The organism is Pseudoalteromonas sp. P1-13-1a, assembly GCF_001401875.1.
GTDB lineage: Bacteria > Pseudomonadota > Gammaproteobacteria > Enterobacterales > Alteromonadaceae > Pseudoalteromonas.
The window spans coordinates 1-57671 of record NZ_LKDV01000017.1; the positions used below are offsets into that span (position 1 = coordinate 1).

The following is a 57671-nucleotide window of genomic DNA, read 5'->3' on the forward strand; positions in this document are numbered from 1 at the left end:
GCAGTTAGTGTAGTTTTACCGTGGTCAACGTGGCCGATTGTACCAACGTTTACGTGCGGTTTTACGCGTTCAAACTTTTCTTTTGCCATCTTAAAAAATTCCTAATTAAGAAATTAAAGCCTGACTCACTATTGAGCCAGACGAGCTAAAATCATATAACAGCGCGAGCTGAAATTATTGTATCTGCAACCTGTTTAGAGGCTTCAGCATACTTCAAAAACTCCATAGAGTAAGAAGCACGACCCTGTGTTGCAGATCGTAAAGCAGTTGCATAACCAAACATTTCAGAAAGAGGAACTTGGGCATTAACTTGCTTAAGTCCACCTATTGCATCTTCCATGCCTTCGATTATGCCGCGACGACGGTTAAGGTCGCCAACTACATCACCCATGTTTGAGTCAGGAGTGATTACTTCAACCTTCATCATTGGCTCTAAAAGTACAGGGTCAGCTTTAAGCGCCCCCGCTTTCATTGCCATTGAACCTGCAATCTTAAATGCCATTTCATTCGAGTCTACATCATGGAATGAACCATCATATAGAGTCGCTTTAACGCCAAGTAATGGGTAGCCAGCCAGTACACCCTGAGACATTTGCTCTTGGATACCTTTGTCTACCGCAGGGATAAATTCTTTAGGAACCGAACCACCTACTGTTTCGTTAACGAACTCATACGTCGGCGCTTCATCTTCCGAGATATCCATCGGTTCAAGTTTAACCCAGACGTGACCATACTGACCACGACCACCTGATTGACGTACAAACTTCCCTTCAACTTCAACAGTTGAACGGATAGCTTCTCGGTATGCAACCTGCGGCTTACCAACGTTACATTCAACACTGAATTCACGTTTCATACGGTCGACAATGATATCAAGGTGAAGTTCACCCATGCCAGAGATTATAGTCTGGCCTGATTCTTCGTCAGTTTGTACACGAAAAGACGGATCTTCTGCGGCTAGTTTACCTAGTGCTATACCCATCTTATCTTGGTCAGCGATTGTGCGAGGCTCAACCGCAACAGAGATAACTGGCTCTGGGAACTCCATACGCTCTAGCGTAATAATAGAGTTCGGATCACACAGTGTCTCACCTGTTGTTACGTCTTTGAGACCAATAGCTGCCGCAATATCGCCTGCGTGAACTTCTTTGATCTCTTCACGTGAGTTTGAATGCATCTGTACGATACGACCAAATCGCTCACGCTTACCTTTAACTGGGTTATAAACCGCGTCACCCTGTTTAACAGTACCAGAGTAAACACGGAAAAAGGTTAAAGTGCCAACAAACGGGTCTGTTGCAATTTTAAATGCAAGTGCAGCAAACGGCGCTTTATCATCAGCTGGACGTTCTTCCTCAGTTCCATTTTCTAGGATACCTTGGATTTGTTTCACTTGTGTTGGTGCAGGCATGTATTCAACAACGCCATCAAGCACAGCTTGAACGCCTTTGTTTTTAAATGCACTACCACACGTAATGGGAACAATTTCGTTCGCTAATGTGCGTTGACGTAAGGCAGATTTAATTTCTGCTTCACTTAACTCTTCACCTTCTAAGTACTTATCCATTAGTTCTTCAGAGGCTTCAGCTGCACTTTCAACTAAATGAGAGTGCCACTCTTGAGCGAGCTCTTGAAGTTCTGCCGGTATTGCCTCATAAGAGAAAGTCATACCCTGGTCCGCTTCGTTCCAGTTAATGGCTTTCATTTTTATAAGGTCAATAACACCTTTAAAGTCGTCTTCAGCGCCAATAGGCAACTGGATTGGAACAGGCGTTGCTCCAAGACGAGATTTCACCTGGTCAACAACCGTTAAGAAGTCAGCGCCAGTGCGATCCATTTTATTTACGAAGATCATTCTCGGAACTTCGTATTTGTTCGCTTGGCGCCAAACTGTCTCAGTTTGCGGCTGTACACCTGATGAAGCACAAAGAACAACTACCGCACCATCAAGTACACGTAAAGAACGCTCTACTTCGATAGTGAAATCTACGTGTCCTGGCGTATCAATAATATTGATTCGATGGTCGTCAAATTGCGCGTCCATCCCTTTCCAGAAACACGTTGTTGCAGCAGAAGTGATTGTGATACCACGCTCTTGTTCCTGCTCCATCCAATCCATAGTTGCGGCGCCATCATGTACTTCACCGATCTTATGAGAAAGACCCGTGTAGAACAGAACACGTTCTGTTGTGGTGGTTTTGCCTGCATCTACGTGAGCTACTATGCCGATATTACGGTAGCGCTCAAGTGGAGTTGTACGTGCCATATGATCCTCTTAAAGGTTAAGGACAGATTACCAACGGTAATGTGCGAATGCTTTATTCGCTTCAGCCATACGGTGAACGTCTTCACGTTTCTTAACCGCAGTGCCTTTGTTGTCAGCAGCGTCAACGATTTCTTGAGCTAAACGTAAGCCCATAGATTTTTCGCCACGCTTACGTGCAGCGTCTACTAACCAACGCATACCTAATGCGTTGCGACGTACTGGACGTACTTCAACTGGAACTTGATAAGTTGAACCACCAACACGGCGAGATTTAACCTCAACCTGTGGACGGATGTTATCAAGTGCAGATTCAAAGATTTCTAGGTGCGACTTGCCTGATTTCTCAGCAGCCACGTCTAGCGCACCATAAACAATTTTTTCAGCAGTAGATTTCTTGCCGTCTAACATTACGATGTTAACGAATTTAGCAAGAAGTTCCGATCCGAACTTAGGATCTGGAAGAATTTTACGTTGACCTATTACGCGTCTTCTAGGCATTTTGTATCTCCGGTTTATTCAGGTTTGTCCTTTTGGAACAATCACCCAAAACAATAATTAATAATATTTAGTGCTTGGCCTTACTAACGGAAAACAATTAGCCTTTAGGGCGTTTTGCACCGTATTTAGAACGAGCTTGACGACGGTCGCTAACGCCTGCACAGTCAAGTGCACCACGTACAGTGTGAAAACGCACACCTGGTAAATCTTTAACACGACCACCACGGATTAGGATTACACTGTGCTCTTGAAGGTTATGACCTTCACCACCGATGTATGATGTTACTTCGAAACCGTTAGTTAAACGTACACGAGCTACTTTACGTAACGCTGAGTTTGGTTTCTTAGGTGTAGTTGTATATACGCGAGTACATACACCACGCTTTTGCGGACACGCTTTAAGCGCAGCTGAGTTACTTTTAGTAACCTTGCTACGACGTGGCTTACGCACTAGCTGGTTAATAGTTGCCATTTAAATAGCTCCTGAAATTAAAATTACTACTGAAAAAAATAAAAAAATCCGCCCTTTTTACAAGCTTGTAACATACATGCAAGTAAATGGGTGGCGGAATTTTAATGAGCAAAGTTTAACCTGTCAACCTAAACTCATCGTAAGACAGTAGATAACTGCCTTACGATTTATTAATCTGTTGATTAATAAGAGTTTATTGATTTCCAGATAAATCTGCGTTCAGAGCATCTGTTAGTGCTTGAGTTGCCTCTTCTGCACTTACTGTTTGCTCTTCAACAACTTCACCCTGCTTGCGGCGAGCCATACGGTCTTGGTGATACGCAAAGCCAGTACCGGCTGGGATCAGACGACCCACAATTACGTTTTCTTTCAGACCACGAAGCTCATCGCTCTTACCATTCACGGCGGCATCTGTAAGAACACGTGTTGTTTCTTGGAAAGACGCTGCTGAGATGAAAGATTCTGTTGCAAGTGATGCTTTCGTAATACCCATTAGTTGTATTTCAAACTTCGCTGGGATCTTACCTTGTTTTTCAAGGTCACGATTAGCGATATTAACGCGAGCTACTTCAATTTGCTCACCCGCTAAGAACTCAGTATCACCGCCGTCAAGGATGGTACATTTACGTAGCATCTGACGAATAATTGTTTCAATGTGCTTATCATTGATCTTAACGCCCTGCAAACGGTAAACCTCTTGCACTTCGTTAACAATGTAGTTAGCAACATGAGTCACACCACGTAGGCGTAAGATGTCATGTGGTGATTCAGGACCATCGGCGATAACTTCACCTTTAGACACTTGCTCACCTTCAAACACGTTAAGTTGACGCCACTTAGGAATCATTTCTTCGTAATGATCGCCTTCAGCAGGTGTAATAACTAAACGTTTCTTACCTTTAGTCTCTTTACCGAAGCTAATTGTACCTGTGATTTCAGCTAAGATAGCTGGATCTTTTGGCTTACGTGCTTCAAATAAGTCGGCTACGCGTGGTAGACCACCCGTGATATCACGAGTTTTCGAACCTTCTTGCGGAATACGTGCAAGTACGTCACCTGGGTTTGCTGTAACGCCATCTGTCACTTCAATCGTAGTGAATGAAGGTAGACGTGTTTCCTGCAAGCCGCGCTCTTCACTTTCGATGATAAGCTTAGGCTCTTTCGCATTTACTTTAGCAAGGTCTTTAACAACTACACGGGTTAAGCCGGTTAGTTCATCAGTTTGTGCTTCCGTATTTGAGTCATCAACATCGCTGAACGAGATTTTTGACTTATGCTCAAGAACGATTGGGTGACTATGCGGGTCCCAAGTAGCAACGATGTCGTTACCTTGAACTTCTGCATTGTCTTGTACTGTTAGTACCGCACCGTAAGGTACTTTATAACGCTCTTTTTCACGACCGAAGCTATCAATGATAGTGATTTCAGTTGAACGTGAAGTAATTACAATCTTACCGTCGGTATTAAGTACATACTTAGCGTTATGTAGTTTTAACGTACCGTCAGTTTTAACTTGTACATTGTTTTCAGCTGATGCTCTTGATGCCGCACCACCGATGTGGAATGTACGCATCGTAAGCTGTGTACCCGGCTCACCGATTGATTGTGCCGCGATAACACCTACTGATTCACCTGCGTTGATGATATGACCACGTGCAAGGTCACGACCATAACACTTAGCACATACACCAAAGTCGTTATCACATGTGATAACAGAACGTACGCGAACTTCATCTACTGAGTGCTCTTCTAAAAGGTCACACAGTTTTTCATCAAGCATTACATTACGCTCTACTAATACAGTGTCTGTATTAGGAATAAGCACAGGCTCAGCAACAACACGACCTAGTACACGTTCACGAAGCGCTTCTACAACGTCACCACCTTCAATAAGCGGTTTCATTGTTAAGCCATCTTCTGTGCCACAGTCATCTTCGTTGATTACCAAATCTTGTGCAACGTCTACTAGACGACGCGTTAGGTAACCTGAGTTAGCTGTTTTAAGTGCTGTATCGGCAAGACCTTTACGCGCACCGTGCGTTGAGATGAAGTACTGTAGTACGTTTAGACCTTCACGGAAGTTAGCCGTGATTGGCGTCTCGATGATTGAACCATCTGGACGTGCCATTAGACCACGCATACCTGCTAGCTGACGGATCTGAGCGGCACTACCACGAGCACCTGAGTCGGCCATCATAAACACTGAGTTAAATGACGGTTGCTCTTCTTCTTCACCTTTAGCATTGATAACCGTGTCTTTTGACAAGTTGGCCATCATTTCACGTGATAAGTTTTCATTTACACGTGACCAGATATCGATAACTTTGTTGTACTTTTCACCAGCCGTTACAAGACCTGATTGGAATTGTTGGTTGATTTCAGTTACTTCAGCTTCAGCTGATTCAATGATTGATGCTTTAACTGGTGGGATAACTAAGTCATCGATACCAATTGAAACACCTGACTTCATTGCGTAGTGGAAACCGGTGTACATAACTTGGTCAGCAAACACAACAGTGTCTTTAAGACCTAGACGACGGTAACACTCGTTTAATAAGCCAGAAATCTGCTTTTTACCTAATGCTTGGTTGATTGACTCAAACGGCATACCTTTAGGTAAAATTAGAGACAGAATTGCACGACCAACAGTAGTGTCGATAAGCGTTACAGTGTCTTCAACAACACCTGCTTCGTTAGTGATTGACTGACTAATACGCACTTTAACGCGTGCGTGAAGTTCTGCGTTACCACTACGGTATGCTTTTTCTGCTTCTTTAGGATCTTTAAATACAATGCCTTCGCCTTTCGCATTAATGCGATCGCGCGTCATGTAGTAAAGACCTAATACAACATCCTGTGAAGGAACGATGATTGGCTCACCATTCGCTGGAGATAGAATGTTGTTAGTAGACATCATTAGTGCACGAGCTTCTAACTGAGCTTCAAGCGTTAACGGTACGTGTACCGCCATTTGGTCACCATCGAAGTCGGCGTTGTAAGCCGCACAAACTAATGGGTGTAAATGGATTGCTTTACCTTCAATTAGTACAGGTTCGAACGCTTGGATACCTAAACGGTGAAGTGTAGGTGCACGGTTAAGTAGTACTGGATGTTCACGAATTACTTCGTCTAGTACATCCCATACTTCCGCTACTTCGCGCTCTACCATTTTCTTAGCAGCTTTGATTGTCGTAGCCATGCCGCGACGCTCTAATTTGCCATAGATGAATGGTTTGAATAGCTCAAGTGCCATCTTCTTAGGAAGACCACATTGGTGAAGCTTAAGTGTAGGACCAACCGTGATTACAGAACGGCCAGAGTAATCTACACGCTTACCAAGTAAGTTCTGACGGAAACGACCTTGCTTACCCTTGATCATATCAGCAAGAGATTTAAGCGGACGCTTGTTAGAACCTGTAATTGCACGACCACGACGACCGTTATCAAGTAGCGCATCTACCGCTTCTTGTAACATACGTTTTTCGTTGCGTACGATAATATCTGGTGCAGCTAAATCTAATAGACGCTTAAGACGGTTATTACGGTTAATAACACGACGGTAAAGGTCATTTAGATCAGATGTCGCAAAACGACCACCGTCTAGTGGTACTAATGGACGTAAGTCAGGTGGCAATACTGGAAGTACTGTCATGATCATCCACTCAGGGTTATTACCTGATTGGTGGAACGATTCCATTAACTTAAGACGCTTAGTGATCTTTTTACGCTTAGTTTCAGAGTTAATTGTTGGTAACTCTTCACGCATTTCTGCAATTAGTTGGCCAAGATCAAGTTCACGAAGCAAGTCTAATACTGCTTCTGCACCCATCTTCGCTTCAAACTCATCACCGTGCTCTTCAAGCGCATCTAAGTATTCTTCTTCACCTAATAGTTGACCACGCTCAAGCGTTGTCATACCAGGCTCAGTTACTACGAATGATTCGAAGTAAAGAACACGTTCAATATCACGAAGTGTCATATCAAGCATTAAGCCAATACGAGACGGTAATGATTTTAAAAACCATATATGTGCTACTGGGCTCGCAAGGTCGATATGACCCATACGATCACGACGCACTTTTGTAAGTGTAACTTCAACGCCACACTTCTCACAGATCACACCACGGTGTTTAAGGCGTTTATATTTACCACATAAACACTCATAATCTTTCACTGGGCCGAAAATACGGGCACAGAATAAGCCATCGCGCTCAGGCTTGAAAGTACGGTAGTTAATAGTCTCAGGTTTCTTTACTTCACCGTATGACCATGAACGAACCATGTCTGGTGAAGCAAGACCAATGCGAATTGCATCGAATTCTTCGGTCTTATTTTGTTGCTTCAGAAACTTAAGTAAGTCTTTCACCTTAGCTCTCCTGTCGGAGTTAATCTTGAGGGCGGATAACCTCGCCCCTACATTCTATTCAGCCGTAACAGATGCTGCAGGGTTAACTGCAGCATCTAATTGGCTTAATTTTCTTCCAACTCGATGTTGATACCCAGTGAGCGGATTTCTTTCAACAATACGTTGAACGATTCTGGCATACCTGGTTCCATCTTATGGTTACCATCAACGATGTTTTTATACATCTTAGTACGACCGTTCACGTCATCCGATTTCACTGTTAGCATTTCTTGTAGCGTGTAAGCAGCACCGTAAGCTTCAAGTGCCCATACTTCCATCTCACCAAAACGCTGGCCACCGAACTGTGCTTTACCACCCAGCGGCTGCTGAGTAACAAGGCTGTAAGAACCAGTTGAACGTGCGTGCATCTTATCGTCAACCAAGTGGTTAAGTTTAAGCATGTACATGTAACCTACAGTTACTTGACGTTCAAACTGATCGCCAGTACGGCCATCATAGAGTGTAACCTGACCACTTCTTGGGTATCCACCAAGCTCTAGCATGTCTTTGATTTCGTCTTCTTTAGCGCCATCAAATGCAGGAGTAGCGATTGGTAAACCACCTTTTAAGTTATCAGCTAAACGACGAATTTCATCATCAGAGAAGCTAGCAATATCTACTTCTTGACGAGATTCACCGATTTCGTAAGCTTGCTTGATGAATTCACGTAGCTCATGTAGCTCACGTTGTTCCTTCATCATTTCCTCTAAGCGCTCACCAATACCACGTGCAGCTAGACCCATATGTGTTTCAAGGATCTGACCGATGTTCATTCGTGATGGTACACCTAGTGGATTTAGTACGATATCTACCGTACGACCTTTATCATCATATGGCATATCTTCTACTGGTACGATAGTCGAGATAACACCTTTGTTACCGTGACGACCCGCCATTTTATCACCCGGTTGGATACGACGTTTAACAGCTAGGTATACTTTAACAATCTTAAGTACGCCTGGTGCTAAGTCATCACCTTGAGTAATTTTACGACGTTTGTTTTCAAACTTCTTATCGTATTCAGCTTTAAGCTCATCGTACTGTGCAGCTAGTTGCTCAAGTTCAGCTTGCTTGTCTTCTTGTGCAAGACTTTGAGTAAGTAGCTTTTCAGCATTTAGTGACGCTAAGTTGTCTTCATCGAAGCCTGCTGAAGCTAGTAGCTTGCGAGCACGGTCTAAAACACCGGCTTCTAGAATACGGAACTCTTCGTTGAAGTCTTTCTTCGCTTCACGAAGCTGCATGTCTTCAACTTCTAACGCACGCTTATCTTTTTCAACACCATCACGGGTGAAAACTTGTACGTCAATTACAGTACCAGTTACAGAGTTTGGTACACGTAAAGAGCTGTCTTTAACGTCAGACGCTTTTTCGCCGAAGATAGCACGTAGTAGCTTTTCTTCAGGTGTTAATTGCGTCTCGCCTTTCGGAGTCACTTTACCTACTAGGATATCGCCGCCTTTAACTTCAGCACCAATATAAACAACGCCTGATTCATCAAGCTTGCCTAGCGCAGACTCACCCACATTCGGGATATCTGCAGTGATCTCTTCAGGACCTAATTTAGTATCACGGGCAACACACTGTAGTTCTTGAATATGGATAGTCGTTAGACGATCTTCTTCAACTACGCGCTCTGATAGTAAGATTGAATCCTCGAAGTTATAACCGTTCCATGGCATGAATGCCACGCGAAGGTTTTGACCAAGGGCTAAGTCACCTAAGTCAGTCGAAGGACCATCTGCTAACACGTCACCACGAGTAACCGGTTCACCAACCATGCACGTTGGTTTTTGGTTAATACATGTATTTTGGTTAGAACGTGTGTATTTAGTAAGGTTATAAATGTCGATGCCCGCTTCACCAGGAATACGCTCATCATCATTTACATTTACAACGATGCGGCTAGCATCGGCGTACATTACCTCACCACCACGTTTAGCAACAATCGTTACACCAGAGTCTTTCGCTAGTGTTAACTCAATACCAGTACCTACTAACGGCTTATCCGCTTTCAATGTTGGTACTGCTTGACGTTGCATGTTTGAACCCATCAATGCACGGTTAGCATCATCGTGTTCTAGGAACGGGATAAGTGCTGCCGCTACAGAGATCACCTGTTGTGGTGATACATCCATATATTGCTGATCCATGCGGCCCATAAAGGTTGATTCACCTTTGTGACGACACGGGATAAGTTCATCAACAAACTCATTGGTTTCGGTTAAGTTTGAGTTCGCCTGTGCGATAACAAACTGACCTTCTTCAATGGCTGATAAATAATCAACTTCATCAGTTACTACACCATCTACCACTTTACGGTAAGGTGTTTCTAAGAAACCGTAATCATTTGTACGTGCGTACGTAGATAACGAGTTAATTAGACCGATGTTTGGACCCTCAGGAGTCTCGATTGGACATACGCGACCGTAGTGAGTTACGTGAACGTCACGTACTTCAAAGCCAGCGCGCTCACGTGTTAGACCGCCCGGACCTAATGCAGAAATACGACGCTTGTGCGTTACTTCTGATAGCGGGTTATTTTGGTCCATAAACTGTGATAACTGAGACGAACCGAAGAACTCTTTAACCGCTGCCGAAATAGGCTTAGCGTTAATAAGGTCTTGTGGCATGATCGCGTCAAGGTCACCTAAGCTTAAACGCTCACGTACAGCACGTTCTACACGTACTAGACCAACACGGAATTGGTTCTCAGCCATTTCGCCAACACTACGGATACGACGGTTGCCTAAGTGGTCAATATCATCAACATCGCCTTGACCGTTACGAATAGCAATTAATACTTTCATAACAGCTACGATGTCTTCTTTGCTTAATGTGCCTGGACCTGTGTCTGTATCATAACCAACACGGCTATTGAACTTCATACGACCTACAGTAGATAAGTCATAACGTTCTTCTGAGAAGAATAGGTTCTCAAATAAGGCTTCAGCCGCGTCTTTCGTCGGTGGCTCGCCTGGGCGCATCATGCGGTAAATTTCTACTAATGCTTCTAAACGGTTGCTTGATGAGTCAATATTTAATGTATTTGACATGTAAGCGCCGCTGTCCACTTCATTGATGTATAACGTATCAATTTTAGTGTGACCTGCTTTAACCAATTCAGCCATCAACTCTAGTGATAGCTCGTCATTAGCGTTTGCAATAACTTCACCTGTTGATTCATCAACATAGTTTTTAGCTACAATACGGCCAATGATGTACTCATGTGGTACTTCTAATTGATTAATGCCTTTTTTCTCGATGCTCTTGATGTGGCGTGCCGTAATACGACGACCGCTTTCAACAAGTACTTCACCGTCTTCGCCTTTGATATCAAAAGCGGCAGTTTCACCACGTAAACGTGAAGGCACAAGTTCCATAAGAACTTTACCGTCAGTTACTTCAAACGCAGTGGTGTCGAAGAACATATCTAGGATTTCTTCGCTAGAGTACTCAAGTGCACGTAAAATAATAGACGCCGGTAATTTACGACGACGGTCTATACGTACATATAAGTTATCTTTTGCATCAAATTCGAAGTCTAACCATGAACCACGGTAAGGAATAACGCGTGCGTTATATAATACTTTACCCGATGAATGGGTTTTACCGCGGTCGTTATCAAAGAATACACCAGGGCTACGGTGTAGCTGAGAAACGATAACACGCTCTGTACCATTGATTACAAAAGTACCGGTATCAGTCATGAGCGGAATTTCGCCCATGTAAACTTCTTGCTCTTTAATGTCTTTAACTGTGCCTGGAGCTTCTTTGTCCATAACTACAAGACGCAGTTTCACGCGAAGTGGAGCAGAATAAGTCACACCGCGAATTTGACATTCTTTTACATCGAATACTGGCTCACCAATACGATAACTTACGTATTGAAGCTCAGAATTTCCCGAGTAGCTTTTAATAGGGAACACAGAACGGAAGGCTGCTTCCAAACCATGATCGCCATCAGCGTCTGGGACTAAGAATTTTTTAAACGATTCTAACTGTGTCGACAGTAAGAAAGGTATATCCAAAACTTGTGGACGTTTACCAAAATCCTTACGGATACGTTTCTTTTCAGAATAAGAGTAAGCCATGGGGTTCCTCAGCTTGCTGATCTTTGACCCGACCTGTTCTTGTAAGAACAGACTTAACTGGCATCTATGCCAAGATTTACAACATTTAATTGTTGTTCTAATTAACTCCGCCCCTGCAACACTAGCAAACTATAAAGCGTTGAAAGTAAAGAGAAAATCAGATTTTATTTGAGCTACAGGAATACATAACTCTATAGCGCAAAAAGGCCGGTGATTAAATAATCACCAGCCCTTGCCTGATTACTCAGGCAGCGAACCTAGCGTGAGCTAGATTACTTAACCTCAACTTCAGCACCAGCTTCAGTAAGGTCTTTTTGAAGTGCTTCAGCTTCTTCTTTAGATACACCTTCTTTGATAGGTGCAGGAGCAGCTTCAACAAGCGCTTTCGCTTCTTTAAGGCCTAGGCCAGTTGCGCTACGTACAGCTTTGATTGCCGCAACCTTGTTAGCGCCAGCGCCAGTAAGGATTACGTCAAATTCAGTTTTCTCTTCAGCAGCTTCAGCAGCAGGACCTGCTACCATAGCAGCTGCAGCAGTTACGCCGAATTTTTCTTCCATTGCTTCAACAAGAGCAACAACGTCCATTACTGACATTTCAGCAATCGCGTCAAGGATTTGGTCTTTAGTTACAGACATTACAAATTTCCTAATAATTAACGGACTCTAGGTCCAAATAAATTTTACACCGAAAGGGAGGTTAAACAGCTTAAAATTAAGCAGCTTGCTCTTCTTTCTGTACACGTACTGCTTCAATTGTTTTACACAATTTGCCAGCAGACGCTTCTTTCATAGCGCTCATTAAGCGTGCAACAGCTTCATCGTATGTAGGTAATGTAGCAAGCATTGCTGCATCTACAACATTTCCTTCAAAAGCGGCCGTTTTAACTTCGAATTTCTCATTCTTTTTCGCGAAATCTGAGAAGATACGCGCAGCAGCACCTGGATGCTCTGATGAGAAAGCGATTAAGCTTGGACCAACTAACGAATCAGATAGACATTCAAACTCAGTACCTTCAACAGCACGTTTTGCTAGAGTGTTACGAACAACTTTCATCCATACACCAGCTTCACGCGCTTCTTTACGAAGGGCTGTAATTGCGCCTACTGTTACACCACGAGAATCTGCAACAACTGCAGAAAGAGCACCATTGGCTGCTTCGTTGACTTCAGCAACAATTGCTTTTTTGCCTTGAAGATTTAAAGCCATGGGTGTTACTCCTGGTTTAATGGGTCGCCGACACTCGGCTTCCCTGTTTTACTCTTCCCTACCAAAAAACTGATAGAGATGCTTTTTACGGCGAGAGCCAGAAGAGATTAGGAAAATCTATCTGGGGATTCACACCGTCTACGTAGGTAATATTAAGGCCGAAGCCGCCTACGGTCTTGGACGGAAGCCCAATTTATCGCATCACTCAAGAGCTTAGCGAAATTATGGACTTCAACCCGAATTCTTTACTTGTTAAACAATAAATTATTCAACAAAATGGCGCAAAATTATAGTACAAATTTCACGCCATGTAAACACCTATTAAGCTACAGAAGTGCTTAACGTGTTTTGGTCAACAGCAACACCTGCGCCCATTGTTGTAGAGATGGTTACTTTCTTAACGTAAACACCTTTAGCTTGAGAAGGTTTAGCCTTCTTAAGCGCAACGATTAGAGCTTCAAGGTTTTGTTGGATTTGCTCAGCAGTGAAATCAACCTTACCGATAGTAGTATGGATGATACCATTTTTGTCATTACGGTAACGTACTTGACCTGCTTTCGCGTTTTTAACTGCTTCTGCAACGTTAGGCGTTACAGTACCAGTTTTAGGGTTAGGCATAAGACCACGTGGACCTAAGATTTGACCTAGTTGACCAACAACACGCATCGCGTCTGGTGATGCAACAACAACGTCAAAATCCATCTCGCCTTTCTTAACTAGCTCAGCAAGATCTTCCATGCCTACTAATTCAGCACCGGCTTCTTTTGCAGCTTCTGCATTAGCGCCTTGAGTGAATACAGCAACACGAACATCACGGCCAGTACCGTGAGGTAGTACAGTTGCACCACGAACGTTCTGGTCAGATTTACGAGCGTCAATACCAAGGTTAACAGCAACGTCAACACTTTCTACGAATTTAGCTGTTGCTAATTCTTTTAAAAGAGCAACTGCTTCATTGATTTCGTAATCTTTAGTTACTTCCACTTTTTCGCGGATAGTACGCATACGTTTAGTTAATTTAGCCATTTCTTAGTCCTCTACGTTCAAGCCCATCGCACGCGCAGAACCTGCGATAGTGCGAACCGCAGCGTCCATATCAGCCGCTGTAAGGTCAGCTCGTTTTGTCTCAACGATCTCTTCAAGTTGAGCACGAGTTACTGTGCCTACTTTTTCAGTGTTAGGACGGCCTGAGCCTGATTTGATACCAGCAGCTTTCTTAAGTAAGTAAGCAGCAGGTGGCGTTTTCATATCGAACGTAAATGAACGGTCACCGTAAACAGAGATCACTACAGGAACTGGAGCGCCTTTTTCGATAGACTCTGTACGCGCGTTAAACGCTTTACAGAATTCCATGATGTTTACACCGTGTTGACCTAGTGCAGGACCTACTGGAGGACTAGGATTAGCCATACCAGCGGCAACTTGTAGCTTGATTAAAGCTTCAACTTTTTTAGCCATTATAAATACCTCATTTGGTGGGTCTTAGCCTTGTGCGCGCGAGGACGCGTACTCTAACGGCTTCCCAGTTTAAAAATTGGTTTCGTACTTTTTGCGAGCAAAAATAAATTTTTGCCGTAATACAAAAAGGCCGCTGATTATAAGTTAATCAGCGGCCTTTTTCAAGCTTCGTGCCAAAATTTAAGTAAATAATGGCGAAGCTTTTTTAATCAATTACTTATCTTGTTCAACTTGACCAAATTCAAGTTCAACCGGTGTAGAACGACCAAAAATAAGTACCGACACTTTTACGCGGCTCTTTTCGTAGTCAACTTCTTCAACCACACCGCTAAAGTCAGCAAATGGACCATCAGTTACACGAACAACTTCACCTGGCTCAAATAATGTAGCTGGTTTAGGTGCTTCAGCGTTCTCTTGTAAGCGGTTAAGAATGCGTTCTGCTTCTTTAGAACTAATAGGCGCTGGACGGTCAGACGTACCACCAATAAAGCCCATTACACGTTCAGTGCTGTTCACTAAGTGCCAGCTTGCATCGTTCATATCCATTTGTACTAGTACGTAACCTGGGAAGAATTTACGCTCAGATTTACGCTTTTGACCGGCGCGCATCTCAACAACTTCTTCTGTTGGTACTAATATTTCACCAAAGCTCTCTTCAAGACCTTCAATTTTAATGTGCTCTGATAACGTTTGCGCTACACGCTTTTCGTAACCAGAGAATGCTTGTACAACGTACCAGCGTAATTTAATTTCTTTGTTCTCATCCGACATGGGATCAGATCTCCAATCCAGTTAAAAAGCCTACAGCGCGGAATAAAATGCCATCTAATCCCCAAAGGATAAGCGCCATAATCACTGTTGCAACCATTACGATTAATGTCGTGTGGGTAGTTTCTTGACGCGTTGGCCAAACAACTTTGCGTACTTCAATGCGTGCTTCTTTAGCAAATGCTAAAAAGTCACGGCCTTTAGCGGTTTGCGAGGCAATACCTAAACCTGCTGCTATAGCAACCACAACGCCAATTGCACGTAGTAATACAGACTGATCTGCAAACATGTGATTACCAACAACTGCGCCTGCAAGTAGCGCGATTGCTACTAACCACTTTACCGACTCCATCGCACTTGATGGTGTTTCTACATTCGTGCTCATAATATTATTACCTTAACTACAGACACAACAACCCTACACAACGGCAGGGTTAATCCATTAAAATCTAAACTTAAAAACAGACTTATTTAAACCGATTTTTAACCCCAGACTTACTCAACTTATGAGTAAAAATGGCAGGGGCGGAGAGATTCGAACTCCCAACCGTCGGTTTTGGAGACCGCTGTTCTACCAATTGGAACTACGCCCCTGCAAAGTGGATGCCTATTATACTTACGCAAATCATTAACACAAGCCTAAAAGATACCCACTTAGCAAAATCTCTTTAATGCACTAATAAATCCATCTTAACATTGATTAAAAAGCCGTTTATGATTGTACTAATTTTAGGGAAATACACCACGATAGGATATCCGTGAACACACTTCTAACAGTTATTAAATATCAAATTATTTGCACTCTTTTACTCTGCCATTGTGGTGTTTTTGCAAAACCTATCTATCTCGATACTTACACAAGCGAACAAGGGTTATCGCAAAACTCCATCACCTGCAGCACAACAGATAACGCGGGGTTTTATTGGTTTGCCACCCAAGGGGGATTAAACAAATTTGATGGCTACGAATTTAAGCATTATAAATTTGACCCATCCCAAAATAGTATTTCAGGCAACTGGATTACTGATTGTTTTAACTTTTCAAACAAGTACATATGGTTTTCTACAGCTGCAAATGGGTTAAATTTATTGGATACTGAAACAGGTAAATTCAAAGTATATAATCAGTTTTCTGCACCTCTCCTAAGCAACTCAGCTATTTTTTCAATCACCTCACAAGACAAAACAACACTTTGGATTGGTCATGATAAAGGCCAGCTTAGTCAATTAAACACAAAAACAAATAAAATAAAGCTATTTACCTATCCAAACTTACAGCAGGCAAATATCGAATTTAAAGACATAATGTTTGGTCAACAAAATACTCTTTGGTTGGCAAGTAATATAGGGCTTATTAAGTTCGATACTATAACTGAGAAGTTTACACTCATAGCCAACAGTCCTAAACAACTTTGGCGTTTGAAAAACGCCCCTGATAACCAAATATTATTAGGAAGTAAAATGGGCCTTGCCTCGTTTAACCCCACGACCGCTGAATTTCATCATATTGAACAATTAAAAGATCATTGGGTAACAGATATACTATTGGATGATGAATACACCTTATTAGTTAGCACTTATGGACAGGGCCTATTCAGCCAATCATTTACCTCTTTATCAAACAACAAATTTGAACAAGTATCCTACTCGCCATCAGAAAAACATGGTTTAGCCAATGACCATCTTTTATCACTTTATCAAGACCCAACAGGAATCATTTGGATAGGCACAGATGGTTATGGACTGCATCGGTATGACAAAAAACAATCCCAGTTTGGCCACCAAAAACATTTGCCCAATGACCCAACGTCTATATCACATGATTTCGTAAGGGCCATACTCAAAGACAGCCGCAATACTCTGTGGATAGGTACACGCGATGGGCTAAATAAACAGACACCAAAAGGCTTTAACCGTTATAAAGTTGATAACGCACAGGACAAAGGTTTTACTAATAGTAATATTTTCAGCCTTTATGAAGATAACAAGCAGCGTGTTTGGATAGGTACATATGGCGGGGGGTTGTTGCTGTATAATCCAATTGATGACAGTTTCTCTTCATTTACTGTGCAAAGCCATAAACTTAGCAGCAATCGCATATATGCCATTACTGAAGACGACAGTGGCAATTTATGGCTTGGCGGCAATAATGGTTTAACTCGATTTAACCCTGATACGCTTGAAGTAACGCATTTTAAGTACGATAAACAAACTAATAGCATTTCAAATAACACTATTTTTAGTATTACATATGACACTCACAATAATGTTGTATGGGTAGGAACGCGAGAAGGTTTAAATAAGCTCTCTATAAATGACGAAACATTTACACACTATAAAAGCCATTTAAATGAGCCTAATAGTATTACCCATAATATGGTTACTTCTTTATATTTAGAGGACAAAAACACTCTATGGGTAGGCACATTTAACGGGTTAAACAAATTAGACATAGCGACGAATAAGATAATAAAAATAACTCAATTTGACGGTTTAATTAATGAAAATATTTTTGCAATAAAACAAGATAATAGTGGCAACTTATGGCTAAGTAGCAATCAAGGCTTAACTCGCTACTCTGATGGGACGAAACAGATGCTGCATTTTTTACCCGCTAATGGGGTGCAGCATAATTCCTTTATTTTAGGAGCCGCTTTCAAAGCAGCCAATGGCGAACTTTTCTTTGGTGGCATTAATGGTTTTAATCAGTTTGATCCGTTATCACTTTCTCTCTCATCATCACCACCACAGCCTGTTATTACCGATTTACTTATTTATAACCAGCCAACATCATCCGCGCAATACAGTAAAAGTAAAGAGTTAACTCCTAAACTGATAAACTATACCAGTGAGCTTTTTCTAAAAGAAAAAGAAGATGTGGTTGGTTTTAAGTTTTCTGCACTGAAAAGTGCCGCAGCCCCCTCACAGTATCAGTATGCCTATAAATTAAAAGGGCTTAACAAACAATTCATATATGCAGACCAAAGCCAAAGGCAAGTGAATTACTCCTTACTTCCTGCAGGAAATTACAAATTAATTTTAAAAGCGAAAAGTCAATACGGTCACTGGAGCAACGATAAAACCGTGCTTAACATTACGGTGGTTCCGCCATGGTGGAAAAGCAAAGTAGCTTATGCAAGTTACATTTTAATTGTACTTGCATTAACTTGGTTAATTATCGCTTTAAAATATAGAGCAAAGGTAGCAGAACAAGAACGAAAAAAAGAGCAAGAGCTTAGCCATTTAAAAACACAATTATTAGATAACGTAAGTCACGAACTAAAAACCCCTTTAAGCTTAATAATGGCGCCTCTAGCAACTCTTAAAAAGCGTCATACTGATGACGATACCCAACAAAAACTGGCAATGATTCACCGCAACACTCAAAAGTTATTAAATCAAATAAATCAGCTTTTACAATTAAGTCAGCGCCCAAGCACAATGATCCAGCATGTTTCACCTTACCCATTAAAGCCACTTATTGTTCAAATAATTGAAGACTTTTCGCCTTTATTTGAGCAAAAGGCAATTGAATTTAAATATAAAGATTTAACCTCGCAAGAGTGCTATATAACCATGGAACATGAGCATGTAATTTCAATTATTACTAATCTTTTAAGTAATGCACAAAAGTACACGTTAAATAATGGGCACGTATCGTTAACACTTTCGCAAGAGAATAAGGAAGTTGTTATCTCTGTATCTGATACTGGCGTAGGTATAAAGCCACAAGATAAGGCGCGTATTTTTGAACGATTTACCCGTGTCAGTCCTATAAAACAACATGGCAATGGTATTGGCTTAGCGCTCGTAAAACAATTAACGCAGCAATATGGGGGTACAGTCGCTGTAACAAGCGAAATTGACCAAGGCAGTTGTTTTACGATTTCATTACCTACTGCGTGCCCTTCTGTAACGCGCTATATTCCTATGAAAGAGTCCATAAAGCCTTTAAATAAGCATAAGATCCTAATTATTGAAGATAATGAGGAAATGCGAAGTTTGCTTACCTCTATTTTCTTTGAGCGCTATAAGTGTATGAGCGCACATAATGGTGAAGACGGCCTAGTCTTATGCAAAAAAGAAATGCCTGATTTAATAATTAGTGATGTCATGATGCCTGTTATGGACGGCTATCAATTTATTTCAGCACTGCGCAACGATATAGCTATAAGCCATATTCCTACTCTATTACTTTCAGCAAAAGCCGATACAAACAGCAAGTTAAAAGGTTTAGATTTACTCGCAGATGACTATCTAAGCAAACCTTTTGAACCTGAACTTTTACTTAGTCGCGTTCAAGGGCTTTTAACAATCAGAGAAGTTCTTAACCAACACTTACAAAAGCAGCTACCGGCCTTATCAGCATCAGTTAAACTCGACCCACAAATGGTACAAAGTAAAGATTATGAGTTTACCGAACGAGTTAAAACAGTCGTAAAAGAAAATTACTATAACGAAGAGTTTAGTGTTGAAGACTTTGCCGATTCGCTATGTTTAAGCCCAAGGGCTTTACAATTAAAAATGAAAGCACTCTACAATTTAACCCCGAGTGATTACATTCGAAATACACGCCTAGAGCTCGCTCAATCACTATTGAGCGAAAGCGACCTTGCCATTGGATTGGTAGCACAAAAAGTGGGGTTTAGTTCACAAAGTTATTTTGCTAGGTGCTTTAAGGCAAAGTACCAAGTCTCACCTAAACAATTTCGCGATAAACATACAAAAGTTCGTGTGTGTGACTAAGATTTTCGTTTCAGTACTATTTTTAACTTATTGATTTAAATACATTAACATTAATATATAAACATTAAGGGAGTAACACATTCTCCCTTAAGCATATTAATTAAGGACAGTCATATGTTAAAAATGCCTAAAAAATTACTGCTAACTACGCTATTAACAGGCGCACTTTGCGCTTGTCAAAGTACATCAACAAATGTCACTTCAGGTCAAAATTCTCCCAACATAAACACAGTAGCTAAAGAGCAATATAATGGGCCCAAAGCACGAATAGCTGTTGCACGCTTTACCGATAAATCGAACGACTCAAGGTGGTGGAGAAAAGAAATTGGCGAAGGAATGGCTGATCAGCTTACAACGGCGCTTGTTACAACTAACCGTTTTATAGTATTGGAGCGCCAAGCTTTAGATGCCGTATTGTCTGAACAAGATCTAGCAACCTCAGGTAGAGTAAGCGCTACAACGGGTGCAGCATATGGTGAAATTGAAGGGGCTGAAATTGTTGTTGTTGCGGCCGTAACAGAGTTTGATGATGGTAGTTCCGGTGGCAGTGTTGGTTCAGGCGGCTTTATTGGTGATGTATTTAGCTCTGTATCAGCAGGGTTTTCAGGCACACATATGGCAATAGATTTACGCCTGATAGATACTCGCACATCACGTATTTTAGCAGCCACAAGTGTAGAGGGCGGCAGTACCGATTTCGATTTTACAGGCGCCGCAACAAACTTTGGTGGTTCATTGGTAGGTGGCAATATAAGCGGCTGGTCTGACACACCTAAAGAAAAAGCACTTCGTGAAGTTATCATCAAAGCAGTAGAGTTTCTGGAAACAAAAATTCCTGATACTTACTACCGTTACAACAGCAATAACACATTAGCATCGGGTTACACAGCCCCACCGCCACTAAAAGTAAGTAAAGTAAAAGCAGCAAGCAAACCTGTTGATGATATAAAGGTACCAAATCATAGAATGCCTCATTATGAAAAAATGGACTTAGCCATGTCACGCTTAAACTTAGTGTGTTTAGGCTATCTAAGAAACCAGCCCAACTACGAAGAATTTGAAACGCAAGACGTAGAATACGACCGTAAAACAGTCATTGCACTTCGAGAATATCAACAAGAGAATAAACTCGACGTAACAGGGCTTGCTGATGCCGCTACTAAAAAGTCTTTAGACGATTCTGAATGTATAGCTAAAAGCAATAAATCTGGTCTTGATAGCTTAGGTAGTATGTTTAAAGCCTTTTAGTAACAGCAACTTGGGTAGCTATAATTTAGCTACCCAAGTCCCTAGGCTTAATTAGCGCCTTTTACTAGCGGCACGCCATTGTTACCCACTGGAATATAAACGGTTGTATGGTTTGGCGACTCAGCCATTTTTACCTGAGCGTTTATAGCTTCATGTTGTAAATAATTTGCTGTGAGCGTTGCGTTAATAATTTTTTGGGCTTGGGCAATACCTTTTGCTTCTTCCACTCTTATTTCAGCATCTTTGCGGGCTATTTCTTTTTGTGTTTCTTTTTCTGCTAGTAGTTGCTGCGCAGCAAGTTTTTTCTCTACAGCGTTAGCCACAATAGCAGGGTAATTAATATCTCCCACTACTACATTTGCTAATTTAAAGGGCGTTGATGATAAATAAGTTTGTAAACGCAGGCTAACTTCTTGCGCTATTTTTTCGCGGTTGGTTTTCAGCTCACCACTGTCGTACTTTTGCACGATGTCACGCACATAGGTTCTAAATGTTTCACGCACAAAGCGTTTATACCAATTCTCTGCGCCGTACTCTTCTACAACCGTTTTAACTGAGCCACTTTGAATACCTATTACTGCATGAAAATCAAACTGAATATTTAAGTCATCATTGGCCAGTATTTGAAATGCCTCAGTATACGTATTTGGTCGCATATCAATATTTACAACCTCATTGCGAAGCAACGACACCCCATAATTTGCAGGGCCTTTCATGGTGCCTTGATAGCCCCCCTCACCGAATATACGCGGTTTTTCGTACACATACCCTTCTTCACCCGCTGGCGTGCTTGGGTTAGTACATGCCGTTAAGCCAAACCCAACAACCCCGGCCAAAATGGCACCTTTAGCAAGGTTATTAACCAGCGTTTGCATCCTTGAATTTCTTGGTTTCATTCTATGTCCTTAGTTATTTTTCTAATACTTTATATACATTGCTTAATAAGCTTGAGGCACCAAACCTAAATGTAGCGGCTTGTAAATAATCCTCGCCCATTATTGAGCGTGTAAGTGCTAGGTATTCACTTGCATCACTTACAGTTTTAACACCGCCAGCGGCTTTAAAGCCCACTACTTTACCCGATTTTTTAATAGTATTAAGCATCACGTTTGTGGCTTCAAGCGTTGCATTTACAGCTACTTTACCTGTGCTGGTTTTTACAAAATCAGCCCCACCTTGAATCGCTAAGTTAGTTGCTTTAGCTATTAGCTCTTCAGTTTTTAGCTCGCCACTTTCTATAATTACTTTTAATTGCGCTTTTGTACCACAGACTTTTTTACTTTGAGTTACATACTCGAGCACTTTGCTGTGCTCACCCGCAATAAGCGCTTTGTAGGGGATCACTAAATCTATTTCATCTGCACCACGCTCAATAGCAATTAGCGTTTCGTTTATCACATCGCTCAGTGGCGCATCACCACTCGGAAAATTTGTAACCGTTGCTACTTTTACATGGTTAAGCTTGCGCGCAGCTAATGCTATTTTTGCATCATCTACAAAATCGCTGTAAATACATACCGCAGCCGGTGTGCCCAATTGTGGGTTTATACTATTTACAAGCTGCTGAATATCGTTTGAAGTATCAGCTGTATTAAGGCTGGTCAGGTCCATTAACGAAACCGCTAAGTGTGCGTCGTTGAGTTGTTCAGTCATCAGTAACCCCTTTAGGTAGGCGATAAATTAGGTTTAGTATCATAGTAACAAATTAACGTAATCTCGCTATAGCTCATAACCAAACACTATAAGCACAGTATTGTGCGTGTAACTCGCCTTAATCCCCTATAGATTAAGCCTTAAACCTAAAACGACCACCCATTATAACTTTTGGTTATATAAACTTGGTTTTAATTATTTTTTACTTACTAATGCGCGCTATATTCTGCCATCTGCTCAATAGCGTTTTATTTTAGATTTAACTTAGAGGTGTTAACCACGTGCAGTATTTACCTATCTTTACCAAACTCGACAACAAACCCGTGCTGGTTGTTGGCGGTGGAGAGGTTGCATTACGCAAATGTCGCGCGTTTTTAAAAGCCCGCGCAAATGTAACCTTAGTGGCACCTTGGTTTTGTGATGAACTAAAAGAGCATGCACACAACAATGAAGTAACGCTTATTGATGCCTATTTTGATGAGTCGCACCTTGATGGCAAAATGCTGGTTATAGCAGCCACAGACTTAGACGAAGTAAACAATAATGTATTTGAGCTTGCAAATGCGCGCAACGTGTTTGTAAACGTGGTTGATGACCAGCCTAAATGTACGTTTATATTCCCATCAATAGTAGATCGCGACCCAATCACCATTGCTATATCAAGTGCAGGCACCGCACCAGTACTTGCACGGCGTTTACGTGAAAAGCTCGAAACGTTAATCCCACAACACATTGGCCCACTGGCTACTTTAGTTGGCAGCTTTAGAGATAAAGTAAAACAGCGCTTTAAACACTTTGCCGACCGCCGCCAGTTTTGGGAAGGCGTGTTTGATTCATCAGTCGTGAGCAAAGTACAAACCGGTAATACCGGTGCAGCACAAGCGCAGCTAGAGCAAATGCTTGATGCCAAAGCAGAGCCAGAGGGCGAAGTGTATGTAGTAGGTGCAGGCCCTGGCGACCCTGAGCTTTTAACCCTTAAAGCACTGCAATTAATGCAACAAGCTGACGTTGTTGTATACGACTACTTAGTGTCAGATGAAATTATGGAATTAGTACGCCGTGATGCCGATTTAGTCTGCGTAGGCAAACGTTTAGGCGATCACAGTGTAGCCCAAGAAGATACCAACCAAATGTTGGTTGATTTTGCCAAGCAAGGCAAAAAAGTGTGCCGCATTAAAGGCGGTGACCCCTTTATTTACGGCCGTGGCGGTGAAGAAGTACAAGTACTGGCTGCCAATAACGTGAATTATCAAATAGTGCCAGGTATTACAGCAGCTGCAGGTTGTAGTGCATATGCAGGTATTCCGCTTACGCATCGCGACCACGCACAAGCTATACAGTTTGTAACGGGGCACTGTAAAAAAGATGGCCAAGAGCTTGATTGGCAATCGCTTGCTAAAGCGCATCAAACTTTAGCAATTTATATGGGCGTTATTAAATCGCCACATATACAAGCTCAGCTGTTAAAACATGGCCGCAGTGCAACTACACCCGTTGCCATAATAGAAAACGGCACGCGTAAAAACCAACGTGTTATTACAGGGCAATTGGGTGAGCTGGCAGATTTAATAGAGCGCAACAGTGTTGTATCGCCAGCCTTACTTATTATTGGCGAAGTAGCCGCTCTTCACTCGCAGCTTGCGTGGTTTAGCCAAAACGAGCAAACCAGTAGCTTTGCTCAGCCGCTAACTGGTGTATCAAATACATAATTATATTTACCTTAATCACTTTTAATCATTTTAGTAGGACGACTAACAATGGCTTTAACTCACCTTCAGCAACTTGAAGCTGAAAGTATCAAAATCATGCGCGAAGTCGCCGCTGAGTTTGAGAACCCAGTAATGCTTTACTCAATCGGTAAAGACTCGTCGGTACTTTTGCACTTAGCGCGTAAAGCATTTTACCCTGCAAAAATTCCGTTTCCGTTATTACACGTAGACACCAACTGGAAGTTTCGTGAAATGATTGAATTTCGCGATCGCCTTGCAAAAGAATACGGTTTTGACCTGCTGGTACACAAAAACCCAGAAGGCATGGCTATGAATATTAGCCCGTTTGAGCATGGCTCAGGTAAACATACCGACATAATGAAAACCCAAGGCTTAAAGCAAGCGTTAGATAAATACGGCTTTGATGCTGCATTTGGTGGCGCACGCCGCGATGAAGAAAAATCTCGCGCTAAAGAGCGTGTTTACTCGTTCCGCGATAAACACCACCGTTGGGACCCTAAAAACCAGCGTCCTGAACTTTGGAATACCTACAACAGCCAAGTTAACCCAGGTGAGAGCATTCGTGTGTTCCCACTATCTAACTGGACTGAGCTTGATATTTGGCAATACATTTACCAAGAAAACATTGAAATGGTTCCGCTTTATTTAGCGAAAGAGCGCCCAGTAGTAGAGCGCGATGGCACCCTAATAATGGTTGACGATGAGCGCATGCCACTTAATGAGGGTGAAGTACCACAAATGAAGTCAGTACGTTTTCGTACTTTAGGCTGTTATCCACTTACCGGTGCAGTTGAATCTACAGCCAGCAACCTAACAGAAATTATTGAAGAAATGCTGCTATCTACGTCATCTGAACGTGAAGGCCGTGTAATCGATCACGACTCAGCAGGCTCAATGGAGAAGAAAAAACGTGAGGGGTATTTCTAATGTCTACCAATACTAACGACACCATTAACGAAGTAAAAGAAATTGGCATAGACGCCTACCTAGCACGCCAACAAGATAAAAGCTTATTACGCATGCTTACCTGTGGTAGCGTAGATGACGGTAAATCAACACTGATTGGCCGCCTTTTGCACGACAGCCACCAAATTTATGAAGATCAGCTAGCTGCCCTTCACAAAGATAACGAAAAAGTGGGTAACGCAGGCGAAGAGCTCGACTTAGCGCTACTTGTAGATGGCCTACAAGCTGAGCGTGAGCAAGGCATTACTATTGACGTAGCATATCGTTATTTTTCAACCGCTAAGCGTAAGTTTATTATTGCCGACACCCCAGGGCACGAGCAATACACACGCAACATGGTAACAGGCGCATCAACCAGCGATGTAGCTATTATTTTGGTTGATGCTCGCTACGGTGTGCAAGTACAAACTAAGCGTCATAGTTTTATTTGTGACTCGCTCGGTATTAAACAGTTTGTGGTAGCAATTAATAAAATGGATATCGTTGATTTTGACGAAACCGTTTATGAAAAAATTAAAGCCGACTACCTTAAATTTGCTGAGCAGCTTAACGTATCAAACATTAAGTTTGTACCTATGTCGGCGCTTAAAGGCGACAACGTAGTAACACGCTCTGCACATACGCCTTATTACACAGATAAGCCATTGCTTGAGCTTTTAGAAGACTCACCAGCGGCCGAAACCGATACCGGCTTTGAAGCACGCTTACCAGTGCAATATGTAGTGCGCCCTAACTTAAACTTCCGTGGTTTTCAGGGCACATTGGCATCAGGTAAGTTACAAGTTGGCGATGCAATAAAAGTATTACCGTCGGGTAAAACATCAAGCATAAAAGAAATTGTGACCTTTAATGGCAACCTAGATCACGCAGAAGCCGGCCAAGCAATTACCGTTACCCTAAATAGCGAAATTGATATTAGCCGCGGCGATGTTATTGTGCCGCAAAGTTCAAGTGCAACGGTTACTAACCTTATACAAGCTAAACTTGTGTGGATGCACGAAGAGCCGCTGGTACTAGGTAAAAGCTACAACATTAAACTAGGTAGCAAAAATACATCAGCCGTGGTTAAAAAGATTGACCACACTATTGATGTAAATACCTTAGAGCACGGCACAGCCGATTCACTTCAGCTAAACGAAATTGCCATTGTCACGCTTGAACTAAGCGAAACAATATTAGCTGACGAGTATCACAACAACCACGAAACTGGCTCATTTATCCTTATCGACCGTTTATCTAACTTAACGGTTGCCGCAGGTATGATTGAGCAAGTACTAAAAAGCGAAAAACAAAACAGCGATTTCAGCGACTTTGAAATTGAGTTTAATAGCTTAGTACGCAAGCACTTCCCACATTGGCAAGCGCTTGATATTTCAAAACTGTAAGTATAAAAATGTCTGTTAGGAATATAAAAGCATGGTAGAGCAGCTCGTTTTAACAGGCATTATGCTTACCTTAGTTGGGTGCCTTTTTGGCACCCGCATTAATCCAGCATGGTTATTTGTAAGTGCTATTGGTACGGGTTATTTAACAGGCCTGATTGACCTTGAAAGCATGTTAGTAAACTACGCAAACCCATCACTCATTACCTTAGTGTTATTAGTACTTGTTTCAATTGCGATTGAAAAAACCACTTTAATTCAAAAACTATCGCAATCACTATCTAAAGGAAGCTTAGTAAAATCGGTTACCAAACTTGGCTTATCTACCGCCTTTTTGTCATCGTTTACTAATAACACCGCGGTGGTTGCATCGCTTATTACCGCCATAAAAGACAACCCAAATCATTCACCCTCAAAGCTACTCTTACCGCTGTCGTACACTGCTATATTAGGCGGCACCATTACACTTATTGGTACATCAACCAATTTAATAGTGAACGGCTTTGCTGTGGATGCCGGCATGGCACCACTTGGCTTTTTTGATTTTACCTTAATAGGCATTGGCGCATTAAGTGTGGGCCTTGTTACTATTTTAGTGATGCTCAAATACCTGCCCGACAACGGCAAAAACGCGCAAGAGGTTATTCCCTTTTATTTAGAGGGTAAAGTGCAGGCAGGCTCTAAGCTTATTGGCCGTACCGTAGAAGAAAACGGCCTACGCGAATTAAAAGATTTATTCCTCGCCGAAATTATTCGTGGCGATGAGCGTATATACGCAGTAACACCTCAGCAAATTATTAGACAAAACGACGTACTACTGTTTGTTGGCGACATTAAATCTGTTCCCTTATTAAGGCGCTTTGACGGATTAAAAGTAGTGCACGACAACCACGAAAAAGACATAGAACACCTAGTGGAAGTAGTGGTAAGTCAATCCTCTAAATTTATTGGCAAAACCGTAAAAGAAGCCCGTTTTAGAGAGCAGTTTCATGCCGCGGTTATTGCCATTCGCCGCGGGCACGACCGCTTACAAGGCGGCCTTGGGCAAGTGCAATTGCAAGCTGGCGACTCTTTAATACTCGCCCCAGGTAAAAACTTTTATTCTTTACCTAATTTAAACCGCGAATTTGTGTATATATCGGGGTTTGATTTACAAACACACTTAAAACCTAAGCAGTCTAATATTGTATTGGCAGGCTTTGCCGCGGTATTAGGGTTAAGCATTGTAGGTATAGTCCCCTTAGTAAAAGGCCTACTGGTGTTACTTATTGGCTTACTGCTTAGCGGCACAGTTAAACTTAGCGAAGTAAAACGTCGCTTTCCCATTGAACTACTTGCCGTCGTAGGCAGTGCTATAGGGCTTGCTAAATTAATGATAGAAACCGGACTTGCCGGGCAAATATCAAGCGCTCTATTTATGGTATTAGGCGATTTTGGCCCGTATGGCGCGTTTATCGCCATATTTTTAATGACCGTATTATTCACCGAGCTTATTACTAATAATGCCGCAGCTGCGCTTTCATTCCCTGTAGCTTACTCGCTAGCCGTGGGTTTTAATGTAGACCCTCTGCCCTTTATTATGGCGGTAGCGTTTGGCGCATCGGCCAGTTTTATATCACCATTTGGGTATCAAACAAACCTTATGGTTTATAGTGCGGGCAACTACCGCTTAAAAGATTACATAACAATGGGCTTGCCCCTTTCTATTATTTATTCAATCACGGTATTAACCCTGATCCCGCTCGTATTTCCTTTTTAATACGGGCGCTTAAAGTACAAGAGACTCACCACTATGGATGAAAATATTGTTTGGCATAACTACGCAATCACCAAGTCACAGCGTAGTGAGCAAAAAAAGCATAAACCGGCTATTTTATGGTTTACCGGTTTTTCTGGCTCTGGCAAAAGCACTGTAGCGAATGCACTAGAAGCAGCGCTTAACCAACAAGGCGCGCACACCTACCTGCTTGACGGCGACAACGTACGCCACGGCCTATGTAAAGACTTAGGCTTTAGCGACGAAGATCGTATTGAAAACATACGCCGCGTTGGCGAAACCGCAAAACTAATGACCGATGCAGGCTTATTAGTGCTTACCGCGTTTATATCGCCATTTAGAGCAGAGCGCGACATGGTGCGTAACTTAGTAGACAACGGCGAGTTTATTGAAGTATTTATAGATACCCCGCTTGATGTATGTGAAAGCCGCGATCCTAAAGGCTTATACAAAAAAGCCCGCGCAGGAGAGATAAAACACTTCACCGGAATCGACTCAAGCTACGAAATACCCAACAACCCAGAAATAATTTTAGATACCAGTAAAAACACCCTAGACCAATCGGTTACACAACTGATAACGTATCTAAAACAAAAGCATATTATAGGTTAACCCCAATGAACCAAACCGAGCTACTAGAAGAAACCCTCATCCTTGCCCGCAAAGCAGGCCAAGCCATAATGGGGATTTACGAAAAGGACTTTAACGTTGAATACAAAGCCGATGAAAGCCCAGTAACCGACGCCGACTTAGCAGCTCATAAAGTGATTGTGGCAGGGTTAAAACAGCTCACCCCCGACACACCTATACTTAGCGAAGAAAGCGCTGATATAAGCTGGGATATTCGTCAAACATGGAAAAGCTACTGGTTAGTAGACCCCATCGATGGCACTAAAGAGTTTATTAAAAAGAACGGCGAATTTACCGTAAACATAGCGCTTATCGAAAACGGTAAACCTGTACTGGCTGTAGTTGATGCGCCCGCACTTGGCGTATCGTACCTTGCTGCAGAAGCCATTGGTGCGTTTAAAGACAAAGGCGATGAGCGCATTGAGCTTAAAGTAACCACCAAACCTAATAAAGGCCTAATACGTGTTGTAGGCAGCCGCTCGCACCCATCACCTGATTTAGCCGAGTTTGTAAAACGCTTTGAAGACGTTGAAATGGTGTCAAAAGGCAGCTCACTAAAATTATGTTTAGTGGCCGAAGGCAGCGCTGATATTTACCCACGCTTAGGCCCAACCTGTGAATGGGATACGGGCGCAGGCCATGCAATCGCCGAAATAGCCGGTGCTAAAGTGACTAAGCTCGATGGCAGCCCGCTTTTATATAACACTAAAGATGAGTATTTGAATCCGTATTTTATTGTTAGTGCGGTTGAAGAGTAAAAGCTAAGAGCTTCGAGCTGTTAGCCACGAGCAGCTCGATGTAAACCTAGACACCGTAGGTTGGGTTGAGTGGAACGAAACCCAACGAATATACTTCCTCATCATTTTAATAAGTAAACATAGACACTTTGCATCACCACAAGCAAAGATAATGGCTCATCTGTTTATAAACTAATTTAAAGTTTTTCTACTTAAAATATTTATCGCTTTATCTCTTTTATCCTCATCGAAACCTGTATTTTTTAACTTTTTCAACCTATCAATAAAACGTAACTTAACTGTTTGCTCTAATGAATTCACTACTGAACCTATACTAGGCAGACCTTGATTAGAATCTGTGGACAATACTTCTATTAATATCTTTAGCGATTGGTCGTCTTTTTTATCTTTCAAAATAGCTAACAAAAACTCATATTTTGGATCACGAAAATGTTTCTTACCTGGTTTCGCGGTAAACCCATTCTCTATTTGCGATATAATACACAGTATTTCATAAGTAACTTTATATTCTAGTAAGTCCAAAGCGATAGATGAAAAATCTTGTTTCTCTAAAACTTCTATAAACTCAGAGGAATTAGGACTCTCTGCCTCTCTTTTTATTTCTATAAATATAGCTGAAAGTAAATAAATATCATTAATTGCAGCGACCTCTTTAATCACGCTCTGAAAGTTATCTCTATTCAATATTTTTATAACTAGCCTTGTAAAAAGCTCTTTAAAGTTCTCAGCATTTTGATATTTATTTTTTTTAACTTCAGTCGAAACATAGTCAAAAAGTACTTTGTTAAGGCTTCTATCTGTAAATGACGATGACCTTTTAAATAAAATATCTTTAAAGCGCAGTAAAACTAATTGATAGCGTTCATCACAACACAACTCTTTAGCTAATGCTTGGAGTTCGTTCCCATCACGAATTCTTGAAAATATAGTTTGTTCATTCACCTCTTTTTTTGAAGGAGACTCTTTTATAATTTTTTGCAGGTAGTTAGCATTAGGATCACTAACACCTAAGCTCTGGGTGGGTATCAAAGCCTTATTAAAGCTTAAATGGAATTTATTTAACTCATCTCCATCTTCAAAATTACTGGCATCTTGACTCAATGCCTCTTTATCATTAGTTGATTCTTTATAATCTCTAGTAATTAGCCCTAACATTGTTGCAAAAAACTTAAAGTAAATTGGCTCCTCGATCTTCATTACATCTTTAATTATAGGTGTAACATTGCCTGAACCTACTTTCACAAGATAATCATAGCTATTCTCAAATGCACTAAAATAAGTAGGCTTTACTTCCCTTAAAGAACAAGCCATTAAAAAGGATAAAAAGTTCACTTCACCCATCAAATTACCAGGGACCCACGCTTGCTCAACTCGTCTTAATATTTTTTTAAGCTGCCTAATTGAAACAATTACTGCTTTTAGAGCATTAACTTCCTTAATAAATAAGTTATTTCTCTTTATCAAAGCTTCTATAAATTCCGAACGCTTGCAAAATACATGTACCGAATGGTTATCTTCTATTCTATTAGGGTTCAGTACCACTTTAGGCATGTTATTAGATAAAATAATAACTTTATTATGGTGCAATGCCTCTTTAAGACTTACTTGAATAAAGGAATTTATTACCGCTGACAAATCGGCTCGAAGTATATCCTCTCTATAATCAGTTGCTTTTGAAATCACTTCAGCAGCAACCTCATTTTCATTTCCCATTGCAACGATAAAATTGATATGACTCAAATCTCGATTTTTCAATCTATCCAACAGTGCTGCTATATCATTTAAGCGTTTTTCGTTTTCATCGCCTGTACCACGATCTACGTCTTGCAAAGTGATCAGTAATTTGTGGTTGGTTGCATAAAGAACATCATTTAGCTTTTGAAAACTTCCCTCAATATCAACGGGGCCTGCGAGTAACGTAGATGCAAACTGAAATACACTGCCGCCAGATTTCAACGCTTCAGTGTAATGCTTCGGTAACGCACGAAAGGCGCACATATCAATATGCTGGCTTATATCATCAATAATATTGCTGAGTATCACATGCGCAACACTGCCGCTGGCTGCGCCCCACGTTGATATATCGCTGTGTATCCAAGTACTCTCTTTTTGAGAGTTTTTTGCTAAATCATTCACAATACTTTCGACGATACTGCTTTTTCCGCAACCATAAGGCCCACAAAGCGCTATGTGTTGTGCTAAATCCTTTTCATCTTTATTACCACCATTTTGCAGCCGCTTGCTGATACGCTTTGCATACACCTGTAAGTCGGGTTCTAATTCCTCTGTGCTTTTAATAGTCGAATCATCTTTAAACCATTCTCTAAAGTGCTCTAAAGTTTTTAGTTCATGTATTTCTTTAGCTTCATCAGGTTCACCTTCAGATGTAAAACCCTGCTGTTTACTCTGCCTGTGTTCACCAAACAATAAGTAAATCGCTAAAATCAAATAACTAGCAGCTAGGTACATAAAGACATTAAAGGCAGGCGCCATATCGCCTAGGCTTACAGCAAAAACTATGTAAATCAAACTAAGAGCAACTAATACAGCAGTAAAAATTGGCTTTTTGGTATAAAGCTTTGTCTGATAAATGATAGTTATAAGCGTGCCAATAAACGCAAGCGCTAGGTATTTTAAGCCCATAAAGCTTTGGGCGTATAACACAGCTTCATCAAATTTTGGTGCTGCGCTTAGCATGTAAAAAGCAGTCAAAAGTAATGACGCTAATACAGCAATTGTCGCCGGCGGGTATCGCCAGTTAAATCCAATACTGCGTTTGGGGTGCGATATATAAAACTTATCAAGCAGGAGCTTTATGCCAATACCTGCTAAAAATGCGCTGCTGTAATGCAAAACCGGATTAGCATTTAAAATAGCGCCTAAACTTGAATACGCCTTTTGTACAAAACCGGCTTTGCTTAAAAATACAGTAACTGTAGCGGCGGTAATTGCGCACAATAAAAGAGAAAGCCAGCGTGTGGCTGTAATGGGAAGAGCTTTAACTTGCGACAACTTAATATCCTTATCAATACGTTACCTTGCCAGTGTATATCAATTGAACATTATTGAATAAGTTGTTTAATAAATAAAGCCGCTTCTCTTGGCTTTACTAATCGCATGACGCTATGGCATGTTGGGTTTCGCTTCGCTCTACCCAACCTACGTTTTAATATAAAAATGGAGTTTTATTCTTTCAGCATTCTTTCTGGACAGGTCTTATTTTGAGTTTGGGCGAAAGGGTAAAGAAAGAGCTGACCTTACCCCTTCTACATCCTTAACGGTTTTGCTCGGCGATAAAAGCAAGCGAGTGCTGGTTGAATAAGTCAGGGCGCTCTACGTTACAAACATGGCCACATTGGTGAATAGTTTGCAGTACGCTATTTTTGTGGCGCTTTACCATTTCTATAACTGGGCCAAGGAACATATGATCTTCTTTACCCATAATGTAAAGAATGGGTATATCAATGTCTTTTTCTTTGAAGTACTGCATTAAGGGGTTTACGTCCATGGCTAGTTTAAACCATTTTATAAACTCTTTTTGGCACAAGCGTTTTGCTTCGCGAACAAACAAAAGTCGAGATTCTTTATGGCGCTTTTTCGGCATCATAATAAAAGCAAATAAGCGATACAACCACATATAAGGCAATAAGTGTTTAAACGTATTGCCTAAATAAACCAAGGTATTACTGCGCGTATTAAACCGAGTAACCGCTCCACCTAGCACCATGCTAGAAACATATTGCGGCGCAATTTCAGCAATATTTCGAATCAAAATGGTGCCCAGTGAAATACCAACAAAGTGTGCGTTAGGGATGTTGTTATGATCTAGCACATCGATAATGTCTTTAGAGACCTTATTAAACGAGTAATTATTATCTACAAAGTTTTGCACTAAGTTATTTGATTTACCGTGACCACGAAGATCGAGCAGCAATACATTATATTCTTTTTTATAGGCTTTAAGTTGGCGAAACCAAATTGCCGAACTCCCCCCTGCGCCATGAACAAATACAACCCATATTTTACTGGTTTCGTGCGGGAAAATAGTATGAAAAAGAATGTCTTTGCTCATTGCAGTTAGCGGCCTGTTTACTTCGTTTGGCATATTTAATTGCGGGAAGTATAACGGAGTTTAGTATAAACCTCCTATGAAGTTCGGCTCAATGGCTGCGACTTAACAGGTTTTGTGAGCAAGCTTTGATATTAGTTGCAATCAATAAAAAATGGCTCCCCTATTTTTACGTTATTACAACCGCCTATTTTTGCTTTAACGCTTGAATGACACTATAGGCGTGTTGGGTTTCGCTTCGCTCTACCCAACCTACAACTGTGCTGGTTCGGGTATTTGTTTATTTTTACAGCGCTGTTTCGTATTCATGACACTTTTGCTGCTACGGCGTCTAATTAATTAGTCTACAAAATGCCTCAAAACATGAAACTTTTAGCTAAAAACTATATTCTTGCGCGCGATTATTATTTAAATAATGGATGAGCACACACATGACACCATCACAAGATGCAACGCTTTCAAATGCATCACAAACAGGTGAACACACACCTACTTCTAAATGGAACCTGCACGATACGCAGTGGACGTTAAGCCTTTTTGGTACCGCCGTTGGCGCGGGCATTTTATTTTTACCTATTAATATTGGTATTGGGGGTTTTTGGCCACTAATTATTTTAGCCTGTTTAGCCTTTCCAATGACCTTTTTAGCACACCGTGGCTTAGCCCGCTTTGTGTTGTCGTCTAAAAACAAAGATTCAGATTTTACTGATGTTGTTGAGGAGCACTTTGGTGTAACGGCAGGTAGGTTAATCTCTTTATTATACTTTTTATCTATATTTCCCATTTTGCTTATTTACGGCGTAGGCTTAACCAATACCGTTGACAGCTTTATGGTTAACCAAATGGGCCTTGAGTCACCTTCTCGGGTGTTGCTTTCGGGTGTATTAGTTGCCGGTATGATTAGCCTAATGATGGGCGGCGAGCGCTTAATGCTTCGCGCGTTCGCTATTTTGGTGTATCCGCTTGTGGGTATTTTATTTTGCTTATCGCTTTATTTAATACCCAGCTGGCAAATGCCAGATATGAGCCTCCCAGAGGCAGGCAGCTTTACTAAAACGCTGTGGTTATCTATTCCTATCATTGTGTTTTCGTTTAGCCATGCGGCGGCTATTTCAAGCTTTGTGAACGTGCAGCGTGGGCATTATGGCGATCAGGCCACTAATAAGGCTGAGGCTATTTTAAAGCGCACTAGTTTACTACTTATTGTATTTGTACTGCTATTTGTGTTTTCGTGCGTGCTTTCGCTTACTAGCGAGCAAATGGCTACTGCTAAAGCGGCGAACGTATCGATTTTATCTTACCTTGCTAATATTACTAGTAATTCGTATATCGCGACCCTTGGACCGCTGGTTGCCTTTATTGCTATTACCTCATCGTTTTTAGGGCACTTTTTAGGAGCACGCGAAAGCTTTACCGGTTTGGTAACTAAGCAAACGAGCTTAAGCGCAAAAGTAGCCGACAAAATTGGCGTACTCATTATGTTTTTTGCTATTTGGTTTTGCGCGGTTAAAAACCCAAGCATTTTAGACATGATGGATCAGCTCTCTGGCCCTATCATTGCGATGATTTTATTTATTATGCCTATGATTGCCGTGTACAAAGTGCCTGCGCTGAGTAAATACCGCAACCGTTTAAGTACCTTGTTTGTACTTGCTGTGGGCTCACTGGCCGTATGTGCGCTTATTTACAGCATGCTTAATTAAGCGATTTGCTATAAATACCCCATTAAAAATGGCGCTCATTGAGCGCCATTTTTTATACAATTTAATTGCTTTTAAACTAATTTATTCTGCGTCTGGTAAATTACGACCGTAGAATATTTCCTGCATTTCGCGGGTTAGCTTAGAGCGAATTTCTTCTTCTTCTTCATCCGATAACTCATCAGTCGATAGGCCGAACAGGTAAGTGTTTAAGTCGGTTTCTTTTAACATCATTTTAGTGTGGAACAGGTTTTCTTGATACACGTTCACGTCCATCATTTGGTACGCTTCTTTGGTATCTTCTGTCATGAAGTTTTGAATCGAGTTAATAGCGTGATCAATGTAGTGCTTAACGCCGTTTACGTCGCGAGTAAAACCACGTACACGGTAGTCAATAGTTACTACGTCTGACTCTAGGCTATGAATTAAGAAGTTTAACGCTTTAAGTGGCGAAATAATGCCACAGGTAGATACTTCAATATCAGCACGGAATGTACAAATACCATCATCAGGGTGCGCTTCTGGGTAGGTATGTACACAAATGTGGCTTTTATCTAGGTGCGCAACAACAGAATCGGGTAATGGGCCTGGCGCTTCGTCAGCATCGTAATTTTGCTGCTCTTCTACCGGCTCTTCAGACACCAAAATAGTCACACTTGCGCCTTGTGGTTCATAATCTTGGCGCGCCACATTTAAAATGTTAGCACCAATAATATCAACAACATCGCCTAGTATGTCGGTTAGTCTATCTGCACTGTACTGCTCGTCGATATATTCAATATATTCTTTACGCTGTTGCTCGGTCTTTGCGTAGCAAATGTCGTAAATACTAAAGCTTAAACTTTTGGTTAAATTATTAAAGCCATGAAGTTTAAGTTTATCGAAGGGTTTGTTCATGATAAACCAACCTATAAATTAGTGAAATCTGCACCTGCAGAATGAAAAGTTCGCGGATTTTATACGAATTTTCCTCACGGAAAAAGCGTTATTTTACCTGTTCTTGCACAACTTCGTGGCTGTGGGTAATTTCTACTGTTTTATCAAGCATTAAAGCAACAGAACAATACTTTTCAGCAGAGAGAGAAACCGCCCTCGCGAGGTGTTTTTCCGACACATTATTGCCTGTAACAACAAAGTGTAAGTTAATTTTAGTAAATACACGCGGCGCTGTTTCTGCGCGCTCAGAGCTTAGCTGAACTTGCACATCCGAAAAATCTTGTTTGGCTTTTTTTAAAATACTTACAACATCTACCGACGAGCAACAGCCCACCGACATAAGTACCATTTCCATAGGGCTTGGTGCAGCGCTATCGCTACCAGCATCAAAAACGACATTGTGATTAGAATTTGAACGGCCAATAAAGGTGTCGCCTTCAACCCATTTTACATTTGCTTGCATGTGATTATCTCTAAAAAAAGTTTTATTGATTGTATAACAATCTGCAACGATACGTGAACGCTGAGATTAAATTTAGTGGTGTTATTAATAAGGCGAGAAGTAATAGGAGCGCAGCAATTAGGTCACACTGCGCTGTGTTAACGGGTAACGTTAAGCGGTTTGTGTGACCGCGTTATCAAATAGATTTTTAATAAGCCCAGCAAACTCGTCTATAAATGCGTGCTGTTCAACCGTAACGGGCTGAGAGGTTATGCTGCTTAGTACTTCTTGTAAGTCGTAAACAATACCGTCTACCTCGCGCACTATTTGGCTGCGTTGCTCGGTATTAAGATTGGTATGCTGTTCACAAATTAGCATCACGTTTTGCGCTATAACGTCTTCTATGAGCTCCATAACGGTTGGCGCACCGGGTTTGATTTCGCCTGGCTTCTCAAATAACGCTAAATTTTGAGTTAGATACATGATCAAGTCATCGTACCCTTGCCTGTCTAAAACCATTGTGATTTTCACCTTTGAATAACTAATTGCATAGATTTAAGCAGAAAGCGCCACTAATTACTAGCTTTGCACGATACCAATACAAAAAAAGCAGCCTAAGCTGCTTTTCTCATTCTTTATAACTACAAATAGACTAGTAATTAATCTATTTTTAAGCCTGGGCTTAGTGTTGCTGGCATCGTTACTTTTTCAAGTTCTACCGAGGCAACAGGGTATGCGCAGTAGTCAGCTGCATAATATGCGCTGGCTCTGTGGTTACCCGATGCGCCAATACCACCAAATGGGGCTGCACTTGATGCACCTGTAATTGGGCGGTTCCAGTTAACAATACCGGCACGAATACGACGTAAAAAGTGATTGTAGTCGGCTTCGCTGTCGCTTAATAAACCTGCTGATAAACCAAAGCTGGTGTCGTTAGCTTTATCAATTGCGTGGTCAAAGTCATCAAAGCGGAACACTTTTAATAATGGGCCAAAGTGCTCTTCATCAGGGAAGTCGCTAATTGCTGAACACTCAATAATACCCGGCGTTACAAAGCCCGTATTAGCTGTGTGCTCAAGCTCTACTAGTACTTCACCGCCAAGTTCAACCAACTCGCTTTGTGCTTTAACCATGCCTGCTGCAGCTGCAGCTGAGATCATAGAACCCATAAATGGCTGATCTTCATCATCGTAGTTGCCTACTTTTATGGCTTTAGTAGCCGTAATAAGGCTTGCTAAAATGTCATCGCCTTGTTGGCCTTTAGGTAAAAATACTTTACGTGCACAAGTACAACGTTGGCCGCTTGAAATAAACGCCGATTGAATAATATCGTGTACCGCGGCTTTAGTATCTGCCACATCTTTAATAATTAGTGGGTTATTGCCACCCATTTCAAGCGCTAAAATTTTACCTGGCTGGCCTGCAAACTGCTCATGTAAAATATGACCCGTGCGCGAAGAACCGGTAAAGAATAAACCATCTATGCCTTTATGCGCAGCAAGGGCTTTACCTGTTTCTACTTCACCTTGAACAAGGTTAATTACACCGGCAGGTAAACCCGCTTTTTCCCAAAGTTTAAGGGTAAGCTCTGCTACCATTGGCGTAAGCTCAGATGGCTTAAATACGACTGTGTTACCGGCTAAAAGCGCTGGCACAATGTGGCCATTTGGTAAGTGCCCAGGGAAGTTATATGGGCCAAATACAGCCACTACACCGTGTGGTTTATGGCGGATCATCGCACGCCCTACTGGCATAGCGTTTTCAACGTCGCCGGTGCGCTCTAAAAATGCTTTTTCAGAAATGGCAATTTTACCTACCATAGCGCCCGCTTCTGTACGCGTTTCCCAAAGCGGCTTACCCGTTTCTTGCGCAATCGCCACAGCAAGCTCTTCGCTGTGCTCTTTAAGGGTTGCCGCAAAGGTTTTTACTACCTCTAGGCGCTCGTTAAAGCTTTTATCAGCCCAGCTGTAAAATGCTTCGCGCGCTGCATTAACCGCGCTATCTACTTGCTCTGCAGTCGCTGAAGATGCCTGCCAAATAACGTCGTTATTCGCAGGGTTTACTGAATTAAATGCATTGCCTTGGCCTGGTGACCACTGACCATTAATAAATTGTGCAGGATGAGTCATTATACTTTCTCCTTAATTAAACTGGGGTTGCGCTTACGGTGTCGCCCGATTGAAGCTGTAGGGCATCAGCTATTGCTTGCGATAAAATAAGGCTGCTTGCACGCTCATCAAAGCTAAGCGCTGCAACCGTTGCACGGTAGTTTTCTAACTCGCCGTTAGCGAGCAGTACCATGGTATCGCCTGACGCTTCGCCTATTTCTACTTTAAAGTCTTTCGCATTACGAATTGTGGCAATGTTATCTACTTTTGCTTCTACTGTTGGGCCCGCATCAAAAATATCCACGTAACCGTTGAAGGTAAACCCTTCATTTTTTAATAGCTCGATAGCTGGGCGCGTGTTGTCGTGTACTTTACCAATCACCGCTTGCGCATCTTTGCTTAGCAAGTTTACGTAAATTGGGTATTTTGGCATTAGCTCAGCAATAAACACTTTTTGGCCTATACCTGTTAGGTAATCGGCGGTTGGAAAGTCCATTGAAAAAAAGTGCTCTTCTAGCCACTGCCAAAACGGGCTGCTGCCATTTTCGTCAGACACGCCACGCATTTCTGCTATTACTGTTTGTGCAAAACGCTGCTCATGTTGTTTTATAAACATAAAGCGCGCTTTTGAAAGAAGTTTACCGTTACAGTTTTTACGGTATCCATCTTTCAAAAATAAGGTACATAGTTCTGTTGCGCCGGTGTAGTCGTTACATAGGGTTAAAATATCAACCGCTTTGTATACATCGAGCGTGCGTGATGAATGAATCACTTTACTTAAGTGGTAATGATAAAACGCATCATCAAGCCCTACTGCAGCTTCAATAGCTGAAGTACCCACTACTTCACCGGTTTCGGTATCTTCAAGAACAAACAGGTAGCCTTCGTCACCAGGTTGTGACGTTTGTTTAGCAAATGAACTTACAGAATGGTCAATTTTCTTTTGCAGTAGCTCTTCGTTTAACGGCAAAGATGTAAAACCATGGCCCGATTCGTGGGCAATTTTTAATAACGCTGCGTAATCATTTTGCTGGATTGGGCGAAGGATCATCATGAGTCCGCTTGCTCCCTTATCAATAACGGTAAATAGAATATGCAGGGCAAGCAGGCTTGCCCTTAATAAGGTGGTTTAACGCGCTTAAGCGTTTACTACGCTTGCGACTGCTTTTTCAAAACGCACCATACCTTCGCGAATATCCGCTTCGGTGATTACTAACGATGGCGTAAAGCGTACTACATCAGCACCCGCTACAAGCGACATAAGTCCTTGCTCGGTAGCTGCTACTAAAAACTCTTTTGCACGGCCTTTGTATTGCTCGTTAACGGCTGCACCAATTAATAAACCTTGGCCACGAATTTCGCTAAATACATTGTATTTTTCGTTTACCGCGTTAAGAAGCTCGTTAAATAATGCCGCTTTTTCTTTTACACCCGCTAGTACTTCAGGGGTATTTACAGTGTCAAATGCGGCTTCGGCTACGGCACATGCCAAAGGGTTACCACCGTAAGTAGAACCATGAGTACCTACTTTTAAGTGCTGTGCAATCTCGGTAGTAGTTAGCATAGCGCCAATTGGGAAACCGCCGCCAAGTGCTTTAGCTGATGTTAAAATATCAGGCACTACGTTTAAACCTTGGTATGCGTATAGCTCACCAGTACGGCCGACACCTGTTTGTACTTCATCAAAAATAAGTAGTGCATTGTGTTTAGTACATAACTCGCGCACGCCTTGTGCAAATTCGTCAGTTGGCGAAATAATACCGCCTTCACCTTGCAGTGGCTCCATCATTACTGCACATGTTTTGTCGCTAATTAGCGCTTCAAATGCAGCTAGGTCGTTGTAATCACAATGTACGATATCGCCAGGCTTAGGACCAAAACCATCTGAGTATGCAGCTTGGCCGCCTACGGTTACGGTAAAGAAAGTACGACCGTGAAAGCCTTTGTTAAATGAGATAATTTGTGATTTTTCAGCACCAAATTTATCCAGTGCAAAACGACGTGCTAATTTAAGTGCCGCTTCGTTTGCTTCTGCGCCTGAGTTTGCAAAGTAAACTTTTTCTGCAAAGGTCGCATCGACCATTTTTTTAGCTAAACGTAGCGCAGGCTCGTTAGTCATTACATTTGATAGGTGCCAAATTTTTTCGCCTTGCTCTTTTAACGCACCTACTAATGCAGGGTGGCAATGGCCCAGACAGTTAACAGCAATACCACCGGCAAAGTCGATAAATTCTTTACCTTGTTGATCCCATACGCGAGAGCCTTCGCCTCGAACAGGAATAACGCTTGAAGGCGCGTAGTTAGGAACCATTACGTGATCAAATAATTCGCGATTGACTGTCATTTTTTTTCCTCTTAATTGTGAGCAACACAAAACATCAAAATAGGTGTTTGGTTATAAATGTAACCAAGATATTTACGCACTAAATAGCAAAAGGTTGAGCGTAAAACTGCCTTGTGGTTCAATTTTCAGGCGCTCATTATTTCAGATATTTGTGGTGCTGTCTCGTTAAAAACTTTCATGCAGGCCTTTAAAATAAAGGCCTTGGGATATTATTTCATAGATAGTGAATAACTATTTGCATAGAAAATAAATGTCACTTTTTAAGAGTTATGCCCCTGTGCAGTGAGTCGCGCCTTACATTAAGTGCTTAAAGTAAGGGGTACTTATGAAGATGTTAATGAATGAATAGTCGCAAAAAAATTAACAAAAAATTCAATAGTTAATGAAAATTTGCCGCCACCAGCCGCAAATTACCGATATAAGGACCAGCCAATAAGCTGCTTTTTAGTCAATTTGAATAGCTAGGTTGGTAAAATTGCTTGTTTCGAGGACTTTTAGCTCATTTTTAGTGAAGCCGTGATACGAAAACCACGCATGTATTTCATCTTGCTCAATAAGTTGATGTTGTTTTAGGTTTAAGTATTGCGAATAGCATCGCGCTTTTAGCATGACCTCACTCATGGGGAAAACATCACTACTTTGCTCAACACCATGAGCAAGTTGCGCCATCACGTGATTAAACGGTAAAGCCTTAAAAGCCATTTTGCGGATTACTTTAGCACTTAACGCAAGCGACTTAGTGCTTAACAACGTAGTTAAAAATAACGGATCGGGCTTTAATTCCATCAAGGCCGTGTGTAAGTCTTTTTGTTGTGCCTCGCGTGCTATTTGCACCTTGCGTTGCCATACCTGTTCAAACGTTTTTAAGTACAAGCGCACTAAAGCTATGCGCCCTACATCTATTAGCATGCCCAGTGTAAAAGCATGTATAGGGTTTACATCATTCAGCTCTGCAATTTTTTGTGCCGCTATTGCATTAGCCATGGCAGCATCACGAAGGCGGCGCTTTAATAATGGAAATGGCTCGGTACTATGTGGCATCCAGTGGCGCACAGCAAAAGTGGGGATAACTAATTGCAGGTTATCAAGCCCAATATAACGCAGTGCAAGTGCGGGGCTGTCTACTTTTACTGAGGTACTTTTACTTCGTTGTTTTCGATAGTAAGGCAGGTTTACTAATGACACTAATTCACGGCCAAGCCAGCTAGAATCATTTACCAATGGCTCTAAACGCCCCACACTTGCCGACTTAGCCGCTAGTATATCTAGCATGGTGGCCACGTTATCTTCTATACCTATGGTGTTTTGAATAACAGCATCCATATCTTCTAATTGCTTAAATATGGCTGTTTCAATTACTTTATGAAGTTGTTTACTCGCTTGTGCTCGGTACTTGTGATGCGCAGTACTACTTTGCTGGCGTTTATGCTGTGCGGCAACTTCTACTTCTAATAAAGTGCGCTGCTTTATGGGTTCACCATAATCAATTTCTAGCGTATGAATAAAGCCAATTTGTTGATGTGCAAAGCTATGGCCAAGCAGCAAATCGTGAGCACGCTGGTCAAGCATGGAGGCTATTCGCTTTTGCGACGCAAGTTCAGTCATAAAGTCCATTCAGTAAAGTGTTACCATTCGGTGGTTACTGTAAGGTTAGAAGCGAGATAAAAAGTTAGCAAGCAATTCGAGCCCTTGAGTAGTTAAAATAGCCTCAGGATGAAATTGTACGCCTTCAAGAGCAAGCTCTGTGTGAAGTAGCCCCATAATTTCGTCAAACTCACCTTGCTCGGTTTGGCTCCACGCAGTAGTGGCTAATTCACTTGGTAAACTGTGTTTTTCGACCACCAGCGAGTGATAACGACACACAGTAAGCGGGTTTTCTAAACCGGTAAATACCCCTTTATTATTATGAACAATAGGTGAGGTTTTACCATGCATAACTTGCTTAGCACGTATAACCTTGCCTCCTAGCGCTTGCGCTATGGTTTGATGCCCTAAGCAGATCCCCAAAATAGGGTAAATGCCTTTTAGTTGCTCAACGACATTGAGTGACACACCCGCTTCGTTTGGCGTACAAGGCCCCGGAGAAATAACAATATGCTTGGGGTTAAGTTGCTTAATTTGCGCAACCGATATTTCGTCATTACGCTTTACCAGCACCTCTTGGTTTAAGCGCTGAAAATATTGTACTAGGTTATAAGTAAACGAATCGTAGTTGTCGATCATCAACAGCATTACACAACGACCTTATTTAAAATGGAGTGCCCTTTGCTCACATGTGTGGCTTGTATAATGAGCAGTATAAGCATTTATAATGCCTATTCTATCACTAATAATTCCCCAACATACATTAGCAAAACACCTTAAAAACTTACGCCTTTAGCTAAAAACACTTCAAATTCGTTTGCAGGTATTGGCCGGCTTAACAAGTACCCTTGAATTAGGTCGCAGTTATACTCTTTTAGTTTTTCAAGTTGGGCATGCTCTTCTACGCCTTCGGCGATAATATCGAGCCCTAAGTTTTTAGCTAATTGGCAAATACTCAACACTAAAGCCTGATCGCGTGTGTCAGTGGCCATATTGCGCACAAACGACTGATCTATTTTTAATTTATTAACTGGAAAACGCTGTAAGTAACCCAGCGACGAATAGCCCGTTCCAAAGTCATCAATTGATAAGCTAATACCCAGTGTACTCAGCGCCTGCAGTACTGAAATACCAAACTCTTCATCGTCCATAATGGCGGTTTCGGTAATTTCTAGCTCAATTAAATGCGCGGGCACGTTAAAATGCGCCAACCGCTGTTTTATGCTTTGCACAAAGCCTTGCTGTGTAAATTGCCTTGCAGATATATTAATAGCCAAGCGGATATTTAAGTTTTGCTGATGCCATTTTTTAGCTTGGGCAAAGGCACTATCAAGTATCCATTCGCCTAATGGCAATATAAACCCGCTGTGTTCGGCAATAGGAATAAACTGCGCCGGAGAGACAAACTTCCCATCATCAAACCACCTAATTAAACATTCGCAGCTGTTTATGGTTTGCGATTTAAGGTGCATTTTAGGCTGAAAATAAAGCTCAAACTGCTGCTTTTCAATGGCGGTATCAAGACGCCGAGCAATATGCAGCTGCTGGGCATGCTTAACTCCGCTTTCGGTATCAAAATAAGCGTAGGGAATATTACGTTTTACCGCTTCTTCTAAGGCAATATTGGCGTGCAATAGAAGCGTTTCATAGTCATTACTGGTTGGGTAGCGTGTTACACCACAGTTAAAGCTCATACGCATTTCACCGTACGGTGTGCTAATAGCTTGGCTTAAACGGCTTTGTACGCCTTTGAGTAAGTCATCTAGGGTTGTTGAGCAATCTTGCTCGGTATAAATAACCACAAAGTTAGCATCGGCAATGTGGTAGAAGGTCAGTTTGTTTTTGCTTTTTAACTGCTGAGAAAATTTATTAGCGCTGCGCGATAAGTGCATAGCAAAGGCATTTATACACTCGTTAGCCCCCGATAAACCATATTGCTCAAGCAATAGCTTAAAGTGGCTTACATCAATCAGCATTAAACTAAAAGGTTGCTCAAGCGAAATTAGCTCATTGGTGTATGTTTCTAAACTGGCTTGGTTAGGCAACTTTGAATACGGATGGTGAAAGGCTAAATACTCTAATGAGCGCTCTGCCTCAAATTGCTCTGTTACATCGCGTATGTGTATATCAAAGGCATCTATTTCTTGCAGCCAATGTATTTGGTAAGTGAGGTAATGGTTATCTAGCTGTGTATAAAAGCGCTCAACATGACTAGCCGACTGCTTAGTGTCTATTAGTTGCTGCTTTATATTAGGGCTTAGTAATGCAATGGGCGTGCTGTGTTTATCGCTTACATACGCTTTATGCATAGCAATAGCGGCAGGGTTACAGTAGTTAAGCTCAAGGTTGGCGCTTAAACTCACAATTGGGTTAGGGTTGCGCGTTGGAAATAGCGCTAAACGTTCGTTACGGGTACTAAGTTTTATAAATTTAGATGCGTAACGCCCTGTATAAATGCTTACCAGCACTATGGCAAACGTAAACAAAAACACAATATTGACTGTGGTGTGCAGGTTGCTTTCGGTGTCTGTGTAGCCGCTATCAACTGCATTTGAAATAATCGTTTCTGCATTTGTTAAGTGCCCCATCACTTGGGCTTGCAGTTCAGTGAGTTGCTCTAGTTGTTCTCTGGCTAAATCCCAACTAGTGCTGCTGCTTGATAGGTTTTCGTGTAATTTAAGTGCTAAGTCTAAACCACTTTTAAACTCATCACTTAAGCTGCTTTCTAACGCTAATGTGCTGTAGTTGTGATCTAGGTTTTTTATTAGCGCAAGTATACGTACATGGTTTTCTAAAAAGTCGATTAAATAAAGTTCACGCTTACTCGTTGCGTAATACTCATATAATAAGCGCTCTTGCTTTACTAGGTAGGTTTCGATTAATCGAATATCGCGCAGCGCCGGAATTTGTTGTTCCATTAAGGTCGATGAGGTGCGCTTAATGGTTTCTGCCTGATAATAAACCATCGCAGACAGTACACAGCCTACCAGCACAATACCGATATAAAATTGCTTAGCCTTACTGGCAAATTTATTAGTGAATATTTTCATATAAACGCTTGCTTTGACCCTAAAATATTAACAACTAATTTTAAAACGTAATTATATACGATCAATAAAAGCACTATTGTTTATATTTAGTTATAAAAAAGGGTGTACAAACGTTAATCAGGCGGGCGCAAAAGAAAAAGCCGGCGAGTATGCCGGCCTTAATGATACCAATCCACAATAATACTTAGTCATTTTTAGGGGCTAAACGTGTCGCTATCTGCGTTAAAAAATTCTCATTTAGAACAACTAAATAGCGAATTTCTTGCCTTGCTATCAACACGCTTTTCCATCCTCAAAATAGATCACTTAATTATGCGGATTGGTATAATTTATTGTACAGAAATAACAACTTTACCCATGGCTTGGCCACTTGCTAAGCGGTCATGCGCTTTAGCTGCGTCTTCTAAACTAAAGTCTTGTTCGTCAAGTACAGGGCGCATACCGCCTGCTTCAACAATTTGTGCAAGTTTAGTAAGTTTGTCGCCGTGGTCTTGACGGTTAAAGTCGTGGATCATTGGAATAAGCATAAAGATTACGTTTAACGATAACCCTTTAAAGTGTACAGGGCTTAAATCCACCTCTAATAAAGAGAGCGTTGTAGATACCTGAGCATTTAGCTTTGCTGCAGCAAATGAGTTAGTCAGGTTACCGCCACCTACGGTGTCAAACACCATGTCAAAGCCCGCATTATTAGTGTGCTTTTCAACATACTGCTCTACGGTTTCGTCTTTAAAGTTTATGCCTGTAGCGCCAAAGCTTTCTATTAGTGCTAGTTGCTCTGCATTACCGCCCGTTGAGTAAACATCAGCGCCAAAATGCTTAGCTAGTTGTACTGCTAAATGGCCTACGCCACCTGCGCCGCCGTGCACTAATACTTTTTGCCCTGCATTTACACTTGCACGTGTTAAGCCTTCAAGTGCTGTAATACCTACAAGTGGAATAGCGGCTGCTTCTTTCATGCTTAGGTTTTTAGGTTTGTGAGCGATTAAGCGCTTATCAGCAAGAATAAACTCAGCAAGTGTACCGGGTAAATCGCCTAGGCCACCAGCACAACCATATACTTCATCACCTACTGCAAAGTCTGTTACGCCTTCGCCAACAGCTTCAACGGTGCCTGCAAAGTCCATCCCTAAAATGCCCGGTAATTCTGGAGCAAAGGGCAAGTCAGCACCCATTTGACGAATCATCATATCAATTGTATTTACGCTTGTTGCCGCTATACGAACTAACACATTACCTGCTGTTACTTGTGGTTTTGCAACCTCTGTTGCTACAAATTCTTCAGTGCCACCAAAATTATTAATTATCATTGCTTTCATGGGTATTGCCTCTGTTATCTGTTGATAAGTCATTATGTAGTGAAGTTTCATTGTAGACACCCGCTTTACAAATGATAATAAGGCTAAATAAACAATCAGTTTCAAAATAATATTGATAATAGTGTTTAGGTATCTCCCATCCTTTTTAAAAATAGGGATTAAGGCAAACCCTACCCAGTCGTTGCGCTATACCCATTTAGGTTTGCTGTGGTTGATTTATGGTTGTGTAAACCCCAGAGTAATAAATGAAAAGGTAGTAATTCACTTAAATAACTCATTTATCCTACTAAGGAGCGACTATGTTAGGCGAAGACCACTCACTGACCAATGACTTTCCACAGTACCTAAATACCATTGCAGAGCTAAATAAAAACGATACAGAATTTGCCAAAAAGGCAGATAAATACGACAAGCTAGATAAAGAAATACGCACTTTAGAGCTTAAAGATGCGCCCATTAGCGACGAGCAAATGAATCAGCTAAAGCATGAGCGTTCAGAATTAAAAGACTGGTTATACGAGCGTTTACAGCAAGAGTAATATTGCACAAAAAAAAGAGTTCACCGTTAGGTGAACTCTTTGACGATCAACAAAGGGTAAAACATTTAAAGCACATATGGGCTTTATAAAAAACGACTAGGTCTTATTAGGCATGAGTAAAATTTTTCGCATTAATAGCCCACTAGCTATCAACATTTAGCTGAGTAAGCAGGCTATCTAACGTATCAACTAACTGTTGATTTTTATCCGGGTTGAGCGCATCTGGATGCGGCGGTGCAAAGCGCTCTGCATCGTTATCGAAATAAAGGCCAGTGGCATCTTTAAATTCGTCACTTAATGCAGCGCGGCAAAAAATATCGGCGCCTAGTTTTAAGTCGCCACCAGCAAGCCCGTAGGCATCTTTTACCATTTTACTACCTAGTAACGACTTAGGATTTACTGCAACGACTAATGGCCCGTTACCTTTAAGTGCTAAACCTAAGTGACGCGACCACATAGTGATAGCCAATTTGCTTTGCGCGTAAGCTGCGCTATCTGACAGTGGCTTTTTGCCCACTAACGAGTCAAAGTTAACGCTGGTTTGTGCAGCCGATGACACGTTAACCACACGTGATTGCGTGTTCATTACAGGCAGTAACGCTTTAGTAAGTAAATAAGGCGCTAACGTATTAACTGCAAAACGTGCATCTAGCCCATCTACAGTGGTGATATTAGGCAATTTATATACACCGGCGTTATTAATAAGTACATCGAGTGTTTTATTCGCGTTTTGTAAGTCGGCTAACACTGACTGAGCTAATGTGTTTACTTGCGCCATATCGCTTAAATCAGCAATGTAGGTCGCTGTGCTTGCTTGCGGGTAATCAGCGTTTAGGCTTGCTTGTACAGCCTTTAACTTGTCTTGGTTGCGCCCGTGCAATAATACAGTATGCCCTTGCGCTAACAACATTTTAGCGGTCTCTAGGCCAATACCGTCGGTGGCACCGGTTAATAAAATTGTTTTTTTCATGTTGATCAATCCTTCTCTATTAAGACTAGCCCATTGCATTAATGCCAAATTACACAGGCATTAACTCACTGCTATTTGTTTATATTAGCACCCCTTTTAACGACTAATAATTAGTGACTCAGTAGAATCAGTTTATAGAATTAATTGATAAACCTAGGCACCTTTATTAAGTAGGCATAGCACTGTGCCTTTGCTAGGGCGAATTTTAAGCGTTTATTTGAAATAACGAGCAATCATAACTATTGTTTTTAAATTACCTTAATAGTAGTATTTATCATATAAATACACTTTTCGAGAAAACACATGAAAGTTTTAGTTACAGGCGGTATGGGTTATATAGGTAGCCACACATGTATTGCCCTTCATGAGGCAGGCATTACCCCGGTTATTTACGACAACTTATCTAACGCAAGCCCCCGTGTGCTTGATCAACTCGAAAAAATTACCGGTACTCGTTTTGAGTTTATTTTAGGTGACATTCAAGACGAGCAGCAGTTTAAACTTGCCCTTAAACACAGCAAGGCAGAGGCTGTATTTCACTTTGCAGCGCTTAAAGCGGTAGGTGAATCAACCGAGCAACCACTGCGTTATTACCAAAACAATGTGTCAGGCACATTAAGCATGCTACAAAACATGCAAGAGGTAGGCGTAAACCATATTATATTTAGCTCATCAGCCACTGTGTATGGCGAGCCAGATTACCTCCCTATTGATGAAAAGCACCCTATACGCGCTACTAACCCTTACGGTTGGACCAAAGTTATGGTTGAACAAGCCATGCAAGACGTATGTAAGGCTAACAGCAAATTTATGGGTATAGCGCTTCGTTACTTTAACCCAGTAGGTGCTCACCCAAGCGGTTTATTAGGCGAAAGCCCAAATGGTATTCCAAATAATTTAATGCCTTTTATTGCCCAAACTGCGGTAGGCAAACGTGAAGTGGTTAATATTTTTGGTGACGACTACGACACTAAAGATGGCACTGGCGTGCGCGACTATATTCACGTTTTAGATTTAGCTAAAGGCCATGTAGCAGCCTTTATGCAGCACAAAACAGATACTGCCTTTCATGCCTATAACCTAGGCACAGGGCAAGGTTATTCAGTACTTGATATGATCAACGCTTTTAGCGCATCAGCCAATAAAGATATTCCTTATAAAATTGCACCGCGCCGTGCAGGCGATATTGCCTGTAATTACGCCGATGCCACAAAAGCGCAAACCACACTTAACTGGCACGCAGAACTAACACTGAGCGACATGACAAACGATACATGGCGCTGGCAAACTAATTACCCAAGTGGGTTGGAGAGTTAACATGGCTTTATTAGAAAGTACTCACAGACGTAAAAACCCGCTAACGGGGCGTTGGGTATTAGTATCACCGCATCGTAATAATCGCCCGTGGTTAGGCGCAACAGAAGCAGTAAACGAAAGCGTACTGCCAAAACACGATGAAAGCTGCCCACTTTGCCCAGGTAACACCCGTGCAAATGGCGATAGCAATCCAGATTACAAATACACCCATGTATTTAAAAATGACTTTGGCGCTCTGACACCTAATGAAAGCGAGCAAACGCAAAGCTTAGCGTCAGACAGCGATTTATTTATTGCTGATGAAGCAAGTGGCGAATGCCGTGTTATTTGTTTTTCGCCAGAACATAATAAAACGCTGCCAGAGCTTGAGCACGATGCCTTACACGAAGTCGTAAAAACCTGGAAAGACAACTACACAGAACTTGCACAGCACTATGAATGTGTTCAGGTATTTGAAAATAAAGGCGAGATAATGGGTTGCTCGCAACCTCACCCCCATGGCCAAGTATGGGCTCACTCGCACTTATCAACCGAAATAGAAGCCGAAGATACCCAACAGCTTGCTTATTATAAAAAGCATGGCAGCGCAATGCTTGCCGATTACGTGCAAAAAGAGCAAGCAGATAAAACCCGCGTCGTATTTGAAAACGAGCACTGGCTTGTTGTAGTGCCATTTTGGGCAGCATGGCCGTTTGAAACACTGCTTGTAACTAAAGATAACATTCAAAACTTTAGCCAGCTAAACGATGCGCAAACAGACGCCCTAGCACAGGCACTAAAAGTATTAACGACTAAATACGACAACGTATTTAATTGTAGCTTCCCGTATTCTATGGGGTGGCACAATGCCCCCGCTAATCGAGGCTCTGATGAGCAACATTGGCGCTTACATGCTCATTTTTACCCGCCGCTACTTCGCTCTGCTACCGTGAAAAAACACATGGTTGGCTACGAAATGCTAGGCGAAAGCCAGCGCGATTTAAGCGCAGAAACAGCTGCCTCTATTTTACAAGCAGCCAGTACCACACACTACAAAAAAACAGCAGGACACACAGATGACGCTTAACGATTTTAAACAACACTTTTTATCACTGTACGGTGCGCCTGCTCAAGGTATTGCTGCTGCACCTGGGCGTGTAAACCTCATTGGCGAATTTACCGATTACAATGACGGCTTTGTATTTCCGTGCTCGTTAGAGTTTCGTACTCAAGTTATGTTTAAAGAGCGCGACGACAACATAATTACCGTGCATTCGTTAAATTACCCAGGCGAAAAAGACAGCTTTAGTGTTGATGAAGACATCAGTGAAGGACAATCGCAATGGGGCAACTATATTCGTGCCGTGGCATTTGTATTAAAGCGTGCAGGCCACACTTTACGTGGCGCCGATTTACTTATTGACAGTAACTTACCACAAGGCAGTGGTTTATCGTCATCGGCCGCATTAGAAGTAGCCATTGGTGGTATGTTTAACCATATTGCACAACTAGGTTTAAGCGAAGAAAAAATTGCATTACTAGGCCAAGAGGCCGAAAACGACTTTATGCATTGCCAATCGGGCATTATGGATCAGCTTATTTCGGCAAAAGGCGAAAACGGTCATGCCCTTTTAATTGACTGTGAAAACCTAGCCACTGAGTCTGTAAAAGTACCGGATGATTTAAACATTGTTATTGTTAACTCTAACTACCCACGTAAGTTAGTAGATAGCGAATACAACCAACGTCGTGTTGACTGTGAGCAAGCAGCTGCAAAAATGAACGTAGCTACACTTCGTAAAGCCACTATGGCTACGCTTGAAGCAACAAAAGATGCATTAAGCGAAAACGAGTACAAACGTGCACACCACGTAATTAGCGAAAATGAGCGTGTAATTGCAGCAACTAAAGCGCTGCAAAATAACGACATTGATACGCTGCGCGAGCTAATGGCGGCATCGCACCAATCGCTTAAACATTACTTTGAAGTAACCGTGCCAGCGACCGACGGCCTAGTCGAAATTTGTAAAGAAGCCATGGGCGAACGCGGTGCAGTACGTATGACCGGCGGCGGCTTTGGCGGTGCGATTGTATGCTTATGCCGTGATGCAGAAGTCCCCCTTATTAAAGCAGCGGTTGAACAGCACTACTTTGAACGCTTTAACTTAAATGCCGACATTTACGTATGTTCAGCAGGTTCAGGATTACAAATTACGTCTTTTTAAACATCATTAAGGAATAAGCATGGCAAAGGTTAATTGGGGTATTATTGGGTGTGGCAATATTGCTCACACCTTTGCTAAAAGCATTACGCATTGCGCCAATGCTCAGCTTATTGGCGCAGCATCTACAAGCGAGCAGCGCGCAAATGAATTTGCCACACACTATTGTATTAAAGGCTATGAGAGCTACCAAGCTCTTATGCAATGCCCACACATTGACGCCATTTATATTGCCAATACCCACGAGCAACACTTTAAAACCATTGCGCAATGCTTAATGCACAATAAGCATGTACTCAGCGAAAAACCCATTACGGTTAATGCACAGCAACTCACTACCCTTAGCCAGTTAGCCGAGCACCAAAACTGCTTTTTAATGGAAGGTGTATGGATGCGCTTTTTACCTGCCATAGTAAAACTGCAACAGCTATTAAGTGAGGGCGTAATAGGCAAAGTACACAGTGTGAATGCCAACTTTAGCTTAGCGGGCAACTTTGCTGACTCGCACCGCTTAATGAACCCAGCGACCGCAGGTGGCGCATTGCTTGATTTAGGTATTTACCCTATATCAATTGCCGATGTGGTATTTAATAAAGCCCCTGAGCAAATTAAATCATTAGTACATAAAAGCACAACTGGCGTAGATGAGCGCAGTGTAACCCTTATAAATTACGGCCAAGGGCAATTTGCACAGCTTAGTAGCGCATTACAACAAAGTGGCCCTACCGAAGCCTTTGTTTTAGGGGAGCACGGATATATTCGCATTGCTGACTTTGTCGGTGCGCAGTCGTTAGAGCTTCATTTAAACGCACAACAAGTGCAGCATTTTGATTTTAGCTTTAATGACGATGAAAACTTTAAATTTGAAATTGCTCACGTTAGCGAATGTATTTTACAACAACAAACACAAAGCAATGTATTACCACTGAGTACCAGCCTGCGGGTAATGCACATAATGGATACGCTTCGTGCGCAGTGGCAGCTTAAATACAGTGATAGCGTTGAAACCCATGAGCTAGGTTAATAATAAAAAATACACACAACAAGGATACACAATGACAAGCACACACACTTTAAAGGCGCTTTCAAAAGCCTTGCTGCTAGCGACTGGCTGCTTAACAGCAAGTACTGTTTTTGCAGCTCAAAAAACGCCTGAGCAACTCTACCCACCTTTAACCAGCGAAGTACTTCCTGAGCTTGCTGCTAAAGGGAATTACAGCGTTGGCGTACAAACGCTTGATTTAGTAAATCCCGCACAGTTTGACCCTGCAACCCAAACTCAAAAAGATCGCCCCTTAAAGGTAGAAGTGTGGTACCCGGCAGCAAACAGTTCAAACGCACCCTTAACCAGCTACAGCGACATAACCCGTACAGGTAAAGGGTTTACCTTACAAGCTGATGCCATGCGCGATGTAGCTATAAATAACAAAGAGCACTATCCCGTTATTGTGCTCTCGCACGGGTATACCGGCTATCGTACAATTATGTATTACTTGGGCGAACATTTAGCATCGCACGGATACATTGTGGCAGCCATAGATCATACCGACTCAACCAATGCCGATGTTGATTTTAAAAATGCGCCGTTTTCGGGCTTTTTTAGTACCCTTATTAACCGCTCACGCGATCAGCAATTTGTACTTAACTACTTTAATGAACAAAACAACTTTGCCAGCAAGCAAGTAGATAACAAAAACGCAGGCGTAATTGGTTACTCTATGGGTGGTTTTGGCGCAGTTAATACGATTGGTGGCTGTTATGATTTTAACGAGCAAACTACCGCCATGTTTACCGGTATAAAAGACCCTGCACAAATTAAGCAAGTACAGCAATTACTCAATAGCTGTGCTGGTGGGCAATATAAAAACCCACAAGTAGATACACGCATAAAAGCTATGGTGGCCTTTGCGCCTTGGGGCGGGCAACATAACTTATTTAATGCCAGTGCTATGCAAAACATAAAAGTGCCTTCGCTTTATGTAGCGGGCAGCTTAGACGATATATCCGGCTATGAAGGTATTAAACACCTTTATGACCAAACGGGCAGCAAAGATAAGTACATGCTTACCTACAAAAACGCCCGCCATAATATTGCGCCGCACCCTGCGCCTGCTATTGCCAAACGTAGCAGCGAGTTAGATATAGGCCATTACTACGAGCCATCGTGGTCAATGCGCACCCTAAACGAGACCAACAAACACTTTGTACTTGCTATGATGGATTGCCATGTAAAAGGCATTGCAAGCCAATGTGAATACCTAGACTTACCACAAAACGGCGACCAAGCTATTGTTGATGGTAAGCCACTGCCACAATGGCACGGGTTTGATAATCGTTTTTCTACAGGTATGGATTGGCAACAAGCTAAACCACACACCAAGTAATATTAAGCTTTAAGCGGCTATTTTTATAAATAGCCGCACTCGGACTTAAAATAATGCTGCTATAAACACCTGTTATTTAAAAGAGTTAGCAAATAAAAACAGTATGTTTGTTTTTTAAACGGCTATTTTAAGAAAAAATCGTTGCCATTAATCTTAGTTAAAGGCAATCTAGTCATATATAAGATAAGATAAATAACATAAATATCATGTCCAAATACATACTCTCAATTGATCAAGGAACCACAAGCTCTCGGGCCATCTTGTTTACAAAAGATGCAGACGTTTTTGGTACAGCACAGCAAGAATTTTCGCAGCATTTTCCGCAAAATGGCTGGGTAGAACACGACCCTAACGATATTTGGCAAACCGTGCTAAGTACCAGCCGCAAAGTGCTAGCCGATAAAAACGTAAAGCCTGAAGAAATTATTGCCATTGGTATCACCAACCAACGTGAAACCACCTTAGTGTGGAACAAAAAAACCGGCAAACCAATTTATAACGCCATTGTGTGGCAAGACCGCCGCACCAGCGATTACTGCGAAAGCCTAAGCACTGACGAGCTTTGCCAAACCATAAGCGATAAAACCGGCTTACTACTAGACCCGTATTTTTCGGCTACTAAAGTACGCTGGATTTTAGACAACGTAGAAGGCGCACGCGAACAAGCCCTTGCAGGCGAACTGGCTTTTGGCACCGTTGATACCTATTTACTTTGGCACCTAACGGGTGGCAAAGAGCACCGTACCGATGCAACTAACGCATCACGCACTATGTTATTTAATATCCATACTCAGCAATGGGATCAAGAGTTACTCGATTTATTCGAAATTCCTGAATCTATGCTGCCGCAAGTAATGGACTCAGCCGACGAATTTGGCTCAACCAGCGACGATATTTTTGGCGCGCCAATACGTGTATGTGGTATTGCCGGCGACCAACAAGCAGCCCTTGTGGGCCACGCATGTTTTGAACAAGGCATGGCGAAAAGCACCTATGGTACGGGCTGTTTTTTAATGCTTAATACCGGCGAAAAAGCGCTTACCTCTGAAAACCGCTTACTGACTACGGTTGCTTATAGATTAAATGGTAAGCCTACTTACGCCATTGAAGGCAGTATTTTTATGGCAGGCGCCACTATGCAGTGGATTGTTGAAGGCTTAAAACTATTAAGCCATGCCGGCGAGAGCGAATCGTTAGTAAAAGATGTACCGCTCGACCATGGGGTATTTTTAGTGCCTTCGTTTACAGGTTTAGGTGCGCCGTATTGGGACCCAAATGCACGGGGCGCTATTTTAGGTTTAACGCGCGACTCAGGCATTAGCACCATTGTGGCTGCGGCGTTGCAATCGGTTGGATATCAAACCAAAGACTTACAAAAAGCAATGGAGCGTGATGGCTTACGCCCAAGTGTGTTAAGGGTTGATGGCGGTATGGTTAAAAATAACTGGGTACTTGCCTTTTTATCAAACATTTTAGGCGCAACCGTAGAGCGCCCAACAGTGACCGAAACCACCTCTTTAGGCGTAGCATACTTAGCAGGCCTACAAACCGGTGTGTATGAGTCAACGGAGCAATTAGCAAAAATGTGGACCTGTGACCGTCGCTTTGAGCCAGTAATGAGCGCTGACGAGCGTAATGATTTATACGCAAAATGGCAGCACTGTGTAGCGCAAGTGCGTTTATCTAGTGACGATTGCCAACAGCAATAAAAACTAGCCGCTAATAAAGTTGGCGGCTTATCAAACATAAACAAAGTCAGCTAAATAGCGCGTTGTACGCTGTATGTTTTAAAAAGATCAGGATTAAAAATTAACACGCAAAAAGCGCGGTTATCTATTGTCAAATAAGAACCGCCGCTTTATGATGTTATATGTCTTATTTATATTACAAATAAAAAGGTTAGCTCGGTGGAATTAGCAGATAACGAATACGACTTACTTGTCGTCGGTGGCGGTGTAAACGGCACTGGAATAGCAGCTGATGCAGCAGGCAGAGGATTAAAGGTGCTTTTGTGCGAACAATCAGACCTTGCCAGTGCAACGTCTTCAAATAGTTCTAAGCTGATCCACGGCGGTTTACGCTACCTTGAGCATTACGAATTTAGATTAGTAAAAGAAGCACTTGCAGAGCGTGAAGTGCTGCTTAAAAATGCCCCGCACATTATGTGGCCGCTCACCTTTAGGCTACCGCACCAATCGCACCTACGCCCAGCATGGATGATCCGCATTGGCTTATTTATGTACGACAACCTAGCTAAGCGCGAAACACTTGCTGGTTCGCGTGGCATTACGTTTGGTGAAAACAGCGTATTAGAACCTTCAATTACAAAAGGGTTTGAATACTCAGATGGCTGGGTTGATGACTCTCGTTTAGTTATTTTAAACGCCCTAGCCGCTCAAGATAAAGGCGCGACCATTGCTACGCAAACCAAGTGTGTCAGTGCAAAACGCATTGATAACCAATGGCAGGTAACGCTTGAGCAACCGCAAACTAAGTCGCAACAGACGATTAAAGCCAAAGGCATTGTAAATGCCGCAGGTCCGTGGGTTGCTAAACTATTTGACGAAGCCCTGATAGAAAAGTCACCTCAAAATATTCGCCTTGTAAAAGGCAGCCACATTGTAGTGCCGCGAATTCACGATGAAAAACAAGCAT

The 57671-nt window shown here is 41.9% G+C and carries 44 protein-coding genes and 1 tRNA gene (1 of these 45 running past the window's edge); 17 read left to right on the forward strand and 28 right to left on the reverse strand.

The window, feature by feature from the left end; all coding sequences use genetic code 11:
* From AN391_RS11780 to AN391_RS11840, 13 genes are all read right to left on the reverse strand, one after another.
* Window positions 1-89, reverse strand: an 89-nt coding sequence (locus AN391_RS11780) for a GTP-binding protein (RefSeq protein ID WP_233997923.1), incomplete at its 3' end; no start/stop codon positions are given.
* Window positions 90-151: 62 nt separating this feature from the next.
* A complete protein-coding gene (gene fusA / locus AN391_RS11785; protein WP_055015583.1) occupies window positions 152-2266 on the reverse strand; it encodes an elongation factor G in 2115 nt (704 codons plus the stop codon).
* Between the two features lie 27 nt (window positions 2267-2293).
* Window positions 2294-2764 (reverse strand): 30S ribosomal protein S7, encoded by a 471-nt coding sequence (gene rpsG / locus AN391_RS11790; protein ID WP_004588211.1) that lies wholly within the window; start codon window positions 2762-2764, stop codon window positions 2294-2296.
* A gap of 97 nt (window positions 2765-2861) precedes the next feature.
* Window positions 2862-3236, reverse strand: coding sequence for a 30S ribosomal protein S12 (gene rpsL, locus AN391_RS11795; RefSeq protein ID WP_002958885.1), 375 nt, complete (start codon window positions 3234-3236; stop codon window positions 2862-2864).
* Between the two features lie 193 nt (window positions 3237-3429).
* A complete protein-coding gene (rpoC, locus tag AN391_RS11800; RefSeq protein WP_055015584.1) occupies window positions 3430-7602 on the reverse strand; it encodes a DNA-directed RNA polymerase subunit beta' in 4173 nt (1390 codons plus the stop codon).
* A 104-nt stretch (window positions 7603-7706) separates the two neighbouring features.
* Complete coding sequence (rpoB, locus tag AN391_RS11805) at window positions 7707-11732, reverse strand: DNA-directed RNA polymerase subunit beta (RefSeq protein ID WP_055015585.1); 4026 nt, start codon at window positions 11730-11732, stop codon at window positions 7707-7709.
* A gap of 272 nt (window positions 11733-12004) precedes the next feature.
* Entirely contained in the window at window positions 12005-12367 is a 363-nt protein-coding gene (gene rplL / locus AN391_RS11810) for a 50S ribosomal protein L7/L12 (protein WP_004588208.1), read from the reverse strand.
* Between the two features lie 76 nt (window positions 12368-12443).
* The gene (gene rplJ / locus AN391_RS11815; RefSeq protein WP_055015586.1) at window positions 12444-12938 is read right to left on the reverse strand and encodes a 50S ribosomal protein L10; all 495 of its coding nucleotides are present in this window, start codon (window positions 12936-12938) and stop codon (window positions 12444-12446) included.
* A gap of 321 nt (window positions 12939-13259) precedes the next feature.
* Window positions 13260-13964 carry a 50S ribosomal protein L1 gene (gene rplA / locus AN391_RS11820; RefSeq protein WP_055015587.1) on the reverse strand — a complete coding sequence of 235 codons (705 nt, stop codon included), beginning with the start codon at window positions 13962-13964 and terminating at the stop codon, window positions 13260-13262.
* Between the two features lie 3 nt (window positions 13965-13967).
* Window positions 13968-14396: a 50S ribosomal protein L11 gene (rplK, locus tag AN391_RS11825; RefSeq protein ID WP_004588205.1), complete on the reverse strand. Its 429-nt coding sequence runs from the start codon at window positions 14394-14396 to the stop codon at window positions 13968-13970.
* Between the two features lie 213 nt (window positions 14397-14609).
* Window positions 14610-15167 carry a transcription termination/antitermination protein NusG gene (gene nusG, locus AN391_RS11830; protein WP_024032045.1) on the reverse strand — a complete coding sequence of 186 codons (558 nt, stop codon included), beginning with the start codon at window positions 15165-15167 and terminating at the stop codon, window positions 14610-14612.
* Between the two features lie 4 nt (window positions 15168-15171).
* Window positions 15172-15549: a preprotein translocase subunit SecE gene (gene secE / locus AN391_RS11835; protein ID WP_004588203.1), complete on the reverse strand. Its 378-nt coding sequence runs from the start codon at window positions 15547-15549 to the stop codon at window positions 15172-15174.
* Window positions 15550-15681: 132 nt separating this feature from the next.
* Window positions 15682-15758: transfer RNA gene (locus tag AN391_RS11840), tRNA-Trp, on the reverse strand.
* Window positions 15759-15922: 164 nt separating this feature from the next.
* Here AN391_RS11840 and AN391_RS11845 point away from each other — a divergent pair.
* On the forward strand, window positions 15923-19909 hold the full coding sequence (locus AN391_RS11845; RefSeq protein ID WP_055015588.1) for a hybrid sensor histidine kinase/response regulator transcription factor: 3987 nt from the start codon (window positions 15923-15925) through the stop codon (window positions 19907-19909).
* Window positions 19910-20023: 114 nt separating this feature from the next.
* A complete protein-coding gene (locus AN391_RS11850; RefSeq protein ID WP_055015589.1) occupies window positions 20024-21157 on the forward strand; it encodes a CsgG/HfaB family protein in 1134 nt (377 codons plus the stop codon).
* Window positions 21158-21204: 47 nt separating this feature from the next.
* Here AN391_RS11850 and AN391_RS11855 read toward each other — a convergent pair whose 3' ends face one another.
* Both AN391_RS11855 and deoC read right to left on the reverse strand, forming a co-directional pair.
* Window positions 21205-22053: an SPFH domain-containing protein gene (locus AN391_RS11855; RefSeq protein ID WP_055015590.1), complete on the reverse strand. Its 849-nt coding sequence runs from the start codon at window positions 22051-22053 to the stop codon at window positions 21205-21207.
* A 13-nt stretch (window positions 22054-22066) separates the two neighbouring features.
* On the reverse strand, window positions 22067-22810 hold the full coding sequence (gene deoC, locus AN391_RS11860; RefSeq protein ID WP_055015591.1) for a deoxyribose-phosphate aldolase: 744 nt from the start codon (window positions 22808-22810) through the stop codon (window positions 22067-22069).
* Between the two features lie 281 nt (window positions 22811-23091).
* Here deoC and cysG point away from each other — a divergent pair, with 281 nt between their 5' ends.
* Genes cysG through cysQ form a run of 6 tightly spaced genes read left to right on the forward strand, consistent with a single transcriptional unit; the run spans window position 23092 to window position 30053 of the window.
* On the forward strand, window positions 23092-24519 hold the full coding sequence (gene cysG, locus AN391_RS11865) for a siroheme synthase CysG (RefSeq protein WP_055015592.1): 1428 nt from the start codon (window positions 23092-23094) through the stop codon (window positions 24517-24519).
* Between the two features lie 48 nt (window positions 24520-24567).
* Entirely contained in the window at window positions 24568-25467 is a 900-nt protein-coding gene (gene cysD / locus AN391_RS11870) for a sulfate adenylyltransferase subunit CysD (protein ID WP_055015593.1), read from the forward strand.
* Complete coding sequence (cysN, locus tag AN391_RS11875) at window positions 25467-26891, forward strand: sulfate adenylyltransferase subunit CysN (RefSeq protein ID WP_024032042.1); 1425 nt, start codon at window positions 25467-25469, stop codon at window positions 26889-26891. Before cysD ends, cysN begins: the two co-directional genes overlap by 1 nt.
* Window positions 26892-26922: 31 nt before the next feature.
* Window positions 26923-28647 (forward strand): SLC13 family permease, encoded by a 1725-nt coding sequence (locus AN391_RS11880; protein ID WP_055015594.1) that lies wholly within the window; start codon window positions 26923-26925, stop codon window positions 28645-28647.
* A gap of 33 nt (window positions 28648-28680) precedes the next feature.
* The gene (cysC, locus tag AN391_RS11885; RefSeq protein ID WP_055015595.1) at window positions 28681-29277 is read left to right on the forward strand and encodes an adenylyl-sulfate kinase; all 597 of its coding nucleotides are present in this window, start codon (window positions 28681-28683) and stop codon (window positions 29275-29277) included.
* A gap of 5 nt (window positions 29278-29282) precedes the next feature.
* Window positions 29283-30053, forward strand: coding sequence for a 3'(2'),5'-bisphosphate nucleotidase CysQ (gene cysQ, locus AN391_RS11890; RefSeq protein ID WP_055015596.1), 771 nt, complete (start codon window positions 29283-29285; stop codon window positions 30051-30053).
* Between the two features lie 171 nt (window positions 30054-30224).
* Here the strand turns inward: cysQ and AN391_RS11895 are convergent, their stop codons facing one another.
* Together AN391_RS11895 and AN391_RS11900 are read right to left on the reverse strand one after the other, a co-directional pair.
* On the reverse strand, window positions 30225-33065 hold the full coding sequence (locus AN391_RS11895) for a P-loop NTPase fold protein (protein WP_055015597.1): 2841 nt from the start codon (window positions 33063-33065) through the stop codon (window positions 30225-30227).
* Between the two features lie 262 nt (window positions 33066-33327).
* Entirely contained in the window at window positions 33328-34125 is a 798-nt protein-coding gene (locus tag AN391_RS11900) for an alpha/beta fold hydrolase (RefSeq protein WP_055015644.1), read from the reverse strand.
* Between the two features lie 428 nt (window positions 34126-34553).
* On the opposite strand from AN391_RS11900, the gene AN391_RS11905 reads away from it, so the two are divergent.
* Window positions 34554-35825, forward strand: coding sequence for an aromatic amino acid transport family protein (locus tag AN391_RS11905; RefSeq protein ID WP_055015598.1), 1272 nt, complete (start codon window positions 34554-34556; stop codon window positions 35823-35825).
* 81 nt (window positions 35826-35906) lie between these two features.
* On the opposite strand, the gene speD is transcribed toward AN391_RS11905, so the two are convergent.
* From speD to AN391_RS11955, 10 genes are all read right to left on the reverse strand, one after another.
* Window positions 35907-36719, reverse strand: a complete 813-nt coding sequence (gene speD, locus AN391_RS11910) for an adenosylmethionine decarboxylase (protein ID WP_004588193.1) — start codon at window positions 36717-36719, stop codon at window positions 35907-35909.
* Window positions 36720-36807: 88 nt separating this feature from the next.
* Window positions 36808-37221 (reverse strand): OsmC family protein, encoded by a 414-nt coding sequence (locus AN391_RS11915; RefSeq protein WP_004588192.1) that lies wholly within the window; start codon window positions 37219-37221, stop codon window positions 36808-36810.
* A gap of 150 nt (window positions 37222-37371) precedes the next feature.
* Window positions 37372-37719 (reverse strand): DUF3802 family protein, encoded by a 348-nt coding sequence (locus tag AN391_RS11920; protein ID WP_055015599.1) that lies wholly within the window; start codon window positions 37717-37719, stop codon window positions 37372-37374.
* A 140-nt stretch (window positions 37720-37859) separates the two neighbouring features.
* Entirely contained in the window at window positions 37860-39329 is a 1470-nt protein-coding gene (gene astD / locus AN391_RS11925; RefSeq protein ID WP_055015600.1) for a succinylglutamate-semialdehyde dehydrogenase, read from the reverse strand.
* A 16-nt stretch (window positions 39330-39345) separates the two neighbouring features.
* Entirely contained in the window at window positions 39346-40362 is a 1017-nt protein-coding gene (astA, locus tag AN391_RS11930; protein ID WP_055015601.1) for an arginine N-succinyltransferase, read from the reverse strand.
* A gap of 84 nt (window positions 40363-40446) precedes the next feature.
* Entirely contained in the window at window positions 40447-41652 is a 1206-nt protein-coding gene (locus AN391_RS11935) for an aspartate aminotransferase family protein (protein ID WP_055015602.1), read from the reverse strand.
* A 444-nt stretch (window positions 41653-42096) separates the two neighbouring features.
* Window positions 42097-43257: an HDOD domain-containing protein gene (locus tag AN391_RS11940; RefSeq protein WP_055015603.1), complete on the reverse strand. Its 1161-nt coding sequence runs from the start codon at window positions 43255-43257 to the stop codon at window positions 42097-42099.
* Window positions 43258-43302: 45 nt separating this feature from the next.
* A complete protein-coding gene (locus AN391_RS11945; RefSeq protein WP_055015604.1) occupies window positions 43303-43884 on the reverse strand; it encodes an aminodeoxychorismate/anthranilate synthase component II in 582 nt (193 codons plus the stop codon).
* A 128-nt stretch (window positions 43885-44012) separates the two neighbouring features.
* Window positions 44013-46286, reverse strand: a complete 2274-nt coding sequence (locus tag AN391_RS11950; RefSeq protein WP_055015605.1) for a bifunctional diguanylate cyclase/phosphodiesterase — start codon at window positions 46284-46286, stop codon at window positions 44013-44015.
* A 329-nt stretch (window positions 46287-46615) separates the two neighbouring features.
* Window positions 46616-47605, reverse strand: coding sequence for a zinc-dependent alcohol dehydrogenase family protein (locus tag AN391_RS11955; protein ID WP_055015606.1), 990 nt, complete (start codon window positions 47603-47605; stop codon window positions 46616-46618).
* Between the two features lie 299 nt (window positions 47606-47904).
* Between AN391_RS11955 and AN391_RS11960 the strand changes: the two genes are divergently transcribed.
* On the forward strand, window positions 47905-48144 hold the full coding sequence (locus AN391_RS11960; RefSeq protein WP_055015607.1) for a YdcH family protein: 240 nt from the start codon (window positions 47905-47907) through the stop codon (window positions 48142-48144).
* 142 nt (window positions 48145-48286) lie between these two features.
* Here AN391_RS11960 and AN391_RS11965 read toward each other — a convergent pair whose 3' ends face one another.
* Window positions 48287-49114 carry an SDR family NAD(P)-dependent oxidoreductase gene (locus tag AN391_RS11965; protein ID WP_055015608.1) on the reverse strand — a complete coding sequence of 276 codons (828 nt, stop codon included), beginning with the start codon at window positions 49112-49114 and terminating at the stop codon, window positions 48287-48289.
* A gap of 303 nt (window positions 49115-49417) precedes the next feature.
* Here AN391_RS11965 and galE point away from each other — a divergent pair, with 303 nt between their 5' ends.
* The 7 genes from galE to glpD form a co-directional block, all read left to right on the forward strand.
* Window positions 49418-50431 carry a UDP-glucose 4-epimerase GalE gene (gene galE, locus AN391_RS11970; protein WP_055015609.1) on the forward strand — a complete coding sequence of 338 codons (1014 nt, stop codon included), beginning with the start codon at window positions 49418-49420 and terminating at the stop codon, window positions 50429-50431.
* 1 nt (window position 50432) lies between these two features.
* Complete coding sequence (locus tag AN391_RS11975) at window positions 50433-51497, forward strand: UDP-glucose--hexose-1-phosphate uridylyltransferase (RefSeq protein WP_055015610.1); 1065 nt, start codon at window positions 50433-50435, stop codon at window positions 51495-51497.
* Window positions 51487-52635 (forward strand): galactokinase, encoded by a 1149-nt coding sequence (galK, locus tag AN391_RS11980; protein ID WP_055015611.1) that lies wholly within the window; start codon window positions 51487-51489, stop codon window positions 52633-52635. The genes AN391_RS11975 and galK overlap by 11 nt, the downstream gene beginning before the upstream one ends.
* Before the next feature lie 19 nt (window positions 52636-52654).
* Window positions 52655-53656, forward strand: coding sequence for a Gfo/Idh/MocA family protein (locus AN391_RS11985; RefSeq protein ID WP_055015612.1), 1002 nt, complete (start codon window positions 52655-52657; stop codon window positions 53654-53656).
* Window positions 53657-53687: 31 nt separating this feature from the next.
* On the forward strand, window positions 53688-55016 hold the full coding sequence (locus AN391_RS11990; protein ID WP_055015613.1) for a dienelactone hydrolase family protein: 1329 nt from the start codon (window positions 53688-53690) through the stop codon (window positions 55014-55016).
* A gap of 206 nt (window positions 55017-55222) precedes the next feature.
* A complete protein-coding gene (gene glpK, locus AN391_RS11995) occupies window positions 55223-56725 on the forward strand; it encodes a glycerol kinase GlpK (protein WP_055015614.1) in 1503 nt (500 codons plus the stop codon).
* A gap of 198 nt (window positions 56726-56923) precedes the next feature.
* Window positions 56924-57671, forward strand: the start of a protein-coding gene (gene glpD / locus AN391_RS12000) for a glycerol-3-phosphate dehydrogenase (RefSeq protein WP_055015615.1). Its footprint extends 758 nt past the window's final position; 748 of the gene's 1506 nt are visible here — the first part of the coding sequence; its start codon is at window positions 56924-56926; the stop codon falls past the right edge of the window.

Excerpts from the sequence above, each read along its gene's own strand:
- rpoB (WP_055015585.1), bottom strand. The coding sequence starts at position 11,732 with ATGGCTTACTCTTATTCTGAAAAGAAACGTATCCGTAAGGATTTTGGT.
- cysN (WP_024032042.1), top strand. The coding sequence starts at position 25,467 with ATGTCTACCAATACTAACGACACCATTAACGAAGTAAAAGAAATTGGC.
- AN391_RS11935 (WP_055015602.1), bottom strand. The coding sequence starts at position 41,652 with ATGACAGTCAATCGCGAATTATTTGATCACGTAATGGTTCCTAACTAC.
- AN391_RS11855 (WP_055015590.1), bottom strand. The coding sequence starts at position 22,053 with ATGAAACCAAGAAATTCAAGGATGCAAACGCTGGTTAATAACCTTGCT.
- AN391_RS11945 (WP_055015604.1), bottom strand. The coding sequence starts at position 43,884 with ATGCTGTTGATGATCGACAACTACGATTCGTTTACTTATAACCTAGTA.
- AN391_RS11915 (WP_004588192.1), bottom strand. The coding sequence starts at position 37,221 with ATGCAAGCAAATGTAAAATGGGTTGAAGGCGACACCTTTATTGGCCGT.
- AN391_RS11850 (WP_055015589.1), top strand. The coding sequence starts at position 20,024 with ATGTTAAAAATGCCTAAAAAATTACTGCTAACTACGCTATTAACAGGC.
- speD (WP_004588193.1), bottom strand. The coding sequence starts at position 36,719 with ATGAACAAACCCTTCGATAAACTTAAACTTCATGGCTTTAATAATTTA.
- nusG (WP_024032045.1), bottom strand. The coding sequence starts at position 15,167 with ATGTCGGATGAGAACAAAGAAATTAAATTACGCTGGTACGTTGTACAA.
- AN391_RS11940 (WP_055015603.1), bottom strand. The coding sequence starts at position 43,257 with ATGACTGAACTTGCGTCGCAAAAGCGAATAGCCTCCATGCTTGACCAG.
- AN391_RS11990 (WP_055015613.1), top strand. The coding sequence starts at position 53,688 with ATGACAAGCACACACACTTTAAAGGCGCTTTCAAAAGCCTTGCTGCTA.
- AN391_RS11955 (WP_055015606.1), bottom strand. The coding sequence starts at position 47,605 with ATGAAAGCAATGATAATTAATAATTTTGGTGGCACTGAAGAATTTGTA.
- AN391_RS11920 (WP_055015599.1), bottom strand. The coding sequence starts at position 37,719 with ATGGTTTTAGACAGGCAAGGGTACGATGACTTGATCATGTATCTAACT.
- AN391_RS11905 (WP_055015598.1), top strand. The coding sequence starts at position 34,554 with ATGACACCATCACAAGATGCAACGCTTTCAAATGCATCACAAACAGGT.
- AN391_RS11950 (WP_055015605.1), bottom strand. The coding sequence starts at position 46,286 with ATGAAAATATTCACTAATAAATTTGCCAGTAAGGCTAAGCAATTTTAT.
- AN391_RS11975 (WP_055015610.1), top strand. The coding sequence starts at position 50,433 with ATGGCTTTATTAGAAAGTACTCACAGACGTAAAAACCCGCTAACGGGG.
- rplA (WP_055015587.1), bottom strand. The coding sequence starts at position 13,964 with ATGGCTAAATTAACTAAACGTATGCGTACTATCCGCGAAAAAGTGGAA.
- deoC (WP_055015591.1), bottom strand. The coding sequence starts at position 22,810 with ATGACTGAACAACTCAACGACGCACACTTAGCGGTTTCGTTAATGGAC.
- AN391_RS11960 (WP_055015607.1), top strand. The coding sequence starts at position 47,905 with ATGTTAGGCGAAGACCACTCACTGACCAATGACTTTCCACAGTACCTA.
- AN391_RS11985 (WP_055015612.1), top strand. The coding sequence starts at position 52,655 with ATGGCAAAGGTTAATTGGGGTATTATTGGGTGTGGCAATATTGCTCAC.
- galK (WP_055015611.1), top strand. The coding sequence starts at position 51,487 with ATGACGCTTAACGATTTTAAACAACACTTTTTATCACTGTACGGTGCG.
- glpK (WP_055015614.1), top strand. The coding sequence starts at position 55,223 with ATGTCCAAATACATACTCTCAATTGATCAAGGAACCACAAGCTCTCGG.
- AN391_RS11880 (WP_055015594.1), top strand. The coding sequence starts at position 26,923 with ATGGTAGAGCAGCTCGTTTTAACAGGCATTATGCTTACCTTAGTTGGG.
- rplJ (WP_055015586.1), bottom strand. The coding sequence starts at position 12,938 with ATGGCTTTAAATCTTCAAGGCAAAAAAGCAATTGTTGCTGAAGTCAAC.
- cysQ (WP_055015596.1), top strand. The coding sequence starts at position 29,283 with ATGAACCAAACCGAGCTACTAGAAGAAACCCTCATCCTTGCCCGCAAA.
- cysD (WP_055015593.1), top strand. The coding sequence starts at position 24,568 with ATGGCTTTAACTCACCTTCAGCAACTTGAAGCTGAAAGTATCAAAATC.
- cysC (WP_055015595.1), top strand. The coding sequence starts at position 28,681 with ATGGATGAAAATATTGTTTGGCATAACTACGCAATCACCAAGTCACAG.
- rplL (WP_004588208.1), bottom strand. The coding sequence starts at position 12,367 with ATGTCTGTAACTAAAGACCAAATCCTTGACGCGATTGCTGAAATGTCA.
- AN391_RS11900 (WP_055015644.1), bottom strand. The coding sequence starts at position 34,125 with ATGAGCAAAGACATTCTTTTTCATACTATTTTCCCGCACGAAACCAGT.
- galE (WP_055015609.1), top strand. The coding sequence starts at position 49,418 with ATGAAAGTTTTAGTTACAGGCGGTATGGGTTATATAGGTAGCCACACA.
- secE (WP_004588203.1), bottom strand. The coding sequence starts at position 15,549 with ATGAGCACGAATGTAGAAACACCATCAAGTGCGATGGAGTCGGTAAAG.
- fusA (WP_055015583.1), bottom strand. The coding sequence starts at position 2,266 with ATGGCACGTACAACTCCACTTGAGCGCTACCGTAATATCGGCATAGTA.
- rplK (WP_004588205.1), bottom strand. The coding sequence starts at position 14,396 with ATGGCTAAAAAAGTTGAAGCTTTAATCAAGCTACAAGTTGCCGCTGGT.
- astA (WP_055015601.1), bottom strand. The coding sequence starts at position 40,362 with ATGATGATCCTTCGCCCAATCCAGCAAAATGATTACGCAGCGTTATTA.
- astD (WP_055015600.1), bottom strand. The coding sequence starts at position 39,329 with ATGACTCATCCTGCACAATTTATTAATGGTCAGTGGTCACCAGGCCAA.
- AN391_RS11965 (WP_055015608.1), bottom strand. The coding sequence starts at position 49,114 with ATGAAAAAAACAATTTTATTAACCGGTGCCACCGACGGTATTGGCCTA.
- rpsG (WP_004588211.1), bottom strand. The coding sequence starts at position 2,764 with ATGCCTAGAAGACGCGTAATAGGTCAACGTAAAATTCTTCCAGATCCT.
- rpsL (WP_002958885.1), bottom strand. The coding sequence starts at position 3,236 with ATGGCAACTATTAACCAGCTAGTGCGTAAGCCACGTCGTAGCAAGGTT.